The following is a 49,891-nucleotide window of genomic DNA, read 5'->3' on the forward strand; positions in this document are numbered from 1 at the left end:
CCGCCCGTCCCTTTTATCCCAGGTCATGCCTGGTCGGCATGGCAGGGCAACCCGCCGCGGACGGGTGGCGTCCCACTCGCGTGGGGACTCGGGCGTGACCCGTGAACGAGAATCCGTCTGCGTCGGGGAGGAATGTCCGTGCCCGGATGGCCGACCGTCGGCCGGACCGACGACCAGCGACTCGCGGAGGCGCTCCGGCGCGCCGACGCCCAGGCGCCCGCGCGGCTGTTCGACGCCTACGCCGAGCGCCTCAACGACTACGCCTTCTCCCTTCTGGACGACACCGCCGAGGCGGCGGACGCCGTGCACGACGCGCTGGTCGTCGCGCACGGGTGCGCGGACCGGCTGCGGGACGCCGGGCGACTGCGCCCCTGGCTGTACGCGCTGGTCCGCGCCCGGTGCGCCGCGCCCGCCCCGGCCGGGCGGAGCGCGGCGCCCGCTCCGCCCGGCGGCGGTCACCGCGAGGGGTACGGCGGTGCGTACGGGGACGGGCGCGGGGGCCCGTACGGAGACGGAGACGACGGCGAGCACGGCGATCCGCACCGGCGCGAGCTGGCCGTACTGGTGCGCGAGGTGCTGGCGGAGCTGAGCGGACAGGAGCGCCAGGTGCTGGAGCTCTCGCTCCGGCACGGCCTCAGCACCGGCGAGACCGGCGCGGTGCTCGGGCTGACCTCACGGCAGGCCGCCACCCGCCTCGCCCGGGCCCGCGACCACCTGGAGAACGCCGCCGCGGCGGCCGTGCTGGCCAGGATCGGCCGGGCGCACTGCCCGGACCTGTCGGCGATGGTCGACTCCTGGGAGGGGCCGCTGACCCCGCTGCTGCGCAGGCGGCTGGCGGCGCACATCCCCCGCTGCGAGGTCTGCTCCGAGCTGCGGGGCCGGCACGTCGCCGCCGGCCGGCTGCTCGACCTGGTCCCGGTGGCCGTCCTGCCGCTCTCCCTGCGCCGCCGGACCGTCGAGACCTGCGTGGACCCCCGTCACGCCGGGGCCCGCGCCGCCGTCGTTGCCGTGGGCGACCACTTCGACCGGACCGGCTTCCCGGTCGCCGCGCCGCGGCGCGGCGGGTCCCGCACAGGATCTCGGGCCGGCTTTCGTGACGGGCTCCGTGAAGGGAGCCGGGCAGGGGGCCTCGACGGGGCCCGGGCCGGGACCCGCGGGAGGAGGGTCCGACGGCCGGAGCGGAGCACGGGAAGGGGCACGGGAAGGGGCACGGGAAGGGGCACAGGGCGGCCCGGCCTGGTGGTCGCGGCCGCCGTGTGCGTGCTGGCCGCGACCGGCGGCATGATCGCGTTCACCGGGCAGGACCTCGGCCGGGGAGCGGCGGCGGCCCCGGGCCCGGAGCCCGCCCTGGTCGTCTCCGAGCCCCCTCCCGCGCAGACCTCATCGGAGGACCCGTCGCCCGATCCGGAGGAGAACCCCACCGAGGGCCCCGCCGGGGATTCCACAGAGGGCCCCGCCGGGGATTCCGCGGAGGACCCCGCCGAGGACGGGGGCCCGGAGCCGGTGCCGTCCGCGCGCACCGCGGTTCCGGCGCCCGCCAGCGCGACCCGCCCTGCGGCGCCCCGGCAGGGGACCGGGTCCCGCGGGCCCGCCACCCGCACCCCGGCCGCCCGGCCGCCCGCGGCCCGGCTGACCGTCTCGTGCCCGCCGAGCATCGACGGGGAGGGAGGGCTGATCCGGATCACCGCGCAGGGCGCCGCGCTCTCGTGGTCGGCGAGCACCTCCGGCGGGCTGGTCCTGCAGCCCCGGAGCGGACGGCTCAAGGCCGGCGCCGGGGCGATGCTCCGGGTGACCGCCGCCGGCCCCGGCGAGGGCGGCTCCGGGCGGATCTCGTTCCGGTCTCCGGCCGGCGCGACCAGCTGCGCCATCTCGTGGGAGGCCCCCGTCCCCGAGGAGACCGAGCCCGGGCCCGACCCCGCTCCGGCGCCCGAACCGTCCTCTTCTACCCCGGCTGCCAGCCCTGATCCGGAGAGCGCCTGAATTCCTGACCTGGTACTGAACAACTCCGCGACATCCCTTAGCAGTTGGGTAAACCATGGGCTCATGGCAAACGTCGCCATTGACGGGCCTGAGGGATGGTTGGTCACATCGATTAGCGGCCAGCCACGCCTCACCAGTCCAGGAGCCCGGAAATGTCGATCGTTCGCGGGGCGCTCAGCAGGGCGCTCAGCGGGGCGCTCGCGCTCGCATGCCCGGTGGGAGCGGGGCTCGCGCTCGCCCAGGTCGGTGGTTCGCTCCGGTCAGTCCTGGTTCTTCTGTTTCTTCTGCTTACTCCTGCTATCGCTCTCATTGGAGTGTTGCGTGATCGTGACCTTCTCCGAGTGATAACGGCGGGGATCGCGGCAAGTGTCGCTGTTAATGGGCTCCTTGCGATAGCCATGCTCTCTTTTGACGCATGGTCGCCGCGGGCAGGAGTGGCCACTGTCGCGATTGTGGGAGCGTTCATGTGGGTGCTGCGCACGCTGTATCGGGGCGACGAAGGCCTGCGGGCCGAACAGGGGGGCTAGATCAGAGTGAAGATCACTGTCGTGCGTCCTGGGGAGCTGGGCGAATCTGAGATCACTCGCTGGCGCGAGATCCAGAAGAGCTCCCCGTCTCTCGACAACGCGTTCCTCTCGGTGGACTTCACACTGGCGATGGGAAGACTGCGCGACCAGGTCAGAGTCGCGGTGATCGAGGACGGCGGCACGATCGCGGGCTTCTTCCCCTTCGAACGGCACGGCTTCGGCGTCGGCAGGCCGCTGGGCGGCTTCCTCGTCACCTGCCACGGGCTGATCTCGATCCCCGAGCTCAAGATCGAGGCACGCGAGCTGCTCCGGGCCTGCCGGCTCTCGGTCATCGACTTCGACTACCTGGTCGCGGGCCAGCCCACGTTCGCCCCGTACGAGACGGACGTGCGGCCGGCCCCCCTGATGGATCTCAGCTCCGGGTTCGACGCCTACGTCGAGCAGGTCCGCGCCGCCTCGCCGAAGAACTACAAGACCGTCCGCTACAAGGAACGCAAGCTCGGCCGCGAGCACGGCGAGGTCCGGTTCGAGTGGGCCTCGCCGGACCCGGCGGGGCTGCACACGCTCCTGCGCTGGAAGTCCGACCAGTACCAGCGGACCGGCCGGGTGGACCGCTTCGCCCAGCCGTGGATCGTGCGGCTCGTCGAGGAGATGCACGCCTGCCGGTCCGACGACTTCGCCGGCGTGCTGACCATGGTCTACGCCGGGGACACCCCGGTGGCCGGCCACTTCGGCCTGCGCACCGCGCAGAACCTCGTCGGCTGGTTCCCGGCCTACGACCCGGCCTACGCGCCCTACTCGCCGGGCATCATGCACCACCTGTTCCTGGCCGAGCACGCCGCCGCGGCGGGCCTGTCGCAGGTCGACATGGGCAAGGGCGACCGCGAGTACAAGGACTGGCTGAGGACCGGCGTCATGATGGTCGCCGAGGCCCGCGTCGCCCGCCCGTCCCCCACCGCCGCCGTGCAGTGGCTGGGCCGGGTCCCGCTCAGCAGGCTCCGCACCACCGTCGTGGACGACCCTCGTCTCTTCCGTGCCGCCGACCGCCTGCTCAAGACCTACGGACGGGCAAAATCCCGCCTCCGACCGCGTTTCCGCTCGCAGCAGCCGACACATACACGGTAACCATTCCTCACTGCCACCAAATTCCCGATGTGACAGCTCTCTCACTCTCAGTAGCGTCCGCTCTCGTCTCGTGCCGTGAGCGGGCGTGCGGAAGGACCATCCGTCATCATGAACTCTGAAACGATCAGGCCGACCGTCAAGCCGAACGGCATACTGCGCTCCATTCCACCGCTCGAGCGCTTCACACCGCTCACCCCGCACATGGCCATCGCACCCACCGTGAGCGTCGTGGTGCCGGCGATGAACGAGGCGGAGAACCTCCCCCACGTCTTCGCCACGATCCCGCAGTGGATCGACGAGATCATCCTCGTGGACGGCAACTCGGTGGACGACACCGTCGCCGTCGCCAAGCGGCTGCGCCCCAACGTCCGCGTGGTCACCCAGACCGGCAAGGGCAAGGGCGACGCGCTGGCCGCGGGCTTCGCCGCCTGCACCGGCGACATCATCGTGATGATCGACGCGGACGGCTCCACCGACGGCCACGAGATCATCCACTTCGTGAGCGCGCTGGTGGCCGGCGCCGACTTCGTCAAGGGCTCGCGTTACGCCTCCGGCGGCGGCAGCGACGACCTCACCTTCACCCGCACGATGGGCAACAAGATCCTCACCGGCCTGGTGAACCGGATCTACCGCACCCAGTACAGCGACCTGTGCTACGGCTACAACGCCTTCTGGGCCCGCCACCTCGACGTCCTCAACGTGGACTGCGAGGGCTTCGAGGTGGAGACCCTGATGAACATCCGGGCCGCCAAGGCCGGGCTGAAGATCCACGAGGTGCCCAGTCACGAGCGCTGCCGCATCCACGGGGAGAGCAACCTCCACGCGGTCCGCGACGGCCTCCGGGTGCTCCGGACGATCATCAGGGAGTGGCGCGACCGTCCGGCCGCCCGCCTGCCCGAGCCGAGGGCCACCGCCCCCGCAGCGGACCAGGGCGCCGCCTGACCATGAAGAGCAGCGTCGTCATCTGCGTCTACACGGAGGAGCGCTGGGAGGACATCCGGGCGGCCGTCGAGTCGGTCGAACGGCAGCGGCGCAGGCCGCACGAGGTCATCCTGGTCGTCGACCACAACCCGGAGCTGCACCTGCGGCTGAAGCAGGAGTACCCCGACGCCATCGTGGTCGAGAACACGCACGAGAAGGGACTGTCCGGCGGCAAGAACACCGGTGCGGCCACCGCCTCGGGCGACATCGTGGCGTACCTGGACGACGACGCAGTGGCGGAACCCGGCTGGCTGGAGGCTTTGGAGGAGGGCTTCCAGGACCCGACCGTCGTGGGGGTGGGCGGGCTCACCAGGCCGCTGTGGGCGACGGGCCGCCGTCCCCGCTGGTTCCCGCCGGAGTTCGACTGGACCGTGGGGTGCACTTACGTGGGCATGCCCACGGTCCGCTCGCCGATCCGCAACGTCATGGGCGGCAACGCCGCCTTCCGCAGGCATGTCGTGGCCGAGGTGGGGGGGTTCCACACCGGCATCGGCCGCAGCGTGCAGGGCCGCAGGAGCCGCCCGCTCGGCTGCGAGGAGACCGAGTTCTGCATCCGCCTGTCGCAGCGGCTCCCGGGAGCGGTGATGCTGTTCCAGCCCGCCGCGGTGATCGGGCACAAGGTCTCCGAGCAGCGGGCGCGGTTCGCCTACTTCCGGGCCCGCTGCTACGCCGAGGGCCTGTCCAAGGCGCTGGTCGCCTCCAGCGTCGGCGCTCAGGACGGCCTGTCCAGCGAGCGGGCGTACGCCACCAGGACCCTGCCCGCCGGGGTCCTGCGCGGGGTCGGCGCGGCCCTGACCGGTGACCCGTCGGGGCTGGGCCGGGCCGTCGCCATCATGACCGGCCTGGCCTGGACCGGCTGGGGCTACACGGTGGGCACCGCACGTCTGAAGCTGGGGCGATCATGACACGCGTTCCGATCCTGATGTACCACGCGGTGAGCGAGCGGCCGACCGAGGAGACCCGGCCGCTCGCGGTCTCGCCGGCGCGCTTCGCCGAGCAGCTCGAGCTGCTCCGGGAGCACGGCTTCACCCCGATGACGCTGTCCGGCCTGGTCGCCGGAGTGAGGGGGACCGGCCCGCTCCCGGAGCGGCCGGTGGCGATCACCTTCGACGACGGGTACGACGACTTCCACACCGAGGCGCTGCCGCTGCTCGCCCGGTACGGCTTCCCCTCGACGGTCTTCGTCACCACCGGCTGGATCCGGGACGCCGGGAAGGACGCGGCCGGGCGGCGGCTGGGTCCCACGCTCTCCTGGAGCCAGATCACCGAGGCGGTCTCCTGCGGCGCCGAGATCGGCGGGCACAGCCACAGCCACCCGCAGCTCGACCAGCTCCCCGACCGGGAACTCGCCGACGAGCTGCGCAGGAACAAGGCGCTGCTGGAGGACCGCATCGACCGGCCGGTGACCACCATGGCCTATCCCTACGGCTACTCCAGCGCGCGGGTCCGCCGCCGGGTGCGCCAGGCGGGTTACCTGACCGCGTGCGCCGTGGCCAACGACGCCTTCGAGAAGGACGACGAGCCGCTCGCGCTGCCCCGCCTGACGATCACCGAGCACACCTCGCCGGCGAAGTTCGTCAAGGCGGTCAGCGGACAGGGGCTGTCCCTGCTCTACCTGCGCGAGCGGACCCTGACCAAGGGGTACGCGCTCGTGCGGCGCACCCGTTACGGGCTGAACCGGATCGGGGCCCGGGCCGGGGCGGGACAGGTAATGGGCGGTGACTGACGCGCGCCTGCCGGTGGAGCGCCCTTCCGGGGTGGAGCGACGGCGAGGGTCGCTGGCCGCCCTGCGCGGGCGTCTCCCGGCGGACCTGAACGACCCCCTGCTCCGCAACGCCTACTCGCTGATCGTCAACGCCGGCGCGGCGGGCCTGCTCGGGCTGGCGTACTGGACGGTCGCCGCGCGCTTCTACAGCGACGCCGACTACGGCCGCGGCTTCGCGCTGATCGCCGCGATGCGCCTGCTCTCGGCGCTCACCGCCTTCGGGCTCACGGGCGCGCTCACCCGGTTCCTGCCGGAGGGCGGTCCGGCGACGGGCCGGCTGGTCGCGGCCGCCTACCTGGCGGGCGGCGGCGCGGCGGCCGCCCTGACGGGGGGCTTCCTGGCCACGCTCCCGATGTGGGGCGCCAACGTCGGCGGGCTGGCCGGCTTCGGGCCCGCGGCCTGGTTCCTGGTGGCGGTCGTCCTGTGGTGCGTGTTCACGCTCCAGGACGTGGTGCTCACCGCGCTGGGCAAGGCGCCCTGGGTGCCGCTGATCGGGGTGGCCGTCGGCGTGGCCAAGCTCGTCCTGCTGGTCGTGCTGGCCCCGTCCTTCCCCGGCGCCGGGATCTTCCTGGCCTGGACGGTCCCGGTGGCCGTCGCCGTCGTTCCGGTGAGCATCGCGATCTTCACCAGGCTGGCGCCGGGGACCGCCGCCCGCGACGCCCACCGCGCCCCGCCCCCGCTGCGGCGGATCGGCGGTTTCCTGGCCGGGGACTTCCCCGGCACGCTGCTCATCCTCGCCAGCGTCTACCTCGTGCCCGCCCTGGTGTCGGCCGGCGTGGACGCGCGCATGGCGGGCTACTACGGCGCGGCGGTGACCCTCGTCGGCGTCTTCGACATGCTCGCCCTCAACATGGCGATCTCCCTGACCATCGAGGGAGCGTCGGACCCGGCGGCGCTGGCGGGACGGTGCAGGCTGGCCCTGCGGCGCACCCTGATGCTCCTGGTCCCCGCGGTGGCGGTGACGGCCCTGGCCGCCCCGCTCATCCTGCGGCTGGGCTGGGGGGCGTCCTACGCCGAGCACGGGGCCGACGCGCTCCGGCTGCTCGCCCTCGCCTCGGTCCCGCACGCGTTCATCGAGATCTACCTCGGCGTGCTCCGCGCCCGCAGCCGGGCACGGGCCCTGCTGCTGTTCCAGGCGCTGCTGTGCGTCCTGGTCGTCGGGGCGTCGTTCGTCTTCTTCCGGACGCACGGCATCACCGGCGTGGGCCTGGGCACCCTCGCGGCGCAGTTGGTCGTCGCCGCCGCCGTCGCCCCGGGTCTGGTCGGGGTGCTGCGGAAGGGCGGCGCGGCGCGGGCCGCCCTCCCGCCGGAGGCGCCCGCCTCTCCGGACGACGTCCCGACCCTGGTGATGCGGGTCATCAAGGTCGACGGCCGTCCGTCCGTCACCGGCTTCCCGGCCGGGCCGTCCACGGGACCGTCCTCTGGGCCGCCCGCCTGGCACCCGGACGGCGCGGCGGTCACCGAGCCGTTCCCGCGGCCCGTGCCGCGGGGCGAGGCCGTACCCGCTCAGCGGGACCGGCGCGCGCGGCCCGCCGCGCCCGGTCCCCGCGTCGGGCCCGGTCCCCGGGAGCGACGCGTGCGGTCCTCACCCGCGTGGTGGGAGTGGACGCGCACCCTGCTGCCGCCGCTGATCACCGCCGAGGGCCTCGTGATCGTCGCGCTCGCCGTGACGGCGCCCGCCCGGCCGGGGACCCTGCCCGGGCCCGCGCTGGTCGGCGCCGGGGTCGCGCTGGTGATGGTGGCCATGGCCGCGGAGCTGGTCATGCTCCGCCGACGGTGGGTGCTCTGGATCCAGCTGATCGCCGTGGCCCTGTGCCTGCACGGGACGGAGGCGCTGGCCGGAGCGGCCGGAGCCGACGCCGCCGCGGTCACCCGGGTGATGGCGACCGGCGAGGCCGCCGGCGGGCAGTGGCCGCTGGCCCTGCCCGCCTTCCTCGCCCGCGCGATGGGGCTGGCCGACCCCACCCCGCTGCTGGTGTGGACGCCGGTCGCCGCGGCCGTGGCGGGCCTGGTGCCCATGCTGCTCGTCGCGCGGCGCGCCCACCCGGACGAGCGGGTCCACTGGCCGCTCGCGCTCGCGGCGACGACCGGCCTCTGGCTCGTGCCCGCCGAGTCGGTCACCGCCTCGGTGGCCGTCCTGCTCTGCCTGTGCGCACTCGCCCTGGCACCGGCCCGCACCGGCCTCCGCACGGAGCGCCGCACGGGCGGCCGTACGGGGCCCGCACCGGTCCGTGCCCCGCTCTCCGGTCCCGGGGTCCCCGTCCCCGGCGCCCGGACCCCCGACATCCATGAATCCCGAGTTCCAGGAAAGGACCTGCCGTGAACGACTGGCCGGCGGTCACCGTCGTGATCCCGACACGCAACCGCACCGGACTCCTCCAGGAGACGATCGACTCGATCCTCGGTCAGGACTACCCGGGTGACATCACCTGCGTCGCCGTCTTCGACCAGAGCCCTCCGGACGAGTCCTTCGCGACCGCCAGGCCCGGGCGCCGGGTCGTGGTGACGCCCAACACGCGGCAGCCGGGCATCGCCGGCGCGCGCAACACCGGCGTGCTGCTCGGCGACGGCGAGCTGGTCGCCTTCTGCGACGACACCGACCTGTGGCTGCCGCACCGGCTCCGCGCCCAGGTGGCCGCGCTCGGCGACGGGCACTTCGCGACCTGCGGGATCGAGCTCTTCAACGACACGGTGGCCTTCGCCAGGTCGGTGCCGATGTCGAAGGTGACGCTGCGGGACCTGCTGCGCAAGCAGCTGCCGTCGATGCACCCCTCCACCTACCTGATGCGCCGCGACGCGCTGGTGGACGGCTTCGGCCTGGTCAGCGAGGAACTGCCCGGCGGCTACGGCGAGGACTACGAGCTGCTGCTGCGGGCCGCCCGGTTCGGCCCGATCGTCAACGTGCCGGAGACGGGGGTGCGGGTGAGGCTGCACACCTCCTCGCACTTCTCGGTGGTCGAGACCAGCGAGACGATCTCCTCGGCGCTCCGCTGGATGCTGGAGCGCTATCCCGAGTTCGGCCGGGCCCCGGGCGGATACGCCCAGCTCGCCGGCAAGATCGCCTTCGCCGAGGCGGCGCTGGGCCGCTCGGCGCAGGCGCTGCGCTGGATCGGCCGCGCCGTACGGCGGCGCCCCTGGGAGCCCCGCGCCTACCTGGCGCTGGCCGTGACCGCGGGCATGCCCGCCCCGGCGATCGTCGGCGGCCTGCACAAGATGGGGCGCGGCATATGAACATCGACGTCATCCGCCCCTCCGAGCTCGGCAAGGCCGAGATCGACGCCTGGCGCGAGATGCAGCACGCGACCCCGCGCCTGGGCAACCCCTTCCTCAGCCCGGAGTTCACCGTCGCGATGGGCGAGGTCTGCGCCGAGGCCCGGGTCGCGGTGATCTCCGAGTCGGACGGGCCCATCGGGTTCTTCCCGTTCGAGCGGCACGCGGGCGGCGTGGGCGCCGCGATCGGCGCCTGGGTCTCGCTCTGCCAGGGCGTGGTCCACTTCCCCGGCGCGGAGTTCGACGCCGAGGCGCTGCTGCGCGCCTGCGGGCTGCACGTGTGGGAGTTCGGCTGCATGGTCGACGGGCAGACGTGGTTCAAGCCGTTCGAGACGCTGAGCCAGGAGTCGGTGATCCTCGACCTGTCCCGCGGCTACGCGGCCTACCTGGAGGAGCTGAAGGAGCGCTCGCCGAAGTTCCTCAAGACCACCCTGTACAAGGAGCGCAAGCTCGGCCGGGACGCCGGTGAGCTCACCTTCGAGTTCGCGGCCCGCGACGACGAGCAGTTCCGCCTGCTGCGGAGCTGGAAGTCGGCCCAGTACCAGCGGATGGGCCGTCCCGACAGGTTCGGCAGGCCGTGGGTCGTCGAGCTCGTCGAGCGGCTGCACGCGATCGACACCCCGGAGTTCGCCGGTCCGCTGTCCATGCTCTACTGCGACGGCAAGCCGGTCGCCGGGCACTTCGGGCTCCGCTCGGACACGATCCTGATCGGCTGGTTCCCGGCCTACGACCCGGAGTTCGCCAAGTACTCCCCCGGCCTGGTCCAGCACCTGCGGATGGCCGAGGGGGCCGCAGCCGCCGGGCTGCACTCGATGGACCTGGGCATCGGCACCGGTTCGGAGTACAAGGAGGCGCTGCGCAGCCGGGGGGAGCCGGTCGGCGAGGGCTGCGTGCGGCGCCGCTCGGCGGGCGCGGCGGCGCACTGGCTGCGCAACACGCCGGTGCGCCGGGCGCGGCAGTTCATCCTGGACAGCCCCGCCCTGTACGGCGCGGCCGACAAGGCCATGAAGCGGTACGGCAGGCTGCGCGAGCGGTTGAAGGCCCGATGAGCCGCGCCCTGGAGGCCGCCATGAGCGAGCGGATCGGGGTCGCGTGCCTGCACGTGCCCTCGGCCCGGTTCGGCCTCTACCTGGCCCTGCGCCACTGCTTCGCTCCCGGCGACCGGGTGCTGATCGCGCCGACCAACTGCGAGACCGTGCTGTTCGTCGCGCTGGCGGCGGGCCTGCGCCCCGTCATGGCGCCGGTCTCCGTCGACGACGGCAACATCGACGTGGACCTGGTCGACTGGACCGGCCTGTCGGGCGTGCTCACCACCCATCTGTACGGCCAGCCCGACCAGGTGGTCCGGCTCCGCGCCGAGTGCGACCGCCGCGGCCTGGTCCTGATCGACGACGCCGCGCACGCCATGCTGACGACCGTGGACGGCCGCCCGGCCGGCACGTTCGGCACCGCCGGCGTGTTCAGTCTCGCCAAGCACGGCAGGGCGATGTCCGGTGGGTTCCTGACGGTGGAGGACCCCGCCGCGATGCCCGCCCTGACCCGCATGCGCGACGGGCTCCTGCTCGACGGGGGCCCGCGCGCGCAGCTACTCGGCGTGCTCCGGCCGGTGCTGCGCGAGACGATCTACCGGACCGGGCTGGTCCGGCCGATGTGGCGGACGCTGACGGCGCTCGGCGTCATCCGGTGGACGGGCCACCGCTGCGCCCCCCGCGAGGAGGAGCTGCGCGAGGCCCTCGCCTCCCCCGCCGGGCCCGTCGGATCCGGCGAGTCCGGCGAGTCCGGCAGGCTCGCCGGGCTGGGCCACTGGCTCCGCATCGACCTGGACGACTGGCGGATGCGGCAGGGCGCGCTGCTCCGGGGCTACCAGCGCTCCCGCTTCCGGGTGGTCGACCGGGAGCGGGAACGCAGGCTGGCGGGAGTGGAGCTGCTGCGCGGCCTGCCGTGGGCGGCCCGGGGGGTGGCCGCCGCGCCGCCCCGGCCGCTGCTGCGGGTGCCGCTGCTGGTCGCCGACCGCGACGGGGTCCTGGCCCGGCTGGAGCGGTACGGCGTGGTCCCGGGGTTCGTCTACGACCCGCCGCTGGACGACTATCTCGACCTCGTGCCGCCCGGGCCGACCCCGGAGACCGCGCGCTGGTGGACCCGGCACGTGCTCCCGGTCGACCCGCTCCGCGCACGGCGCGTCGCCACGCTGCTGGACCGGATGGGGGTGCGGCCGGCGCCCCCTCCCCCGGTGCCCTACGCGCCTCCGTCCGCCGGGGAGGAGGCGGGCGCCTTGACGTAGGGACCAGCGAGGACAGCGCAGCGTGACCTTACGCTCACCATAACCCTCCCCCTCCATGATCCATGAGAGCTGATGAGTCAAGCAGAGCGCACGGAGAGTGATCGTCCCATGTCGGCTTCAGCCGGTCCGCTGGACCCGTACGTTCGGAGGACCCGATGACCATGCCCGGCAAGGGCAGGCACGCCCGCCACGGCACGGGGGCCGCACCCTCCCGCTGGATCCCCGTCACCCTGGTGGCCGCCCTGGTGACGGCCCTGGCGATCACCGCCGTCGTCTACATGTACGCGGCCCCCGTCGAGCACGGCGCGGCCCCTCCGTCCCCGACGGTGCCGGGGGACCAGGCCACCCCGCGCTCGTGCGTCCCGACCTCCGACCTGGTGCCGCCCTGCGGGGCCTGGTGGGGGATGCACGTGCCGCCGGACGCCGAGCGCGGCCTGGTGGACGACGTGACCGCGATGGAGGAGCAGATCGGCCGCAGGCTCGACATCGTCATCAGCTACCACGACATGTCCGAGGGCGACGCGGGCCGGTTCTTCCGGGACGACGAGAGCAAGATCGCCACCGACCGCATCATGTTCCTCGGCTGGGAGTCGTCCATCTGGGAGGGGAACGTGGACATCCCCTGGCACGCCATCGCCCGCGGCGAGCTCGACCGGGTCATCGACGCCCAGGCCGAGCGGGTCAAGGAGTACGGCAGGCCCGTCCTGATCGGTTTCGACGGCGAGAAGGACCGCGAGGAGAGCGGCCAGACCGCCGAGGAGTACATCGCGGCCTACAAGCGCATCGTCGACCGCTTCCGGCTGGCGGGCGCGGACAACGCGCTCTGGGTCTGGGGCGTCACCGGCTACTACCCGTTCCGCGACCGCTGGAAGCCGTACTACCCCGGTGACGACTACGTCGACTGGATCAGCTTCGATCCGTACAACTTCGCCACCTGCCGCGGGGCGAAGTGGCAGGATTTCGAGGAGACCGTGCGGCCCACCTACGAGTGGTTCCAGGAGAACGGCTTCTCCCACAAGCCGCTGATGCTCGCCGAGTACGGGACGGAGAGCCACGCCAGTGACCCCTCCGCCAAGGGCGAGTGGTTCCGCGACATCCCGGCGGTGATGAGGGAGATGCCGAACCTCAAGGCGATCATCCAGTGGAACAACACGGACGCGGACGAGTGCGACTTCACGCTCACCGGTCCGGGTGTCCTGCAGGCGTTCTCCGACGTCGGGAAGGACCCCTACTTCCGCCAGCCCCTCCCTTGACGGTCCGGCGGGAAGGCAGGCGCGCACGCGGCGCCCGACGGGCGGAGCGTGCGCGGGCGGCACGGGACGGGCCCTTCGCGCCCGTCCCGGTCGCGGGACGGGCCGCCACGGCTGCCCGTGGTGATACGGCGAAAGCGAAGACACGCGGAGTAAAGTCGGCAAGCGACTTAACTCCCCCATCGACTACCCAGGGAAGGGCGCGCGTGGAGGGCAGGCAGGCCGAAGAGGTGATCGACGAGGTGGTCACCCAGCCGATGGGACGTCCGGCCTCTCCCCCGGCCGCCCCCTCCGAGCCCGTCCCGGACGGAGCCGGGGAGAGCGGCCGGGCCGGTCTCCCGCCGGACCCCTCCGGCGGAGGGCCGGACGGGGAGCACACCGACCAGGAGAGCGGGGCCGGAGGGAAGCAGGGCGGGGAGAACGGGGCGGACAGGGCCGGCGCCAGGAAGGCCCGGACCAAGAAGGCGGCCCGGAAGGCCCGCGCCGCGAGGGGCGGGGCCAAGAAGCCCGGCGCCGCCAAGTCCGAGGGCGGGCAGGATCGGGACGGGAAGGCCCGGACCGCCGGATCCGCGGACGCCGGGGCCGCCGGGGCCGGCGCCGCGGAGAGCCGCGACGGGCGCGGCCCCGCGGAGGGCGCCGGGGCCGGAGCCCGGGCGGGCTCCGGGACGGGTCCCGGGATGGGCCCTGGGACGGGTCCCGGGACGAGCAGAACCGTCGAGACGGTCACCGCCGCACCGGGCACGGAGGCCGAGGAGGCCGACAAGGCCGGCGCGGCCGACAAGGCCGGCGCGGCCGTCGAGGACTGCGACGACCACGACGCCCCCACCGTCGCCTGGCGGGTGCCGGTCCCGATGGTCCCGCCCGCCCGCCGGGAGATCGTGCCGGAGCGGCAGGGGCCCGCGCCCGCGGAGACGGCCGGCCCGTCCCTGTCGGTCGTCGTCACCGCCGGCCCCGCGCAGTCGCGCTTCCGCCTGGCCGTGACGGTCAACGCGCTGCGCGCGCAGGATCCGGCCCCCGAGGAGATCGTGCTGGTCGTGGACCGCTCCCCCGAGCTGGCCGCCTGGGCCGAGGCCGAGCTGGGCGGGACCGGCGAGGTCACGGTGGTGCACGAGCCGGAGGCCGTGGGCGCGGCCGCGGCGCGCAACCTGGGCCTGGCCCGGGTGCGGGGCGACGTCGTCGCCTTCCTCGACGGCGACTCCGCTCCCGAGCCGGGCTGGTCGGCCGCGCTGCTGGACGCCTACGCCGACCCCGAGGCGGTCGCGGTCCGCGGCCGGGTGGCGCTGCGCTGGAGCACGGGCAAGCCCGACTGGTTCCCCGCCGAGCTCGGCTGGGTGCTGGGGGTGCCGTTCACCGGCTCCCGCCTCCAGACGGACCCGGTCGACGACCTGTACGGCGGCGCGCTCTCGTTCCACCGCCGGACGCTGCTCGAGGCCGGCGGCTTCCCCGAAGGGCCGGACCACCGGACCGAGGAGGTCGCGGCCGAGCCCGCCGGCGGGGTGAAGACCGAGCTCCGCACCCACCTGCTCGACCTGCGGCCGGGGGCGAAACTGCTCCACGAGCCCGCGGCGGTCGTCCGGCTGGACGTGCCGGAGCGGCGCTCCACCGTCTCGTACTTCCTGTCCCGGTGCGCCGCCGAGGGCCGCTCGCAGGCCGAGGTGGTGCGGCGGACCAGCGGCTGGGAGGGGCTGGCGGCCCACCTGGCCCCGATCAGGTACGGCCTGCCGCGGGCGGTCTTCCGCGCGGTCACCTTCACCGGGCCGGCGGACGTCAAGGCGTACAAGGCCCTGGTGGTGATGCTCCTGGGCCTGGTGGCGGCCCACGCCGGCTACGTGGGCGGGCGGCTGCGCACCACCCGGGACGACGGCGTGCCGCGCCGTACGGGCCAGTGGACGTGGTTCCTGTCGCGCACCGCGCTCCCCGTCGCCGCCGTGCTCTGGGGCCTGTCGCTGCGCGAGGTCCGCCTCGACCACATGACGGACCTGGGCCTGATCACGGTCCTGCCGGCCACGTTCTGGGCGGCGGTCGCCGTCATGGTCGTCGGGTTCGTCGCGCTGCTCGGCGACCGGAAGGCCCTGGAGCTCTGGCACGCGGGGTACACGCTGGTGCTGATCGCGGTGCTGCACGCGACCCCCGCGCTGCTCTACCCCTCCCTGCGGTACTCCTGGGCGTGGAAGCACGTCTCCGTCATCGACTATCTGATCCGGCACGGCGCGACGGACCCGGAGGTCAGCGCGCTGGCCGCCTACCACCAGTGGCCCGGGTTCTTCTCGTACTTCGCGATGATGACGCAGGCGGCCGGGCTGCCGGACGCCCTCGGCATCGCCGTGTGGGGGCCGGCGGTCTTCAACACCGCCATGCTGCTCCCGCTGCTGCTGCTGTTCCGCACGGTCACCCGGAACCGGCAGCTGGTGTGGGGCGCGGTCTGGGTCTACTTCTCCTGCTCCTGGGTGGGACAGGACTACTTCTCGCCCCAGGCGACCGCGCTGGTCCTCTACCTGACGGTTCTGGTGGTCGTGGTGCGGCGCTTCCGGCGCGGGCCGATCCAGGCCGGCGACGACCCCGAAGGGCTGGGCGCGGAGCCGCCGCCGGTCTCCGGCACCCGCCGGCGCCTGGTCTGGGCGCTCGTGCTGACCACCCCGATCGCGGCGATCGCCTCCTCCCACCAGCTGACCCCGCTCATGCTGGTGGCCGCGCTCGCCGCCCTGTTCGTCCTGCGGCGCCACCGGAACCTCGGCATCCTGCTGCTGACCGCCCTCACCGTGCTGGCGTGGAACACCATGGCGGCCTGGCAGCTGCTGGAGGCCCGGTTCAGCGACATCGTGGCGTCGCTCGGTGACGCCGGCGGCAACCTCGACCACGGCTTCCTCTCCCTCGGCACGGCCGCCCCCGGGCAGGTGATCGTCGCCTACGCCGACCGCGCCCTGTCCGCCGGGGTGTGGCTGCTCGCCGCGGGGGGCGCGCTGCTGCGCCGCCACTGGCTGCGCCGGCCGGGCCTGCCCCTGCTGGTGATCGGCCTGAGCCCGCTGCTCTTCCTCGCCGCGGGCAGCTACGGCGGGGAGATCCTCTTCCGCATCTACCTGTTCTCTCTCCCGATCACCGCGTTCCTGGCCGCCGCGCTCTTCCTGCCGGCCCGCCGGGCGTTCGTCCGCACGCTGGTCCTGCCGGTCGTCCTCATGCTCATGGTCACCGGCTTCTTCTTCGGCAACTACGGCAAGGAGCAGGCGAACTACTTCACCCGGGACGAGGTCCGGCTGGTGCGCGAGGTGCACCGGGTGGCGCCGGAGGGCTCCCTGATCGTGGCGCCCACCTTCTTCCTTCCGGCCGCCTACGACTACTACGAGCGTTACCAGCACAGCTGGCTGGACGAGCTGCCGCGCTCGCGCGAGGCCGTGCCGGGGCTGCCGGACTACGTGCCCACCCGGGTGGAGCTGGTGCGCGACCCCGTGCCGTCGCTGATCGGCCTCATGTCGGCGGTGCCGCAGGGCGCCAGGTCCTACCTGGTGCTCAACCGCGCGCAGAAGGCCGCCATCGAGACGGCCGGCATCTTCCCGAACGGGACCGTCGACCGGATCCGCCAGGGGGTCGCGTCGTCGGACCGCTTCCGGCTCCTCATCGAGAACTCCGGGGGCGCCGTCTACGAGCTGATCCCGAAGGAGTCGTCGTGAACACCTCCCGCTGGCCGCTCCTGCTGCTGGCCACCTCCGGGTGGCTGACCCTGCTCGTGGCCACGCAGGCCACCGGCGCGGCGCCGCTGCGCGTCACCGTCACGGTGGTCTATCTGCTCACCTGCCCGGGCGCCGCCGTGCTGGCGTTCTTCCGGCCGCTGCTGTCCCCGCGCGACCACACGGGGGACGCCATGGAGAGCCTGGCGCTCACGCTCGCCCTCAGCGTCGCGCTCGGCATCCTGGTCAGCGAGGTGTTCTTCATGACGGGGACGTTCACGGTGTACCGGGCGCTGACGGTGCTGGCCACCATCACCTCGCTCGCCGCCCTGGGCGTGCCGCTGACCGCGTACCGGGCCCGCCGCCAGGCGGCACGCCCCTAGCGGGACCGCTCCGGCCCGCCCGGTCCCGCCTAGCGGCCGTCCAGCGCCCGGTGGGCCCGGGCGACCAGCAGGGGGACGGCGGCGCCGATGCCCTCGAAGCCCTCGCCCACGGTCTTGCCCTGGACGAAGCGGGCGTGGATGCCCTCGAGGATCACCGCGAGCTTGAAGTTGCCGAAGGCCAGGTAGAAGTCCAGATCGGTCAGGTCGGCGCCGGAGACCTTCGCGTAGTGGGCGGCGAAGGCCCGGGTGTCGAGGAAGCCGGGGGTGAGCGTGATGTCGCCGGCCACCGGGAGCCCTCCGTCGTCGCCGGGGTCCTGCCAGTAGGTCAGGGTGAGCCCGAGGTCGGCGAGGGGGTCGCCCAGGGTGGACATCTCCCAGTCGACCACGGCCCGGATCTCCGGGTCCGCGCCGGGCGCCAGCCGTACCAGGGTGTTGTCGAGGCGGTAGTCGCCGTGCACGAGCGCGGCGGCGGGCCGGTCGGGGAGCCGTTCGCGCAGGCGGGCGGCGAGGGCGTCGTACTCGGGGAGCTCGCGGGTCTTCGAGCGCTCCCACTGCTGCCCCCAGCGCTCCAGCTGGCGCGCCAGGTAGCCCTCGGGCCGGCCGAAGCCGTCCAGGCCGACCGCGGCGTGGTCCACGGCGTGGATGGCGGCCAGCACCTCGGCGAGCCGCTCCGACAGGGCCCTGGCCTGCTCCGGGGAGAGGGCGGCCTGTTCCCGGCTCCGGATCGCCTCGCCCTCGACGTGGCCCATCAGGTAGAAGGGCGCGCCGATCACGTCCTCGTCCGCGCAGAGGGCGACCGGCTCGGGCACCGGCACGGGGGTGCCCGCCAGGGCGGAGATGACCCGCCACTCCCGGCGCATGTCGTGGGCGGTGGGCAGGACGTGGCCGAGGGGCGGGCGGCGCAGGACCAGGCGGCGGCCCGGCGTCTCGATCCGGTAGGTCAGGTTGGACCGGCCGCCGGAGATCAGGGCGATCTCGGTGGGCTCCCCCGCGTCGGGGACGTGGGCGGCCATCCAGGCGACCAGGCGGGGCCGGTCGATACCAGGGATGCTCATAGCGCACTATTAGAACGTTATTCTGCCGTCTCCGCCAGTCCGGTTCCCAGCAGGTGGGCGAGGATCGCCGCCCCCTGCCGGACCTGGGCGAGCGAGGCGGAGCCGTACCCGATCACGAGACCGTGCCGGCCGGGCGGGCCGTGGTGGTGGCGGCCGGTGCTGTCGAGCAGGACGCCGCGGGCCCGGGCCGCCTCCACCAGGGGGCCGGCCTCGTGCCCGGGCAGCTCGATCATGACGTGCAGCCCGGCGGTGTCCCCCGTCACCCGGGAGCCGAGGGCCGCCACCAGCGCGGCCCGCCGCCGGGCGTACTGGCGGCGCATGCGGCGCAGGTGCCGGTCCAGGTCTCCGCGCTCCAGCAGGACGGCCACCGCCTGCTGGGCCGGGCCGCTGGTGCGGTCGGTCAGCTCCCGGCGGGTCCGGGCGACGGCGGCGAGCAGGTCGGGGGCCGCCACCAGCCAGCCGACCCCGATGTCCGGGGACAGGGACTTGGACAGAGTGCCGAGCAGGACCACGCGGGCGGGGTCGAGGCCGTACAGGGCGGGCAGCGGGGCGACGTCGTAGCGGAACTCGGCGTCGTAGTCGTCCTCCACGACCAGCGCGCCGCTGCGCCGGGCCCAGGCGAGCAGCCGTTCGCGGCGCGCGACGGGCAGCCTGCCGCCGAGCGGGTACTGGTGGGCGGGGGTGGTGTAGAGCAGGCGCAGGTCCGCCGGGAGCTCCTCGACGATGACGCCGTCGGCGTCCACCGGGCAGGGGACGATCTCGGCGCCCCGGCCGGCGAGGATGGTCCGGGCCCGGCTCCAGCCGGGGTCCTCCACACCCACCCGGTCGCCGGGGCGCAGCACGGTGGCCGCGACCAGGTCGAGGCCGTTGCCGGTGCCGCGGGTGACCATGATGTTCTCCGGGCCCGCCGGGACGGTCCTGGCCCGGCGCAGGTGCCGGGCCAGCTCCTCGCGCAGGCGCGGCAAGCCGTAGGGGTCGGGTTCGTCGCCCGGCGGCAGGTCGGCGGCGGCGCGCCAGGCCCGCCGCCAGGCCGCCTCGTCGTAGTCCCGAACCCACGGCCGGCCCGGCCGCAGGTCGATCACGGCCCGGCCGTCCGGCCCGGTCCGGCCGCGCCCGTCGCGCCGGCCCGCCGTCCGGGACCCGCCGTCCGGCGGAGCGGTCCCGCACCGGTCCTCCGCACCCGCCGCTGACGCCGCCCCGGATGCGCCCGCCACGCCGGAGCCGCCGGGGCGGTCCCGCGCGGGCCCGTCCGCCCGGCCCGCCGCGCCCCTCCCCCCGGGTACGGCGGGCCCGGCGGGTGCGGCCCGCCAGGAGGGGCCCAGGTCGGCCACGTAGGTGCCGGAGCCGTGCCGGCCCTCGATCCAGCCCTCGGCGTAGAGCTGCTGGTAGGCGTCGGTGACGACGGTGCGGCTGACGGCGAGCTGGCGGGCCAGGGCTCGGGTGGAGGGCAGCCGCTCGCCGGGTGCCAGGGCTCCGCCGCGGATGGCCTCGCGCAGGCGGTCGCCGAGCTGGACGGTGAGGGAGGCCGGGGCGGCACGGTCCACCGCCAGGGGGAGCTCGACGGGGATGGGGGGCACGGTGGTCTCCAGAAAGGAACGGTCGCCGGGAAGGACGGGAGGAAGTGGTCTCCGGGAAGCGGCGGGAAGTGGACGTGTTCTCCGTTCCACTCGCCGCCTAGGTTAGGGCCGTGCCGGAGGCTTCCTCCCCACGGGGGTCCCGGCGTCCTCCGGCGTCCCGCCCTCCTGGAGTCCTCGATGTCCATCCTGTCCCCAGATCCGTCTCTCGAGCCGTCTCTCGAGCCGCCCCTTGAGCCGTCCCCGGGGGCGCCCTCCGGGGAGCCCTCGCCCGCGCCGCTCTCGGCGACCCCGCGCACCGCCCTCGGCCGCTCCAAGGACCGGGCCCGCACCGACCGCGCCGAGCTGTACGCCGTGCTGGACGCCGGGCTGGTCTGCCACCTGGGCGTGGTGGCCGGTGGCGTGCCGATGGTCGTGCCCACCGGGTACGGCCGCATCGGCGACACCCTCTACCTGCACGGCTCCACCGGCGCCACCTCGCTGCGGGCCGACGGCGAGGTCTGCGTCACCGTCACCCACGTGGACGGCGTCGTGCTGGCCCGCTCGGCCTTCCACCACTCGGTCAACTACCGCTCGGCCATGATCTACGGCAGGCCGCGCCTGGTGACCGACCCCGAGGAGCGGCTGGCCGGGCTGCGCGCCCTCACCGAGCAGCTCGCCCCCGGCCAGTGGGACGCCGTGCGCCCGCCGACCCGCAAGGAGCTCGCGGCGACGGCCGTGCTCGCCCTCTCCCTGGCCGAGGCCTCGGTCAAGGTACGGCAGGGGCCGCCGGTCGACGACGAGGAGGACTACGCGCTCCCGGTCTGGGCGGGGGTGCTGCCGCTCCGGGTGGCGTGGGGCGAGCCCGAGCCCGACCCGGCGATGACGGCGGATCTGCCCGTACCCGCGCACATCGCCACCCGGAACCTGGCCTCCAGGTAAGGCTTCTGCGGCAAACCGGACGCCGGGGGCGCACGTCTCATATAAAGGACCCGAACCCGGATCTTCTGGAGAGCGCGATGACCACCGGCGGATGGAGCGTGCCCGGATACACCGAGTCGCGCGAGCTCGGCGCGGGCGGCGGAGGCCGGGTGGTGCTCGCCCGGCACGACGAGTCGGGCGTCCCGGTCGCGATCAAGTATCTGTCGGAGGCGCTCCGGGACGAGCCCGGATTCCTGATGCGGTTCCGCGCGGAGGCCCGGCTCCTGGTGGAGCTCGACGACCCGAACGTGGCCCGGCTCTACGAGTACGTCGAAGAGGACGGGAACGCCGCGATCGTGATGGAGGCGGTGGACGCCGTCTCCCTGCGCGAGCTGCTCCGCGAGCACGGCGCGACCGGGCCGGAGGCCGCGCTCGCCGTGCTCAAGGGCTCGCTGATGGGCCTGGCCGCCGCGCACGGGAGCGGCGTGGTCCACCGGGACTACAAGCCGGAGAACGTGCTCGTCCAGGCCGACGGCGTCAGCAAGCTGGTCGACTTCGGCATCGCCGTACGGGCGGGGGACGCCGACCGGCCCGCGGGCACGCCGCCGTACATGGCGCCCGAGCAGTGGACGGGCGCCCCGGCCTCCCCCGCCACGGACGTCTACGCCGCCACCGTGGTCTTCTTCGAGTGCCTGACGGGGACCCGGCCGTACCGGGCGACCGACCGGGCCGTGCTGCTGCACCAGCACGCGCACGCGCCGATCCCGGTGGAGGCGGTGCCCGAGCCCGTCCGGGAGCTGGTGGCGCGGGGACTGGCCAAGGACCCGGCCGGCCGGCCGGGCACCGCCGCGGGGTTCGTCGCCGAACTGGAGACCGTCGCCGCGGCGGCCTACGGGCAGGACTGGGAGGAGCGGGGGCGGGCCCGGCTGGCCGCACTGGCGGCGCTGCTCCCCCTGCTGTTCCGGCTCCGCGGTCACGATCCGGGGGCGCAGTCCTCCCTGTTCCAGACCACGCTGCTGCGCACCGTGCTGAGGACCCTGCGCGCCAGGTCCGCGGGCGTCACCCTGGGCGCCGGGCTGGTGCTGGCCGCCGGCGGCGTCAGCGTCTACGTGCTGGCCGCCGACCGGACCGCCCAGCCGCGGATCGACGTCGCCGCCGCCGCGCCCTCCACGACCCCGCCCGCGCCTCTGTCGGCGCCCCTGTCCACGGCGCCGTCCGGGTCACCGGCTCCGGCGGGTCCCTCCCCGTCCCCGGCAGGCGGGCCCGCGGCGCCCTCCGCGGCCGGGCCGGTCCCCTCCGTGCCGGGGCCCTCGTCCGGCTCACCGTCCGGGCCCTCCTCCGGCGCCGCAGGACCGGCCGTCACCGGCCCGGCGGGCCCTCCGCCCACCGCCTACCCCTCCGCCTCCGCCTCCGCCCCGTCCACCGCACCCCCCACCGTGTCCCCCACGGCGTCCGCCTCCGTATCCCCCACCGTGTCCGCCTCCGTGTCCGCCTCCGTGTCCGCCTCCGTGTCCGCCTCCGTGTCCGCCTCCGTGTCCCCCACCGCCGTCCCTCCGCCCGGGTCCGGCGCCACGCCCTCGCCGGGCACGACGCCCACCCGCGCCTCCACGCCGGCCCCCACTCCCACCCCGGCGCCCGCCCCTCCGTCCGAGGTCCGGCGGGTGGACGTGGTGCGGGCCTCGGTCAACGCCTCGGGCGCGGCGGTCACCACGGTCACCGTCGGCGCCGCGAACGACCGGCGGGTACGCCTGCACGTCGCCTTCCGGGTGGGCCGGACCGTCCGGCAGACGACCGTGACGCTGGCCGGGGCGAAGCACTACACGCGGACGGTCCGCTTCGACTTCCCCAAGGTGCCCTGCGGATCGGGCTGGAGCGCCACGGCGACCGGACTGCCCTCGGGACGGTCCGACAGCGTGAACGGCCGGATCGCCCCGTGCGCCGACCGGCCCCCGGCGGGCACCGGCCCCAAGGCCACCCCCAGGACCACGCCGGTCCCGGAGTCGGCGACCGGCCGCACGGCGCGGCCGTCCCCCAAGCCGACGCCCAAGGTGACGGTCAAGGCGACCCGCAAGCCGACGCCCAAGGTGACGGTCAAGGCGACGGTCAAGGTGCCCGCACCGGCCAGAACGGTGCCGTCACGGTCGGTGACCCGCGCACCGTCCACGCAGGCGGAGAAGGGTCCGGGCCAGATCGGATAACAGCTGATCATCACCGCCATACGCGTCGAATCCGCTATATATCCGCGAAATACGTCGTTTTCTGGCTAAGCTACGGTCCGTCTGTCACGGGTGGGGGCCCAGGCGATTGAGGAGACCGCGATGTACGGCATGCCGACTGCCTGGCGTGTCCCTGGATACACGGAGATCCGGGAGCTGGGAGCCGGAGCCTCCGGGCGTGTGGTGATGGCCCGGCACGACGCCGACGGCACACTGGTGGCGATCAAGTACCTGTCCGACGAGCTCCGCGGCGACGCCGGCTTCGTGGCGCGGTTCCGGCACGAGGCCCGGCTGCTCCACCGGCTGAACAGCGCGAACGCCGTCCGGCTGTACGACTACCTGGAGACGGGCGAGGGCGCGGCCATCGTCATGGAGCTCGTGGACGGCGTCCCCCTGCGCGCGCTCCTGCGCTCGGAGGGGCCGACCGGGCCGGAGGCCGCGCTCGTCGTGCTCAAGGGCTCGCTGATGGGCCTGGCCGCCGCGCACCGCGCCGGGATCGTGCACCGCGACTTCAAGCCCGAGAACGTGATGGTGGAGGCCGAGGGCTCGAGCAAGCTCGTCGACTTCGGTATCGCGCTCCCCTCCGGGGACGGCGGATCCCCCGCGGGCACGCCGCCGTACATGGCGCCCGAGCAGTGGGCGGGCGCCCCGGCCTCCCCCGCCACGGACGTCTACGCCGCCACCGTGGTCTTCTTCGAGTGCCTGACGGGGACCCGGCCCTTCCGCGCGCAGACCCTCGCCGCGCTGGCCCGGCAGCACCAGGCCACGCCGCCTCCCTCCGAGGAGGTCCCGCCCGCGCTCCGAGGGCTGGTGGAGCGCGGGCTGGCCAAGAACCCGGCCGACCGGCCGTCGACCGCCACCGCGTTCCTCAGCGAACTGGAGGCGGTCGCCGCCGAGGCGTACGGACCCGACTGGCAGGAGCGGGGGCGTCGCCGCCTGGCCGCGCTCGCCGCGCTGCTGGCGGGGCTGTTCCCCCGCCAGCCGGAGACCCCGGAGGTCGACACCTCCCTGGCGGAGACCATCCTCGACGAGGACGCGGGCCGGCCCCGTTTCGGCAGGGTCGAGATGAAGATCGCGGTCGCCGCCGGATGCGTCGCGGTGGTCACCGGCCTGGCCGTCGCGCTGCTCGGCTTCGGCGACGACCCCGAACTGAAGACGCAGAGCTCGGTCGCCGTGCCGAGCACCCCCGCCGAGACGGCCGGGGGCGAGGAGCCCACCGAGGAACCCGTGGAGGAGCCTGCGGAGGAGCCCGCCGACGAGCCGGCCCCGGACGGTTCCGAGCCGTCCGCCACCCCCGCCGCGACCGGGACCGCACCGCCTCCGGCCGTGCCGACCGGCACGGCCGCCCCGGCGGCCGCCCCGACTGCGGCGCCCACGACACGGCCGTCGAGGAGACCTTCGGCGCGCCCGACGGCGAAGCCGTCCGCCACTCCCACGGAGGAGGACAGCGGACTCGGCGGTCCGTACACGGTCACGTCGCGCCCGGTCCCCCCCGGCTCCACCTCGTCCCCGTCCCAGACGGCGGGACCGACCCGGACCATCAGGCCGACCCGGATTCCCCCGTTCCCGACGCCCACCCGGACCGGCTCGGAGCCGAGCCCGAGCGTGACCCGGACGGACCCGAGCCCGAGTTCCACGGGCGGAGGGGACACCACCCCGGACTCCCCTCCGACGCCCAGGTGACACGCCGGGACGACCACGTACACGTGGTGGACCCGCGCAGGTGACACGCCGGGACGGCCGCGCGCATGTCATGGACCCGCGCAGGTGACCGCGCCGGGGTGACCCGCGCGTGCCCGGTGGCCGCGCACGGCCACCGGGCGGAACCGGTGACGGGCAGGGGGGCGTCCATCCACACTGGCGGTGGACGGCGGTAGATCGGGACCACCCCGGACAGGGCGGGGTGGCTGGGGGAACGGACACGATCGTGGACATCGGGCAGGATCGACTCGCGGGGTACCGGCTGACCGGCCGGACCTGGACGGGGGAACTCGGCACCTGGTACGCGGCGGTCTCGGCCACGGGCGCGCCGGCGAGCGCGCTCAGGTTCGAGCCCGGCGCCGTCTCCGGCCCGGCGGCGCGCGACCGGGTGGTCGCGGCTGTGCTCGCCGACCGCAGGCTCGCCCGGAGCGGCCTGGCGGGGCTGGTCCCGGTCGCCGACCTGGTCTCCGCGCACGGCGAGGTCTGGCTGCTCACCGCGGAGCCGGCCGGCCCGACCGTGGGCGACCTGCTGGGCGACGCCCCCGGCGTCCCCCGGCCCGACGCCGGCGACGCGGCCACCGTGCTGGCGGAGACGGCTCAGACGCTGCTGGCCGTGCACGCCGCCGGGCTCGCCCACGGAGCGGTGCATCCCGGCACCGTGGTGATCGCTCCGGGCGGCGTGGTGCTGCTCGCCGAGCGCGGGCTGGCCGACGCGCTGCACGGGCGGCCGCCGGCCCCGGAACGGGACGTGGCGGCCTGGGCCTCGCTCGCCCGCGGCCTGGCGGCGACCTGGGCCGCGGACGCCCCACGGGCGGCCGGCCTGCTGGAACAGGTGGCGGCGGCCGCCACCACCCGCGGCCTGGCCGCGGCCCGTGACACGCTGCTCGCCGGGCGCACCCTGCTCCCGTCGGGGTTCCCCACCCGTGAACGGCTGACGGAGACCGCGCACCGGTGGTCCGTCCACGAGGCGGCCACCCGGGCGGCGTACCCGGTCCCATCCCCGTCCCCGTCGCCGGGCAGGGCCGGCATGGACGAGGGGGAGATCGTCACCCTGCTCCACGTCGGCGCGGGCGGCGGGGAGCGCACCGGCGAGGGTCCCGGAAGCCGCGCCGGCGAGACCGTCGTGCGGTTCGGCCCGGGGGTGCCGGCGGAGACGACGGCGGCCCGGATCTGGCGGGGGGGCCGGGAGCAGGCCACGGTGCACTCCACCGGCGCCGCCGGGCGGCGCGGGCCCCGGCCCCCGGCGGGCCGGCGCTACCGCACGGCGCTCTCCGCGGTCGTCCTGGCCCTGATACTCGCGGGCGCCGCGCTGGCCTGGCTGCTGCGGACCCCGGCCAGCGCCCTGGCCGTGACCGGAGCGGAGGTGGTGGTGCCCAAGAAGACGCTCAAGTGCGGGGAGTCCGCCGCGATCCGGGGGGTGCTCACCACCAACGGGTCGGCGGGAGAGATCCGTTACCGGTGGCTGCGCAGCGACGGCGACGAGCCGGTCGAGCACACCCACCGTGTGCCGGGCGGGGAGACCGAGCACGAGGTGACCCTCCGCTGGGACGTGCGGGGCAAGGGCACGTTCAAGGGCACGGTCACCCTGGAGGTGCTCTCGCCGGTGCCCGACGGCGAGGCGGTCGAGGACAAGAAGAGCTTCACCTACAGATGCCGGTGAGGCGGCCGCCGACGAAGCACCGCAAGGTCCACAATGCGCCGCATACGGGATTCTTACTACTCTGACGGGCATGACCACGCAGACCCCCGCCGGCTGGTACCCCGATCCCTACGGCTCCCCGCAACTGCGGTGGTGGGACGGCAGCCAGTGGACCGACGCCACCCACCAGGCCGACGCGCCGGCCGCCGACCAGGCCGCGTCCCAGGGCCCCCAGACGGGCCCGTCGTTCCCGCCGGGGGACTCGGCCCAGCAGACTCCTCCGCCGTCCCAGAGCGGCATGACGCTCCAGATGGAGCAGCCGCGCTGGGACGGACCGCCCGCTGACGAGACCGTCCGGATGGCGCCCGCGGAGCACGGCGCCCCCTCGGCTCCGGCCGGTCCCTCGCCCGCCGGGCCGTACGACGGTCCCTCGCCCACCGGGCCGTACGGCGGACCCCCGCCCGCCGGCCCCTACGGCGGACCCGCCCCTGCCGGCCCCTACGCGGCCCCCGCCACGCCCTACGGCGCGCCCGCGGCCCCCGCGGGGCCGTACGGCGGGCCCGCGCCCGCCGGCCCCTACGGCGGGCCCGCTCCCGGGGGACCCTACGGCGGACCCGCAGGCCCCTACGGAAGACCCGCCGGCCCCGGCATGCCGTACGGGTCGCAGCCGGTCAAGAAGAGCCCGTGGCCGTGGATCCTCGGCGGCGGCGGGATCGTCGTCCTGATCGCGGGCATCGTGGCCGCCGCCGTGTTCCTGGTCGACCCGGACTCCCCGTCCAACGCGAGCGACTCCGCCCCGGCTCCGGTGCCGAGCGCGACGCGGGAGAGCACCCCCGAGCCGACGGCCGAGCCGACGCCCTCGCCCTCGGCCTCGCAGAGCCCCTCCGGGAGCCTGCCCCAGCCGGAGAACGGGCGCATCGTCGACCAGGTCACCGGCCTGTCCTACGACTTCCCCGGCGACAAGTGGCAGGTGCCCGCCCAGGCCGGCACCCCGCAGGAGCTCGGCCTGGCGTGGACCAGCGCGGCGGAGACGCTCTCCCACGAGAACTTCAACGGGCAGGGCGCTGACTGGCTCGGCACGATCTACACCGCGGAGCTCTCCTCCCGCTACGGGTACGACGGGCCGAAGAGCATGGACGCCGCCACCGCGCGGCTCATGGCGGTCATCGAACCGCTCTTCTACAGCCCGCCGCACGAGCGCAAGGTCCTCGAGCGCGAGGCCATCAAGGTCAGCGGCAAGGACGCCTGGCGGCTCTCGTTCGAGCTGGACTTCAGCGAGGTCTCCGCGCAGAACGGCTGGAAGTGGAAGAAGGAGATCGTCACCTTCGTGCTCGTGGACCGGGGGGAGAAGCCGCCCGCGCTGCTGTACCTGTCCATCCCGGACAACCTGGACACCTCGGTGACCGACCGGGTGCTCAAGTCGCTCGAACTCTCCTGAGCGGGGGGCACTACCCTGAAGGTTATGAGTGACCTGCTGGTCTGGATCGACTGTGAGATGACCGGGCTCGACCTCGGCCGTGACGCCCTCGTCGAGGTGGCCTGCGTGGTCACCGACGGCGAGCTCAACCAGCTGGACGAGGGCGTCGACGTGGTCATCAAGCCCCCGCCCGAGTCGCTGGAGCAGATGTCGGAGGTGGTGCGGGAGATGCACACCGCCTCCGGCCTGCTGGACGTGCTGGGCGGGGGTGTCACGCTGGCCGAGGCCGAGGCGCTCGTCCTCGACTACATCAAGGGCCACGTGAAGGAGCCGAAGAAGGCCCCGCTCTGCGGCAACTCCATCGCCACGGACAGGTCGTTCATCGCGCGCGACATGCCCCTCGTGGACGCGTACCTGCACTACCGGATGATCGACGTCTCCTCGATCAAGGAGCTCGCCCGGCGGTGGTACCCGCGGGCCTACTTCGCCTCCCCGGAGAAGCAGGGCGGCCACCGGGCGCTGGCCGACATCGTCGAGAGCATCCGCGAGCTCCGCTACTACCGCGCGGCGGTCTTCGTGCCCCACCCCGGGCCCGACTCCGCCACCGCCCGCGAGCTCGCCGAGAGCATCTCCGCGCAGGCCTCCCCTCCCGAGTGAACGCGGGGGACGCCGCGGCGCGCGGCGCCGCCGTAAAACGGGGTGCGTGAGCACTCCCGGAGACCGCTACACTTTTCATGTGCCGCCGCCGCGAGACGGCGGACATGGTGGGTGTAGCTCAGTTGGCAGAGCGCCAGGTTGTGGTCCTGGATGTCGTGGGTTCAAGTCCCATCACTCACCCCAGGTGAACGGCCGGTCCTTCGGGACCGGCCGTTCCGCTTTTCCCAGACATCCAACTTTCCCACCAAAGCAGGACATCACGGGTTATGCTCGCTCGTGTTGCTACGCCGTAAGACCGGGGGCCTCGGCGACCTGACCGTGTTGCTTCCTCGGAGGCGGGATGAGAGTCGACGGTGCGGGATCCGACGGCGGACCCCGAGTCGTGACGGGTCTGAGCAGGCGCGAGACCGAGGTCATGGACCTGATCGCGGACGGCCACTCCAACGGGCAGATCGCCCGGCACCTGTTCCTCAGCGAGAAGACCGTCAAGAACCACGTGAACCGGATCTACACCAAGCTCGGCGTGAGCTCGCGGGTGACCGCGATCGGCCTCTGGCGGGAGCGGGCCGCCTCCGGGGACGCCGGATCCCCCGCCGGCAGACGGGACGGGACCGGGGCCGGCGCGGACGGCCCGCGGAGGCGGGACCTCTAGAGGACGGGCCGGAGCCTCACAGGACGGGGTCCAGGGCCCGGACGACGGCCTCCGAGCCCTCCCGGGACGCCTCCAGGGCCCGGGCGATGGCCTCCGTCCCCTCCCGGAGCTCCTCCGGCGTGACCGAGAGCGCCGGGCGGAGCCGTACCGAGCGCTCCCCGCAGGGCAGCACGAGCACGCCCTCGTCCTCGCGCAGCCGGGCCACCAGCCGGTCCCGTTCCGCTCCCGAGGGAAGGTCGAAGGCGCACATCAGACCGCGTCCGCGCGCGTTCTCCACCCGGCCGGGGAACCGGTCCTGGATCCTCAGCAGCATGGCGAGGAGCTCCTCGCCCAGCTCCCGCGCCCGCGGGATCAGGCCGTCGCGCTCGATGATCTCGAGCATCCGGCGGGAGCGGACCATGTCCACCAGACCGCCGCCCCAGGTGGAGTTGATCCGGCCGCTCACCCGGAAGACGTTGTCCGGGACCAGGTCCACCCTGCGGCCCGCCATCACCCCGCCCACCTGCACCTTCTTGGCGAAGGCGACCACGTCGGGGCGGAGGCCCAGCTGCTGGTAGGCCCACGGGGTGCCGGTGGTGCCGCCCCCGGTCTGCACCTCGTCCAGGACGAACAGCGCGTCGTGCTCATGGCAGAGCCGTTCCATCGCCTGGAGGAACTCCGCGCGCATGTGGTTGTCGCCGCCCTCGCCCTGGATGGGCTCGGCGATGAAGCAGGCGATGTCGTGCGGGTGCCGTTCGAACGCGGCCCGCGCCTGGGCCAGGGCCCGCTCCTCCGCGGCCTCGACGTCGCCGAGGTGGACGGCGGGCACCTCGATGCGGGGCCAGTCGAACTTCGGGAACCGGTCGGTCTTGACCGGGTCGGTGTTGGTCAGCGAGAGGGTGTAGCCGCTGCGTCCGTGGAAGGCCCGGGTGAGGTGGAGGACCTTCGTGCCGAGTTCCGGGGAGCGGCCGGCCGCCTCGTTGCGGCGGGACTTCCAGTCGAAGGCGCACTTCAGCGCGTTCTCCACGGCCAGGGCGCCGCCCTCGACGAAGAACAGGTGGGGCAGCTCGGGGTCGCCGAGCACGCGGGCGAAGGTCTCGGCGAAGTCGGCGAGGTGGGCGGTGTAGAGGTCGGGGTTGGCGGGCTTGTTCGCGGCGACCCGGCCGAGCCGGGCGAGGAACTCCTCGTCGTCGCCGAACGGGTTCACCCCGAGCGGGGCGGAGGCGAAGAAACTGTAGAAGTCCAGGTAGGAGCGGCCGGTCCGGGCGTCGACGAGCCGGGATCCCCGGCTCCGTTCGAGGTCCAGCACCAGCCGGTAGCCGTCCACGAGCAGGTGGCGAGCGAGGCGGGCGTGTACGTCCATGTCCCCTCCACAATGAGCTGGACCGGTGATTCCCCTCGTTTTGGCGCTCTTACCTGAAGATATTACGTTTCATTTCTGATTTTTGTGAAGATCCTACGGTCACCGTCCTGCGTTCACGCGTCCGTGGCCGTCGGCGGGCGTCGGTGCGCGTCCGTCGCGGCCGGCGGATCCCGGCGGCTCCCCGGCACCCGCCGGTCCGGGTTATCGTGCCTCGAAGCGCCCACGTCCACGAGGAGTACCCGGTGTCCCTTCGCGAATCCGCCGCCGACATGCGGGACGAACTGGTCCGTCTCCGCCACGCCCTGCACCGGGAGCCCGAGCTGGGCCTCGACCTGCCCAGAACCCAGGAGAAGGTCCTGACCGCCCTGTCCGGCCTCCCGCTGGAGGTACGGCTCGGCACCCGGCTCAGCTCGGTGACCGCGGTGCTGCGCGGCGCGCTGCCCGGCCCGACCGTGTTGCTCCGCGGCGACATGGACGCCCTGCCGGTCTCCGAGCGCGCCGACGCCGAGGTGACCTCCCGGGTGGACGGGAGGATGCACGCCTGCGGCCACGACCTGCACACCACCATGCTCGCCGGGGCGGCCCACCTGCTCACGGCCGAGCGCGACCGGCTCGCCGGGAACGTGGTCTTCATGTTCCAGCCGGGCGAGGAGGGCCACCGGGGCGCGCAGCACATGATCGACGAGGGGGTGCTGGAAGCCTCCGGCGAGCTCCCGGTCGCGGCCTACGCCCTGCACGTGATCAGCTCGGTCCTGCCGAACGGGCTCTTCCTCACCAGGACCGGGCCGATCATGGCCGCCGCCGACCGGCTCGTCGTGACCGTGCGCGGCGCCGGCGGGCACGGCTCGGCCCCGCACCTGGCCAAGGACCCGGTCCCCGCGGCGTGCGAGATGGTCCTCGCGCTGCAGAGCATGGTGACGCGCGGCTTCGACGTGTTCGACCCGGTGGTGGTGACCGTCGGCTCCTTCCACGCCGGCACGGTCGACAACGTGATCCCCGAGGAGGCCCGGTTCGAGGCGACGATCCGGTCGTTCTCCACCGCCTCCCACCAGCGGGTGCTGGAGCGGTCGGTGGCCCTCGTCGAGGGCATCGCCGCGGCGCACGGCCTGGAGGTCGACGCCTTCTTCGAGATGGGCTACCCGGTCACGGTCAACGACGGCGCCGAGGCCGAGTTCGTCGGCGCGACCGTCCGCGAGGTCTACGGCGAGGAGCGGTTCGTCCGGGCGCCCCGGCCCTTCACCGGCGCCGAGGACTTCTCCTACGTCTGCGACCGGGTCCCCTCGGCGTTCGTGGCGCTCGGCGCGTGCCCGCCGGACCTCGACCCGGAGCGGGCCGCCTACAACCACTCGCCGGAGGCGCGTTTCGACGACGCCGTCCTGTCCGACGGGGCCGCGCTCTACGCCGAGCTCGCCGCCCGCCGCCTCGGCCTCGCGGCGAGCTGACCCCTCTGACGACCGGCCCGCCGCGGTCAGCCGGCGGGGGTGATGCGGATGCCGACGCTGCCCGTCCTCCCCCGGCGGAGCCTGCTGCCGAGGATGGTCAGCCGGGCCTGCAGGCCGTACTTCTTCACCAGCAGGCCCCGCACCCGCTCGGTCTCCTCGTCGGACAGGATCTCCGCGCGGCCCGCGACCTCCTCGCCGCGGACCCTCCCCCGCACGTCGCAGGCCCGGACCGTGACCTCGGCGTTGTTGCGGATCCGCTTGACCTTGCCCGCCGAGGCCGCCGACCAGATCACCATGGCCTCGCCGTCGGGGGCCGTCCAGACCGGCGTGGCGACCGCCGCCCCGTTCCTGCGGAAGGTCGTCACGGAGACGTACGGCTCGGCGGCCAGCTCCCGGATGCTCGTCATACGGGAACTCTAGGAGGCGCCGTAGACGACCATGGACACCGCCACGTACTGGACCAGATAGGCGGCCAGGGTGAAGGCGTGGAAGACCTCGTGGAAGCCGAACCAGCGGGGCGAGGGGTCGGGGCGGCGCAGGCCGTACACGACGCCGCCGGCGGTGTAGAGGACCCCGCCGACGAAGACCAGGACCACCGCCGCCACGCCCGCCCCCTCCATCAGCTGGGGCAGCACGAACACGGCCGTCCAGCCGAGGGCGATGTAGAGGGCGGTGGACAGCCAGCGGGGCGCGCTGAGCCAGAGCACCCGGAAGAGCACCCCCGCGATCGCGCCGGTCCAGATCACGGACAGGACCACCACTCTCGCCGCGCCGTCCAGCGCGAGCAGCGCGAACGGCGTGTAGGTGCCCGCGATGATCAGGTAGATGTTGGCGTGGTCGAGGCGGCGCAGCACGCCCTCCAGACGCGGTGAGAGCGTGCCGCGGTGGTAGGTCGCCGAGATGCCGAAGAGCAGGCCGGAGGTGATCGCGTAGATCACCGCGGCGAGCCGCGCCTGCAGGGTGGGCCCCAGCGCGACGAGGACGAAACCGGCGACGAGCGTGACAGGCAGGGCTCCGGCGTGCAGCCAGCCGCGCAGGCGCGGCTTGATCGACTCCTGGAGCGAGGGCCTCTCGGAAGTCTCAGAAGCTGTCATGGTCATGAACCTACGGTACCGTAACTTACGCTTGCGTAGGTTGTGATCTCCCCTACAGTGATCCTCTCCCGCGGGCTCCCGGGGAGAAAGGGACCTTCGTCCCGATCTCGCTTCCCCCGGCGGGGCCCGCCACACCTCCGGACCCGCGGCGGGGCCGCCGGTACGGCGGGGGCGGGCCCCGGCCGCGCGCCCGGGGACCCGCCGGATGCGCATACGGTTTCCTCAGCAGTGTCCACTCGGCGGCGGTGTCCGCCCCGCGCGCGTCAGGGAAGAGGGTCGAAGGGATGTCCAGGCGGGAACCACGGGGGCCGGCGCCCGGCCGCTATCCGGTGACCTTCGGCGAGGTCGAGCTCCTGGCCGACCTCGACCGGCCCTCGGGCTGGGTGGTCTCCTCCGGCGGCGTGCCCCAGTCCTACGTCGACCTGGACGACCCCACCTATCTCGACTTCGAGTACGTCCAGCTGATGGCCCTGGTGGTCGACCTGCTGCCGCCCGGCCCGCTGGACGCCGTGCACATCGGCGGCTGCGCCTGCACCCTCCCCCGCTACGTCGCGGCGGTCCGGCCGGGGTCCCGGCAGATCGTCGCCGAACCCGACGCCGGTCTGGTCCAGCTCGTCCGCGACCACCTCCGCCTGAAGTCCGTCCCCCGTCTCAAGGTCAGGATCCTCGACGGCCGCACGGCCACCGCCCAGCTCGGCGACGGCTCGGCCGACCTGCTCGTGCTGGACGCCTTCAGCGGCGCCATGATGCCGCTCGACCTGGCCACCTCGCAGTACATGGACGAGGTCGCCCGGGTGCTGCGCCCGGACGGCACCCTGCTGGTCAACATCGCCGACGGCAAGGGGCTGGCCTTCGCCCGGCGGGTGCTCGCGACGATCCGCGGCGCCTTCCCCCACGTCGCGATGCTCGCCGAGCCCGGCGTGCTCCGCGGCCGGCGGTTCGGCAACCTCATCGCCGCCGCCTCCCGCACCGGGCTCCCGGTCGACGGGCTGACCCGCCGGGCCGCGGGCGGCCTCACGCAGGCGCGCTGCGTCCACGGGGAGGACCTCACCAGGTTCGTCGCCGGAGCGCCCCCGCTCAACGACGGCGATCCCGTCGTCCTCCCCGTCCCCCCGCCCGCCGTGTTCGGCTGAGGCCCCGCCTCTCCCACGACAGGACGTGCTCAGAGCAGCCCGTGGTAGAGCCGGAGAGCGTCATCCAACGCGTTCATCTCGTCGTCGTCCAGAACACCCACCCAGTGCGTCAGCTTCGTGACATCCACAGCCAGCATCTGTTCGAGCAGGATCCGACACTTACGGCCTTCGATCTCCGCCTCGGGGCGCGTGAGGCTCGCCCGGGCGGAGGTGGACGTGGGGGCGACCGTCACGACCGAGCCGATGAAGCCGGTGGCCGTCACCACGACGGCGTACCGCCGTCCCTGCTGTACATGGTCTCGGGACTGTCCAGGCAGCGTCACATGGAAGATCGACCCTTTACGAAGCAAGGTAGCGCGCCCATTCGCGGATCCGCTCGGCCTCCTCGCGCTCGGCCGGATCATTGGCGATCTCGGCGGACTCCTTCCGCATCCTTTCCTGCATCGTGGTGAACCACGCCAGGTGGATCGCCTTCCGGACGACCTCCGAGACGGACTCGCCCATTTCCTCCGCGACCTGCTCAAGCTCTCTGCGCGTCTTCTCATCGAGACGCACTGTCACCGTCGTCGTCATAAGACGAACGTAACACGATTCGTCTTACACGCCGGAGCCACAGCTCACCCGATATGGCGCCGGCCCGTGCCCTCCCCCGAGGAGGGCGCGGGCCCGCGCCGCCGTCAGCGCTCGGCGAGCGTGACGCAGGCGACCCGCGGTCCGGCGGCGCCTGCGTCGGTCCCCTCCGCCCTGGTCGGCTCGGCGTGGATCACCAGGGAGCGCGGCGGCCGGCCGGGGATGAACGCCCAGTCCTGCTTCGCCGCCGCCGTGGCCGCGCCCCGCCGGTCGGTGGTGAAGTCCAGCCAGACCTCGCTGGTGGCGCTGGCGTGGGAGTGGCCGTGCTGCCGGTAGTGCGGCCCGGCCTCCTCCGGGTCGGCCCCGCACGGGTTGACGTGCAGGTGCACGCCGTACGTCCGGCGGGGCAGGAATCCGCTGACCTCCACCTTCGCGGTGGACAGCACCGCTCCGGACTCGGCCGTCACCCGGGCCGAGGCGCCGGGCGGGACGAGCGCGCGGTCGTAGACGATCGCGGCGGCCCTGGGGGCCGGTGCGCCGAACGTGCCGCCTCCGGAGAGCTTGACCTCGGCCGGGGCGACGTCGTGCACGGCCGGACGCGCCATCTCCGCCTGCCCGCCGCAGGCCGCCGTGATCAAGGTGACAGGGGCGAGAAACCAGGACAGGCGCGATAGGCGCATCGCATTACTCCTCGACCGGCCGATGACTGGAACGACGCTCAACTCTAGTCAGTGACCGTCAAGGCACGCAGAGTATTCGAGTCATGGAGCTCCCACTCGTTCCCCCTCATCGCACCATCGGCCGGGCGGGGACGGGCGGCCCCGCGCGGGGATCAGGCTCCGTGCGCGGCGGCGATCTCGTCGATGCGGGCGGCCAGGGCGAAGTCGTTCGTGGTCAGGCCGCCCGCGTCGTGGGTGGTCAGGGCCAGGTGCAGGGTGCGCCAGCGGATGTCGATGTCGGGGTGGTGGTTCATCTTCTCGGCCTCGACCGCGATCTCGTCGACGATGCGGATCGCGGTCGGGAAGTCCGGGGCCGCGACCTTCCGGCGGATCTCGTCGCCCTCGCGCCGCCACTCGGGCACCTCGGCCAGCCGCTGCTGCACTGCGGAGTCGTCAAGCAGGTCCATCACCCCAGGAGATCACGGCGGCGGTGGCGACGCCAAACAGCGCCACACCCATGCCGCGCCCGCATGTGCCCGCCCACACCCATGCCCCGCCCGCGCGTGCCCGCCCACACCCCGGGCGGCCCGGCCGCCGGGTCCGTGAACCCCCGGCCCCGGCCCCCGGACCCACGGAGTTCAGAAATTCCCGGCTTCCACCTATTGGTCATCATTTGCCGCCTATATCGGCAACCCCTTACGTTGAATCCCATGCTTCTGGCTGATCAGCGCCGTCTGCTGTGCGAGTACGGCCGGCGGGCCGCCGAGACCGGGCTGGTCGTCGGCACCGCCGGGAATCTGAGCGTGCGCGAGGGCGACCTGGTCGCGGTGACGCCGAGCGGCGTCCCCCTGGACCGGCTGGAGCCCGAGGCCTGCCCGATCGTCGACGTGGCGGGCCACCTGGTCGAGGGCGGCCTGCAGCCCTCCTCCGAGACCCCGATGCACCTGGCGGTCTACGCGAGCGGCGACGCCCGGGCCGTCGTGCACACCCACTCCACGTTCGGCACCGTGGTCGCCAGCACCATGACCGAGCTGCCGCCGATCCACTACACCGTGCTCCTGCTCGGCGGACCTGTCCGGGTCGCCGAGTACGCCACCTACGGCACCCCCGAGCTGGCCGCCGGCGTGCGCGCCGCGCTCGAGGGCAGGACCGCCGCGCTCCTGGCCAACCACGGCGGGGTCACCGTCGGCGCCGACCTCGCGGGCGCCTTCGAGGCGACGCGGCTGCTGGAGTGGCTCTGCGAGGTCTACGTCCGGGCCCGGGCGCTCGGGGAGCCGCGGGTGCTCACCTCCGAGCAGCTCGCGGCGGTGGCCCACCGCGCCTTCCATCCCCCCGTCTTCCCGGTCCGCGAGGACCTGCCCGCCGCCCCCACCCGCGAGGACTGACGATGCCCCTCCAGCTGACCGGCACCCCCAGCGACCCCGACCTGCTGCTCCGCCTGCCGTGGGACGTCCCCCTGGAGGACTGGCCGGAGCACCGCCTGGTCTCGCTGCCCCGCGGCATCTCCCGGCACGTGGTGCGCTTCACCCGGCTCTCCGGCCGGGTCTACGCGATCAAGGAGATCAGCGAGAAGTTCGCCCAGCGGGAGTACCGCCTGCTGTGGGACCTGAACCGCCTGGACACCCCCGCGGTGGAGCCGGTGGCTGTGGTCACCGGCAGGACCGGGAAGGACGGCGAGCCGCTGGACTCCGCGCTGATCACGCAGCACCTGCAGTTCTCCCTGCCCTACCGGGCCGTCATGTCGGGCACCGTACGGCCGGACACGCTCAACCGGCTGCTCGACGCGCTGGCGGTCCTGCTCGTCCGGCTCCATCTGAACGGCTTCTACTGGGGCGACTGCTCCCTGTCGAACGTGCTGTTCCGCCGGGACGCCGGCTCCTTCGCCGCCTACCTGGTCGACGCCGAGACCGGCGAGCTCCACCCGATGATCAGCGAGGGGCAGCGCCGGCACGACATCGACGTCGCGCACACCAACATCTACGGCGAGATGCTCGACCTGGAGGCGGGCGGCCTGCTCCACCCCTCCATCGACCCCGAGGAGACCGCCGACTCCGTCTGCGCGCGCTACCACCGGCTCTGGGACGAGCTGACCTCCGACGAGATCATCGAGGAGGTCGACTGGCACAAGATCGACCAGCGGATCCGGCGGCTCAACCGCCTCGGCTTCGACGTGGCCGAGATGATGGTCCGCCGCAAGGCCGGCACCGGCCGCCTCATCGTCCGGCCCAAGGTCGTGGACGCCGGTCACCACCAGCGCAGACTGCTCCGCCTCACCGGTCTGGACGTGGAGGAGAACCAGGCCAGGCGGCTGCTGAACGACCTCGACGCCTTCCGGGTCGAGTTCGGCCTGCGCCACGAGGACGAGGCGATCGTGGCCCACCGCTGGCTGATGGAGGTCTTCCACCCGGCGATCGAGGCGGTCCCGGAGGAGCTGCGGCGCAAGCTGGAGCCCGCCCAGATCTTCCACGAGGTGCTCGACCACCGCTGGTACCTCTCCGAGGAGACGGGCTCCGACATCGGACTGCAGGCCGCCGTGCGGTCATATGTGAGGAACATTCTTGTTTTCAAGCCGGACGAGAAGGCGCTCATCTCCGAGGATCTGTAATCCCCGCCCCGGGGATGCACATCCTTCTACTCGGTGTTCAAATCCTTAGCCTCACCACATCTCCGTTTTTGTCAGGACACTTAACGACAGCCCCGATATCCCTACTCTTACCGAGCGACCTTTTCCGCAGTCGTCGGCGAGGGAGATCGAGTGCTCGGAATCGAAGAATGCCTGACCGAGGTGATGGCCATCCCCGGTGCGCTGGATGCGATCCTGATCGACCAGACCAGCGGCACGGCCGTGGCCACCGGGGGCGGTGGCGGCCGGTTCGACACGGAGAAGTCCGCCGCCGGCCTGAGCGCGACCCTGCAGGCGGCGCTGGACGGGATCTCTCTCACCTCCCCCACCGGAGCGGTCCGGATCAACGAAATGATCATCACGGCGGACGACGGGCACTATTTACTGAAGCCCCTGGAGACCGTTTTCGACGGTCCATTAGTGATATATGTCCGACTGGATCCGGAACGTTCTAATCTGGCGCTCGCCCGCCACCGGCTCCAGAACCTTTCCGGCCAGCTCATGACGACGTGATGAGCCATGCCGAGTGCCGAGAGCGTCCTGCGCGAACTCGCCGACGAGGGGGCCACCGGTGCCCTCCGCCTGGGCAAGGCCGGAGTGTTCTACCTCACCGGCGGCCGGGTGACCTACGCCGAGAGCCACTGCTGTCCGCGGGTGGAGGACCTGCTGGTCGCCGGCGGCCGGGTCGGCGCGCAGACCGTACGGCAGGCCAGACAGGCCTCGTCCGAGGAGCGGTGGGGCGGCGACCTCCTGGTCGACCGGGGCGTGCTCACCCGCGGCGAGCTGGAGTTCTGCGTGCTGGGAGCGGTGCTCGACGCGGCGTTCTTCCTGTTCGGCGCCTCCGGTTTCCGGCCGCGGTTCCGCCCGGACGACCGGCACTGGCTCGGACCCCAGTGGTATTTCGACGTGACCGGGCTGCTGCGGGAGCACGGACGAAGGAGAGCACAGTTGGAGCAGGCCTGGCCCTCCGCCGAGTTGGACACGCTTCCGGTCGTCCCGCTGGCGCGCATCCCCGCCCAGCAGGTCATGCTGACCTCGCTCCAGTGGGAGATCCTGGTCGGCGCGGACTGCTCGGCGACCCCGGCCGACCTGGCCCGCAAGCTGGGCCGGCCCGCCTACTCGGTGCTGCTCGCCGTACGGCAGCTCGGCGCGGCGGGGCTGCTGCGCCGGCCGGAGCCCTCCCCCGGCGCACCGGCCGAGGCGCCGCCGGAGCCACCCGAGCCACCCGAGCCGCCGGAGGCCCCGCCGGAGACGCTCCCCCGGCGGACCGGCGGCGCGGGGCGCGCCAGGGAGCTCGCGGAGACGGGCCCCGCCCCGGACCGTCCCCCGGTGTGGATGCCCGCCGCCACCGCCGACCCCACCGACGTGAACCTGCTCATCCGGCTCCGGAACGCACTGGAGGCCCTCGCATGAGGCCGGCCCCATGCCGCTGAGGCTGCGGACACTGACGCTGAAGTGGATCGGAAGGAGGATGCCCGTGGAACTGCGGGACGAGGTGTACCGGGAGATGGCCCTGCTGCGCGACCGCATGCCCGACGTGGACGGCAGCGTCGCGTGCAGCGTGGACGGCATCCTGATCGCCAGCGACCTGAACGGGAACGCCGAGCAGACCGGCGCCCTCTCCTCCGCGGTGCTGGCCCTCAGCAGCCGGATGACGGGCATCGCCGGCAAGGGCGTCCTCGAGGAGACGCTGATCTCCGGCTCCAACGGCTACGCGGCCTTCTACGCCGCGGGCCCCAAGATCGTCCTCACGGTCCTGGCCCGCCCGGGCACCAACCTCGGGCTGCTGCGACTGGAGGGCCGCAAGACGGCGGCGAGTGTGGCCGCCATCACCGAACGCATGTCGGCAAACCACTGATCGGAGAGACCAATGGCCAGCATGGACGTGTCCCTCAAGGAGATGATGGCGATCGACGGCGCCACCGGCGCGGTCGTCGTGGACTACAACAGCGGGATGGCCCTCGGCGCCCTCGGCGGCTCCAAGGATTTCGACCTGCAGATCGCCGCGGCGGGCAACACCGAGGTCGTCAAGGCCAAGCTGCGGACGATGGAGTCCCTGGGCCTCAAGGCCGCCATCGAGGACATCCTCATCACCCTGACCGACCAGTACCACATCATCCGGCCGATCACCGGCCGGGGCGGCAAGGGCCTGTTCCTCTACCTCGCGCTCGACCGCGGCCGGGCCAACCTGGCGCTGGCCCGGCACAGCCTGCGCGGCATCGAGGAGAAGCTCGAAGTATGAGCATCCGGCTGCGGCGTGCGCCCCGGGAGGCGCGGGCCGCAGCCGGAGCCGCCGCCGGAGCCGCGGACGTCAGCGCTCCGCGGCGGCGGTGTGGTCGCTGATCATGGAGACGAGCTCGGGCCAGAGGGGGCGCGGCAGGTCGTGCCCCATGCCCGGGTAGGTGATCAGCTTGGCCCCGGGGATCGCGTCCGCGGTGGCGATCCCTCCGGAGACCGGGACGAGCTGGTCCTCCTCGCCGTGGAGGACCAGCGCCGGCACCGAGAGCTCCTTGAGGCCCGGCGCGCGGTCGGGCGAGGCCATGATCGCGGCGAGCTGCCGGGCCACCCCCGCGGGGTCGTGGGCGCGGTCGTAGCTCAGGCCCGCGAGCCGGGCGGTCCGTTCGGCGTCGAAGGGGTAGCCCGGCGAGCCGATGACCTTCCAGGTCTTCAGCGCCTGCTCGACCGCGGTCTCCCGGTCGGAGGCGGGCGGCGCCATGAGCGCCGCCATGGCCGCCTCGGTGGGCGGGGCGGCCTGCGGGCTGGGCGTGGACATGATCGAGGTGAGGCTGCGCACCCGGTGCGGGTGGCGGACGGCCAGCGCCTGGGTGATCATGCCGCCCATGGAGGCGCCGGCCACGTGCGCCGACTCGAGGCCGAGCGCGTCGAGCAGCCCGGCCGCGTCGTCGGCCATGTCCTCCACCAGGTACGGCGCCCGCCCGTCGAAGGAGGGCGTCCCGGCCTCGTGGAGGTGGGTGGACTCGCCCACGTCCCGGTTGTCGAACCGGATGACGTGGTGGCCGCGGTCCGCGAGCAGCTCACAGAACTCCTCGTCCCAGTGGATCATCTGGGCGGCCAGCCCCATGATCAGCAGGAGCGGGCGGCCCTCCGGGGAGCCGAAGGTGTCGTAGGCGAGCTCGATGCCGTTCGCCGGGGCGCGCAGGGTCATGACACTCCAGAGCGTGCTTGTCGGTCGGAACAGAATCTCATTCTGTAAGCACGACGACAAGAGCCTTGTTCCGTTCCCCCGGCCCGCCCCGTCGCGGGCCGCCGCCGATCGCCCTCAGTCCCACCAGAACGACCAGGCGTTCCTGCCTCTGATCTGCTCGGCGTACTCCAGCAGCGTCCCGGCCCCCTGCACGATGCTGTCGGGGCAGAACGTCCAGTGCTCGGCCGCCACGTGCAGGGCGTGCTCGGGGGTGACCGGAGGGGCCGCGACGCTCAGGTCCAGGGTGTTGAAGCCCATGCCGACCACCCGGGCGCCGAACCGCTCCTCCCAGCTGCGCACCACGGCCGCCAGCGGGACCATCCACTCGTTGTGGTTCAGCGCGCCCTGCCAGCCCATGGCCACCAGCGCGTCGGCCCCCCGCTCCACCGCCACCAGCCCGAGCGGGGTACGGCGCTCGGCCACCAGCCCGGCGTACCAGTCGGCGACCACGTCCGGGCCGGCCATCGGCGTCCCCGGCCCGGCCGGGCCCGGGCACGTGGCGCCGAAGGGCTCCAGGATCTCCAGCTGGTCGGGGCTGGCCTTCTCCAGCCAGTCCGACCAGACCTCGGCCATGAAGGCGGCGGTGTTGTAGTTGTCGATCTCCTCCGGCGCGTCCGGGGCGATCTGGCCCGCGGTCCACGGCTGGACGGTGTCCTCCAGCAGCACCGGCCAGAGGCCGGAGTGCGGATGCTCGGCCCGCATCCTGGCCCACAGCCCGGCGGAGACCACCTCGTCGCTGAGCCAGAACGCCGGCCGGTGGTACGAGGCCGTCAGCAGCGGCGTGTATCCGGGATCGGGCCAGACCAGGTCCCCGGGCGGCAGGTCCACCGCGAGCGTCCGCCCGGCGCCGCCGTCGGCGAAGAGCTGGCCCAGCAACGGCGGAAGCCGGTCACGCTCGCAATCACCCATCTCTACCGTCCCGATCCCGACCACGCCCCAATTTTGCCCGCCGGTCGCCACACGCACGGCGGAAGCCGCCAACGCCCTGCGAGGGACATCTCGCCATGATTCCATCCGCGGGCGACAGCGGCTCCGCGGAGGCGCTCCACCCCTGCGGCGCGTTGCTAAGGTTGGCAACTGCACGGAGTGACAGCACGGGGAGGGTGCCGCCCCGGCAGGGCGATGCGCTCCGACGCCCGCCGGGGCCGAAGGCCCGGCCGCCCCCGCACGGACGTCCACGTAGGGAGGGGTGCCGAGGTGAGCGCACCGCTGTACCAGTTGAAGGCGGAGTTCTTCAAAACGCTCGGCCACCCCTCGCGCATCCGCGTGCTGGAGTTGCTCAGCGAGCGGGAGCACTCGGTCGCGGAGATGCTCCCCGAGGTGGGCATCGAGCCGGCGCACCTGTCGCAGCAGCTGGCGGTGCTCCGACGGGCGAACCTCGTGACCTCCCGCAAGGAGGGGTCCACCGTCTACTACTCGCTGACCCACCCCGGCATCGCCGACCTGCTCACCGTGGCCCGGTCGATCCTCACCGGTGTGCTCTCGGGGCAGGCGGAGCTCCTCGAGGATCTTCGCGCGTCCGTCCGGAAGGGGGGGTGAGCAGACCCCGGGCGTGGGCGATGGCCGCCGGGGTGCCGGGGAAGATCAGCCCGTCGCGGCGCAGGTGGCCGGCGATCCCGAGCGCGGCCAGGACCTGGTCGTGGCCCGGCCGGATGCCGGAGAGCAGCACGGTGATGCCGCGGTGCTCCAACTGGGTGATCGCGTCCCCGAGCACCTGCGCGCCGGTGGCGTCGATGGTGGAGACGCGGGACATCCGCAGGATCACCACCCGCACGTCGGCGACCTCCGACAGCTCCAGCAGGAAGCGGTGGGCGGCGGCGAAGAACAGCGGGCCGTCGAACCGGTAGGCGACGATGTGCTCGGCCAGCAGCCGCAGCTCCTCCTCGCTGTGGTCGCCGCTCTCCAGCGGCACCTGCTCCACCTGGACGGTCCTGGCGATCGCGCGCAGCGCCAGGACGATCGCCACGCCGATGCCGACGGCGACCGCCGTCACCAGGTCGAGCGCGACCGTGACGGCGAACGTGAGCACCATGACCAGCGCGTCGCTCCGGGTCGCGCGGGCGATCGCCCGCAGGGAGCCGAACTCGACCATCCGCACGGTGGTGGCCAGCAACACGCCGGCCAGCGCCGCCAGCGGGATGCGGCCGACCAGCCCGGAGGCGGCGAACACGATCACCGCCAGCACGACCGCGTGGGTGAGCGAGGCGAGGCGGGAACGGGCGCCGGCCCGGACGTTGACCGCGGTGCGGGCGATCGCCGCGGTGGCCGGGACGCCGCCGAACAGCGGCGCGGCCAGGTTGGCGACGCCCTGGCCGAACAGCTCCCGGTCGGGGTCGTGCTTCTCGCTGACGCTCATCGCGTCGGCGACGGAGGCGCACAGCAGGCTCTCCAGGGCGGCGAGCGCGGCCACCGCCAGCGCGGACGGGAGCAGCGCGCCGAGCGCCCCGAGGTCCAGGAACCCCAGGGAGGGGGCGGGCAGCCCGGCCGGGAGCCCGCCGATCCGCGCGGTGTCGAGCGCGGCCGCCTCGGCGACCACGGTGGCCGCCACCACGCCGATCAGCGAGAACGGCACGCCGGGCCGGCGGCGCCCGCCGAACAGCATGAGCGCGGCCACGGCGAGCGCCATGGCCGGCGGCACCGGGTCCGGGGCCGAGGCGTAGGCGGCGACGGCGTCCGCGGCGACCCGCCAGGTCTCCTCGGCGCCGCTCGCGGCCACCCCGAGCGCCGAGGGGAACTGCTGCAGCGCGATCACCACCGCGATCCCGGCGGTGAACCCCTCGATGACCGAGGTCGGGATGAACTGGATGTAGCGGCCGACCCGGGCGAGGGCGAGCCCGACGAGGATCACACCGGACAGCAGCCCGACCGTCAGCACGCCGCCGGCGCCGAACTCGTGCACGATCGGGACCAGCACCACGGTCATCGCGCCGGTGGGGCCGGACACCTGCAGGTTGCTGCCGCCGAAGACGGCCGCGAGGGCCCCCGCGACGATCGCGGTCGCCAGCCCGGCCGCGGCGCCCAGGCCGGAGCTGACCCCGAAGGCCAGCGCGAGGGGGAGCGCCACGATCGCCACGGTCAGACCGGCCAGCAGGTCACGGCGGGGGCTCCGGCGGGCCGCCGTCCAGTCCGCGCGCCGGGGCAGCAGGCCGGTGAACCGGGTGAGCAGCCGGATTCCGGGGGAGGCGGTGCGGGGATCCTCGGGAGAGGCCGCGGAGGCCGTGCCGGGGGCCGGGGAGACGGTGCTCATCCGCGGGCCTGTGCGCGCAGCTCGGCCAGGAGCTCGCCCTGGCCGGCCAGCAGGTCGGCCAGGATCCGCCGGGCCGCGACGAGCAGCTCGGCCACGTCCGGAGTGGACAGGGCGTAGACGACGGTGGTCCCCTCCCGGGTGGCGCTCACGATGCCGGCCCGGCGCAGCACCGCCAGTTGCTGGGAGAGGTTGGACGCCTCGATGTCGACCTCGGCGAGGAGGTCCCGGACCGGCAGCGGGCCGTCCTGCAGCAGCTCCAGCACCCGGATGCGGACCGGGTGGCCGAGCGTGCGGAAGAACTCCGCCTTGGCCTGGTTGAGTGGGACCGCCATGGTCATTCCGTCCCGTCGGCGCCCGCGCCGCGCCGGACCTCGACGCCGTGCTGCTCCGCGATGCGCAGCAGGTTGTCCAGCCGGCCGGACAGGACCTCGGCGGTGTGGTCGTCACCGGCCTCGCGCGCGACCCGCAACTCGGCGTCGGTCTCCTCGACGCGTGCCAGTAACTCCGCCGTGAACTCGCTCATGCACCCTGCTTCCCTGTGCGGCCTCGCCGTGGGCTCCCCTACGGCTCCCCTACGGCTTCCGTTCGGCTTCCGTGTCGCTTCCCAGGGGCCCCGCCGCCGGGCCGGACCGGTCCGGCGCCCTCCGGGTGACAGAGACAGGCTACTTATAAAGTTGCCAATTGCGTAATTCTTCAAGTCGTAAGGGGCTTGGGTAAGATGGCCGCGGTGGCCCGCTCCCGGAGGTCGCCCCCTTCGGCCAGGTCACGTTCCGGACCAGTGCGCGCCGGATGGGACGCACCGGACAGAGCCACCGGCGGGCGCGGATCGGCCCTGGACGCCGGACCGTGCCGGCCTGCGATGCGACAATGACGAGAGGCCGGGCACGGCTACGTGAGGAGTGCAGCCAATGGGACGGGGTCGCGCCAAGGCGAAGCAGACCAAGGTCGCTCGCCAGCTGAAGTACAGCAGTCACCAGCTCGACATCGACCGGTTACGAGCGGAGCTCGGCGCCGATGACGAGCCCGCACGGGACGCCGAGGCCGACGCCCCCGCGGGGGAGCCGGCCGAGAGATGACGAAGGGCGCAGGCGCGGGCGGACGGCGGGCCCGGAAGAGACCCGCCGCCCACCCGCGCTCCGCGGCCTCCTACAGCTCCGCCCCGACCCGCGCGGCCATCTCGGCCAGCCGGTTGGCGTAGCCCCACTCGTTGTCGTACCACCCGAAGACCTTCACCAGTGTGCCGTCCGCCTGGGTCAGCGGCGCGTCGAAGACGCAGGAGGACGGGTCCCCGACGATGTCGCTGGAGACCAGCGGCGCGGTGCTGTAGCGCAGCACTCCCGCGAGCCCTCCGGCGGCGGCCCCGGCGAAGGCCTCGTTGACCTCCTCGGCCCTGACGTGGTCGCGCAGCACGAGCGACAGGTCGGTCAGCGAGCCGTCCACCACCGGGACGCGCACCGCCACCCCGTCCAGCCGTCCGGCCATCTCCGGCAGCACCAGCCCGACCGCGCGGGCGGCGCCGGTGGTGGTGGGGATGATGTTCACCGCGGCCGAGCGGGCCCGGCGCAGGTCCTTGTGCGGCGCGTCGAGCAGCCGCTGGTCGCCGGTGTAGGCGTGGATGGTGGTCATGACGCCCCTGACCACCCCGAAGTTCTCGTGCATCACCTTGATCATCGGCGCGGCGCAGTTCGTCGTGCAGGACGCGAGCGAGATCACCTCGTGCCTGACCGGGTCGTAGACCCCGTCGTTGACACCGGGCACGATCGTGGCGTCCACGTCCCTGCCGGGCGCGGAGATCAGCACCTTGCGCACGCCGCGCTTGAGGTGCACGGCCGCCTCGTCCCGCTTGCGGAACTTCCCGGTGGCCTCGATGACGACGTCGACGCCGTGGGCGGCCCAGTCGATGTCGGCGGGATCGCGGTGCGCGGTGACCGCGATCGTGCGCCCGTCCACCTCGATCGCGGAGTCGGAGGCGGCGACCGGCAGTCCGTACGGGCCGAGCGTCGAGTCGTGCTTGAGCAGGTGCGCCAGCGAGTGCGCGTCCGTGAGGTCGTTGACGGCGACGATTTCCAGGCCCTTCGGCAGGCCGCAGCGGAGCACCGCGCGCCCGATCCGTCCGAACCCGTTGACGCCAATCCTGACGGTCATCTTTCCTCCCGTACATGGGGTACGTCCCCATCCTGCGCGGGCCGGGCGGGCCTCCCGTAGGGGAATGGGTCCCCCTCCCCCGGGCACTACGACCTGCGCTTTCCCACCGCGCACCGTCCCGCGGTCCCTTCCCCGCCGGGCCGTACGGCACCGGCCGGCGGGACGATGGTCCCTGGCCGCGGCGGGGCCCGGGCCGAAAGGCTGGTCTCACCAACCGGGATAAGGAGTGACCGAAAATGACGAGAACGGCGCACGGCGCACTCACCGCCGAGGACGTGCAGGTGCTGACCCACGGCCGTGTTCCCCGCTCGGCCGTCGAACGGGCGCAGGAGAAGGTCGCCGCCCTCACCCGGCACTGCGGCGAACCCGTTCTCTTCACCCGGGTCCGGCTCGGCGTGGTCTCCGATCCCGCCCTGGAGCACCCCGCCACCGCCCAGGCCGTCCTCGACGTCAACGGGCGCCTAGTCCGCGCCCACGCGGAGGGCAGGACCGTCCACCATGCGATCGCCCTGCTCACCGACCGCCTCCGGGTCCGCCTCGACCGGGTCGCCCGGGACTGGGAGCACACCCGCGACCGCCGCTACCGGCAGCTCGGCAGGCTCGCCCCGGCGGCCGGTGGCGGGGAGCCGGCCGCCGGCTGAGGGACGACCGCAGAAAATGACCATGGTCCCGCCCGGAAGGTGCCTTTGCGCCGCAGACCCGGGCGGGGCCCGTACCGGAGAGTGGAAGTGAGCCCGCAGCCCCGGAACCGACGAGGTGACCCCATGACCGCCGCCACCGTGCACGCCCCTCCCGCCGACGTCCGCACCGCGGTCGACGCCCTGGTCTCGAACGCCCTCGAGGCACTGGCCGCCTACGACTCCTTCACCCAGGAGCAGGTCGACCACATCGTCAAGAAGGCCTCCGTCGCCGCGCTGGACCGGCACGGCGCCCTCGCCGCGCTGGCGGTCGAGGAGACCGGCCGCGGCGTGTTCGAGGACAAGGCGGTGAAGAACATCTTCGCCTGCGAGCACATCACGCACAGCATGGCCGGCCTCAGGACCGTGGGCGTCGTCTCCCGCGACGAGATCAGCGGCATCGTCGAGATCGCCGACCCGGTCGGCGTCGTCTGCGGGATCACCCCCGTCACCAACCCGACCTCGACGACGATCTTCAAGGCGCTGCTGGCGCTCAAGACGCGCAACCCGATCATCTTCGCCTTCCACCCGGCGGCGCAGCGCTGCAGCGCCGAGGCCGCCCGGATCGTCCGCGACGCCGCCGTCGCCGCCGGCGCCCCGGAGCACTGCGTCCAGTGGATCGCCGAACCGTCGCTCGCGGCGACCGGCGCGCTCATGCACCACGACGGCGTCTCGACCATCCTCGCCACCGGCGGGAACGGCATGGTCAGGGCCGCCTACTCGGCCGGCAAGCCCGCCCTCGGCGTCGGCGCCGGCAACGTCCCCGCCTACATCGAGCGGAGCGCGAAGCTGCGCCGCGCCGTACACGACATCGTGCTGTCCAAGACGTTCGACCACGGCATGATCTGCGCCTCCGAGCAGGCGGTCATCGTCGACCACGAGGTCTACGACGCCGCGCTCGCCGAGTTCCGCAGGCTGCACGCGCACGTCGCCACCGCCGAGGAGAAGGCGAAGCTGGAGGAGTTCGTCTTCGGCACGGCCGCCGGCGGCGAGGGCTGCTCGGGCGCCAAGCTCAACCCGGACGTGGTCGGCCGCTCCCCTCGGTGGATCGCCGAGCGGGCCGGGTTCACCGTGCCGGAGGACACCTCCGTGATCCTCGTCCCGGTGGACGGGGTCGGACCTGCCGAGCCGCTGACCCGGGAGAAGCTCTGCCCCGTGCTGGCCCTGCTGCGCGCCGGCTCCCGCGAGGAGGGGCTGACCCTCGCCGAGCGCATGGTGGAGTTCCACGGGCTGGGCCACAGCGCGGTCGTCCACACCGAGGACGCCCGCCTCGCCGAGACGTACGGCCGGCGGGTCAAGGCGGTCCGGGTGATCTGGAACGCCCCGGCCTCCCAGGGCGGCATCGGCGACATGTACAACGCCTTCCTGCCCTCGCTCACCCTGGGCTGCGGCAGCTACGGCCGCAACTCGGTCTCCGACAACGTCTCCGCCGTCAACCTGATCAACATCAAGCGCATCGGCCGGCGCACCAACAACCTGCAGTGGTTCAAGGTTCCCGCGAAGATCTACTTCGAGCCGAACGCGATCCGCTACCTCGCCGACATGCCGGACGTGCGCCGGGTCACGGTCGTCACCGACCCGGTCATGACCCGGCTGGGCCACGTGGACCGGGTGATCGACGTGCTGCAGCGCCGCGGCGAGCGGGTCGCTCTGCAGATCGTCGACGACGTGGAGCCGGAGCCGAGCGTCACGACGGTGGACCGGGGCGCCGAGCTGATGCGCGCCTTCCAGCCCGACACGATCGTCGCTCTGGGCGGCGGCTCGGTGATGGACGCGGCGAAGGTGATGTGGCTGCGCTACGAGCACCCGGAGGTGGTGTTCGCGGACATGAAGGAGAAGTTCTTCGACATCCGCAAGCGCGCCTTCCGGTTCCCCGCCCTCGGCGAGCGGGCCCGTCTGGTGTGCGTGCCCACCACCTCGGGCACCGGCGCGGAGGTGACCCCGTTCGCGGTCATCACCGACGACGCCACCGGCAAGAAGTACCCGCTGGCCGACTACGCGCTCACCCCGAGCGTGGCGATCGTGGACCCGGTGCTCGCGGCGGACCTGCCGCGCACGGTGACCGCCGACAGCGGCTTCGACGCGCTGACCCACGCCATCGAGTCCTACGTCTCGGTCTACGCGAACGACTTCACCGACGGCCTCGCCCTCCAGGCGATCAAACTGATCTTCGGCCACCTGGAGCGGGCGGTGACGGGGGGCGCCGCCGACCCCGAGGCCCGGGAGAAGATGCACAACGCCGGGACGATCGCCGGCATGGCCTTCGGCAACGCCTTCCTCGGCATCGTGCACGCCATGTCGCACACCCTCGGCGCCACCTTCCACGTGGCGCACGGGCGGACCAACGCGCTCCTGCTCCCCCACGTGATCCGCTACAACGGCACCGTCCCGTCGAAGCTGTCCGGCTGGCCGAAGTACGAGGACTACCGGGCCCCGGAGCGGTTCTGCGAGATCGCGCAGGCCCTCGGCCTGCCCGCCGGGACACCGGAGGAGGGGGTGGAGTCCCTCGCGGCGGCGGTGGAGCGGCTCCGGGACGCGGTCGGCATCGAGCCGTCGTTCCAGCGGATCGGCGTCGACGAGGAGGCGTTCCTGGCCGCGCTGCCGCAGCAGGCGGTCAACGCCTACGAGGACCAGTGCGCCCCCGCCAACCCGCGCATGCCGATGCTGGACGACATGCAGGAGCTGATGCGGGCCGCCTACTACGGCCGCCGGGCGTCCG

At 73.5% G+C, this 49,891-nt stretch carries 46 protein-coding genes and 1 tRNA gene; 32 read left to right on the forward strand and 15 right to left on the reverse strand.

What is annotated here, in order from left to right; translation table 11 throughout:
• Positions 1 to 138 precede the first annotated feature (138 nt).
• The 12 genes from ACFOWE_RS19510 (at position 139) to ACFOWE_RS19565 (ending at position 17,224) form a co-directional block, all read left to right on the forward strand.
• Entirely contained in the window at positions 139 to 1,980 is a 1,842-nt protein-coding gene (locus tag ACFOWE_RS19510) for an RNA polymerase sigma factor (RefSeq protein ID WP_377289799.1), read from the forward strand.
• 548 nt (positions 1,981 to 2,528) lie between these two features.
• A complete protein-coding gene (locus ACFOWE_RS19515) occupies positions 2,529 to 3,632 on the forward strand; it encodes a GNAT family N-acetyltransferase (protein ID WP_377289801.1) in 1,104 nt (367 codons plus the stop codon).
• A gap of 108 nt (positions 3,633 to 3,740) precedes the next feature.
• Positions 3,741 to 4,574, forward strand: coding sequence for a glycosyltransferase family 2 protein (locus ACFOWE_RS19520; protein WP_377289803.1), 834 nt, complete (start codon positions 3,741 to 3,743; stop codon positions 4,572 to 4,574).
• Between the two features lie 2 nt (positions 4,575 to 4,576).
• On the forward strand, positions 4,577 to 5,518 hold the full coding sequence (locus ACFOWE_RS19525) for a glycosyltransferase family 2 protein (protein WP_377289805.1): 942 nt from the start codon (positions 4,577 to 4,579) through the stop codon (positions 5,516 to 5,518).
• Complete coding sequence (locus ACFOWE_RS19530; protein WP_377289807.1) at positions 5,515 to 6,339, forward strand: polysaccharide deacetylase family protein; 825 nt, start codon at positions 5,515 to 5,517, stop codon at positions 6,337 to 6,339. Before ACFOWE_RS19525 ends, ACFOWE_RS19530 begins: the two co-directional genes overlap by 4 nt.
• Positions 6,332 to 8,701 carry a lipopolysaccharide biosynthesis protein gene (locus ACFOWE_RS19535; protein ID WP_377289809.1) on the forward strand — a complete coding sequence of 790 codons (2,370 nt, stop codon included), beginning with the start codon at positions 6,332 to 6,334 and terminating at the stop codon, positions 8,699 to 8,701. Before ACFOWE_RS19530 ends, ACFOWE_RS19535 begins: the two co-directional genes overlap by 8 nt.
• Positions 8,698 to 9,609 carry a glycosyltransferase family 2 protein gene (locus tag ACFOWE_RS19540; RefSeq protein WP_377289811.1) on the forward strand — a complete coding sequence of 304 codons (912 nt, stop codon included), beginning with the start codon at positions 8,698 to 8,700 and terminating at the stop codon, positions 9,607 to 9,609. Before ACFOWE_RS19535 ends, ACFOWE_RS19540 begins: the two co-directional genes overlap by 4 nt.
• On the forward strand, positions 9,606 to 10,697 hold the full coding sequence (locus tag ACFOWE_RS19545; RefSeq protein ID WP_377289813.1) for a GNAT family N-acetyltransferase: 1,092 nt from the start codon (positions 9,606 to 9,608) through the stop codon (positions 10,695 to 10,697). Before ACFOWE_RS19540 ends, ACFOWE_RS19545 begins: the two co-directional genes overlap by 4 nt.
• Positions 10,694 to 11,929: a DegT/DnrJ/EryC1/StrS family aminotransferase gene (locus tag ACFOWE_RS19550; RefSeq protein ID WP_377289815.1), complete on the forward strand. Its 1,236-nt coding sequence runs from the start codon at positions 10,694 to 10,696 to the stop codon at positions 11,927 to 11,929. Before ACFOWE_RS19545 ends, ACFOWE_RS19550 begins: the two co-directional genes overlap by 4 nt.
• Before the next feature lie 155 nt (positions 11,930 to 12,084).
• A complete protein-coding gene (locus tag ACFOWE_RS19555; RefSeq protein WP_377289817.1) occupies positions 12,085 to 13,182 on the forward strand; it encodes a glycoside hydrolase family 26 protein in 1,098 nt (365 codons plus the stop codon).
• Between the two features lie 203 nt (positions 13,183 to 13,385).
• Complete coding sequence (locus ACFOWE_RS19560) at positions 13,386 to 16,844, forward strand: glycosyltransferase (protein ID WP_377289819.1); 3,459 nt, start codon at positions 13,386 to 13,388, stop codon at positions 16,842 to 16,844.
• The gene (locus ACFOWE_RS19565) at positions 16,841 to 17,224 is read left to right on the forward strand and encodes a hypothetical protein (protein WP_377289821.1); all 384 of its coding nucleotides are present in this window, start codon (positions 16,841 to 16,843) and stop codon (positions 17,222 to 17,224) included. Before ACFOWE_RS19560 ends, ACFOWE_RS19565 begins: the two co-directional genes overlap by 4 nt.
• 29 nt (positions 17,225 to 17,253) lie before the next feature.
• On the opposite strand, the gene ACFOWE_RS19570 is transcribed toward ACFOWE_RS19565, so the two are convergent.
• Together ACFOWE_RS19570 and ACFOWE_RS19575 are read right to left on the reverse strand one after the other, a co-directional pair.
• Positions 17,254 to 18,279, reverse strand: a complete 1,026-nt coding sequence (locus tag ACFOWE_RS19570) for a phosphotransferase family protein (protein WP_377289823.1) — start codon at positions 18,277 to 18,279, stop codon at positions 17,254 to 17,256.
• 17 nt (positions 18,280 to 18,296) lie between these two features.
• A complete protein-coding gene (locus tag ACFOWE_RS19575; RefSeq protein WP_377289825.1) occupies positions 18,297 to 19,856 on the reverse strand; it encodes an aminotransferase-like domain-containing protein in 1,560 nt (519 codons plus the stop codon).
• Positions 19,857 to 20,033: 177 nt separating this feature from the next.
• Here ACFOWE_RS19575 and ACFOWE_RS19580 point away from each other — a divergent pair, with 177 nt between their 5' ends.
• From ACFOWE_RS19580 to ACFOWE_RS19615, 8 genes are all read left to right on the forward strand, one after another.
• Positions 20,034 to 20,774, forward strand: a complete 741-nt coding sequence (locus tag ACFOWE_RS19580) for a pyridoxamine 5'-phosphate oxidase family protein (RefSeq protein WP_377289827.1) — start codon at positions 20,034 to 20,036, stop codon at positions 20,772 to 20,774.
• 77 nt (positions 20,775 to 20,851) lie between these two features.
• Positions 20,852 to 22,951 carry a protein kinase domain-containing protein gene (locus tag ACFOWE_RS19585; RefSeq protein WP_377289829.1) on the forward strand — a complete coding sequence of 700 codons (2,100 nt, stop codon included), beginning with the start codon at positions 20,852 to 20,854 and terminating at the stop codon, positions 22,949 to 22,951.
• 120 nt (positions 22,952 to 23,071) lie between these two features.
• The gene (locus ACFOWE_RS19590) at positions 23,072 to 24,652 is read left to right on the forward strand and encodes a serine/threonine-protein kinase (RefSeq protein WP_377289831.1); all 1,581 of its coding nucleotides are present in this window, start codon (positions 23,072 to 23,074) and stop codon (positions 24,650 to 24,652) included.
• 220 nt (positions 24,653 to 24,872) lie between these two features.
• Positions 24,873 to 26,330 carry a hypothetical protein gene (locus ACFOWE_RS19595; RefSeq protein WP_377289833.1) on the forward strand — a complete coding sequence of 486 codons (1,458 nt, stop codon included), beginning with the start codon at positions 24,873 to 24,875 and terminating at the stop codon, positions 26,328 to 26,330.
• A gap of 70 nt (positions 26,331 to 26,400) precedes the next feature.
• Positions 26,401 to 27,747: a DUF2510 domain-containing protein gene (locus ACFOWE_RS19600; RefSeq protein ID WP_377289835.1), complete on the forward strand. Its 1,347-nt coding sequence runs from the start codon at positions 26,401 to 26,403 to the stop codon at positions 27,745 to 27,747.
• Positions 27,748 to 27,771: 24 nt separating this feature from the next.
• Positions 27,772 to 28,383 (forward strand): oligoribonuclease, encoded by a 612-nt coding sequence (orn, locus tag ACFOWE_RS19605; RefSeq protein WP_377289837.1) that lies wholly within the window; start codon positions 27,772 to 27,774, stop codon positions 28,381 to 28,383.
• Between the two features lie 107 nt (positions 28,384 to 28,490).
• Positions 28,491 to 28,566: transfer RNA gene (locus tag ACFOWE_RS19610), tRNA-His, on the forward strand.
• Between the two features lie 199 nt (positions 28,567 to 28,765).
• On the forward strand, positions 28,766 to 29,035 hold the full coding sequence (locus tag ACFOWE_RS19615; protein WP_377289839.1) for a helix-turn-helix domain-containing protein: 270 nt from the start codon (positions 28,766 to 28,768) through the stop codon (positions 29,033 to 29,035).
• Between the two features lie 16 nt (positions 29,036 to 29,051).
• Here ACFOWE_RS19615 and lat read toward each other — a convergent pair whose 3' ends face one another.
• Positions 29,052 to 30,377, reverse strand: coding sequence for an L-lysine 6-transaminase (gene lat / locus ACFOWE_RS19620; protein ID WP_377289841.1), 1,326 nt, complete (start codon positions 30,375 to 30,377; stop codon positions 29,052 to 29,054).
• A gap of 242 nt (positions 30,378 to 30,619) precedes the next feature.
• Between lat and ACFOWE_RS19625 the strand changes: the two genes are divergently transcribed.
• On the forward strand, positions 30,620 to 31,819 hold the full coding sequence (locus ACFOWE_RS19625; RefSeq protein ID WP_377289843.1) for a M20 metallopeptidase family protein: 1,200 nt from the start codon (positions 30,620 to 30,622) through the stop codon (positions 31,817 to 31,819).
• A gap of 26 nt (positions 31,820 to 31,845) precedes the next feature.
• Here ACFOWE_RS19625 and ACFOWE_RS19630 read toward each other — a convergent pair whose 3' ends face one another.
• Both ACFOWE_RS19630 and trhA read right to left on the reverse strand, forming a co-directional pair.
• Positions 31,846 to 32,226, reverse strand: coding sequence for a PPOX class F420-dependent oxidoreductase (locus ACFOWE_RS19630; protein ID WP_377289845.1), 381 nt, complete (start codon positions 32,224 to 32,226; stop codon positions 31,846 to 31,848).
• 9 nt (positions 32,227 to 32,235) lie between these two features.
• Positions 32,236 to 32,913, reverse strand: a complete 678-nt coding sequence (gene trhA / locus ACFOWE_RS19635) for a PAQR family membrane homeostasis protein TrhA (protein ID WP_377289846.1) — start codon at positions 32,911 to 32,913, stop codon at positions 32,236 to 32,238.
• 284 nt (positions 32,914 to 33,197) lie between these two features.
• On the opposite strand from trhA, the gene ACFOWE_RS19640 reads away from it, so the two are divergent.
• Positions 33,198 to 34,046, forward strand: coding sequence for a spermidine synthase (locus ACFOWE_RS19640; RefSeq protein ID WP_377289848.1), 849 nt, complete (start codon positions 33,198 to 33,200; stop codon positions 34,044 to 34,046).
• Positions 34,047 to 34,075: 29 nt separating this feature from the next.
• Here the strand turns inward: ACFOWE_RS19640 and ACFOWE_RS19645 are convergent, their stop codons facing one another.
• The 4 genes from ACFOWE_RS19645 to ACFOWE_RS19660 form a co-directional block, all read right to left on the reverse strand.
• Complete coding sequence (locus ACFOWE_RS19645) at positions 34,076 to 34,450, reverse strand: type II toxin-antitoxin system PemK/MazF family toxin (protein WP_377289850.1); 375 nt, start codon at positions 34,448 to 34,450, stop codon at positions 34,076 to 34,078.
• Positions 34,386 to 34,619, reverse strand: a complete 234-nt coding sequence (locus tag ACFOWE_RS19650; protein WP_377289852.1) for a ribbon-helix-helix protein, CopG family — start codon at positions 34,617 to 34,619, stop codon at positions 34,386 to 34,388. Before ACFOWE_RS19650 ends, ACFOWE_RS19645 begins: the two co-directional genes overlap by 65 nt.
• 104 nt (positions 34,620 to 34,723) lie before the next feature.
• Entirely contained in the window at positions 34,724 to 35,296 is a 573-nt protein-coding gene (locus ACFOWE_RS19655; protein ID WP_377289854.1) for a superoxide dismutase family protein, read from the reverse strand.
• A 152-nt stretch (positions 35,297 to 35,448) separates the two neighbouring features.
• Positions 35,449 to 35,742 (reverse strand): 4a-hydroxytetrahydrobiopterin dehydratase, encoded by a 294-nt coding sequence (locus ACFOWE_RS19660; protein ID WP_377289856.1) that lies wholly within the window; start codon positions 35,740 to 35,742, stop codon positions 35,449 to 35,451.
• A 243-nt stretch (positions 35,743 to 35,985) separates the two neighbouring features.
• Here ACFOWE_RS19660 and ACFOWE_RS19665 point away from each other — a divergent pair, with 243 nt between their 5' ends.
• The 6 genes from ACFOWE_RS19665 to ACFOWE_RS19690 all read left to right on the forward strand — a co-directional run bounded on the left by ACFOWE_RS19665 (position 35,986) and on the right by ACFOWE_RS19690 (position 40,140).
• Positions 35,986 to 36,660, forward strand: a complete 675-nt coding sequence (locus ACFOWE_RS19665; RefSeq protein WP_377289858.1) for a class II aldolase/adducin family protein — start codon at positions 35,986 to 35,988, stop codon at positions 36,658 to 36,660.
• 2 nt (positions 36,661 to 36,662) lie between these two features.
• Positions 36,663 to 37,880, forward strand: a complete 1,218-nt coding sequence (locus ACFOWE_RS19670) for a DUF4032 domain-containing protein (protein ID WP_377289860.1) — start codon at positions 36,663 to 36,665, stop codon at positions 37,878 to 37,880.
• Between the two features lie 150 nt (positions 37,881 to 38,030).
• Positions 38,031 to 38,411, forward strand: a complete 381-nt coding sequence (locus tag ACFOWE_RS19675; protein ID WP_377289862.1) for a roadblock/LC7 domain-containing protein — start codon at positions 38,031 to 38,033, stop codon at positions 38,409 to 38,411.
• A 6-nt stretch (positions 38,412 to 38,417) separates the two neighbouring features.
• Positions 38,418 to 39,311, forward strand: a complete 894-nt coding sequence (locus ACFOWE_RS19680) for a hypothetical protein (protein ID WP_377289864.1) — start codon at positions 38,418 to 38,420, stop codon at positions 39,309 to 39,311.
• A gap of 64 nt (positions 39,312 to 39,375) precedes the next feature.
• A complete protein-coding gene (locus ACFOWE_RS19685; RefSeq protein ID WP_377289866.1) occupies positions 39,376 to 39,756 on the forward strand; it encodes a roadblock/LC7 domain-containing protein in 381 nt (126 codons plus the stop codon).
• Positions 39,757 to 39,768: 12 nt separating this feature from the next.
• Positions 39,769 to 40,140 carry a hypothetical protein gene (locus tag ACFOWE_RS19690; RefSeq protein WP_377289868.1) on the forward strand — a complete coding sequence of 124 codons (372 nt, stop codon included), beginning with the start codon at positions 39,769 to 39,771 and terminating at the stop codon, positions 40,138 to 40,140.
• A gap of 69 nt (positions 40,141 to 40,209) precedes the next feature.
• Here ACFOWE_RS19690 and ACFOWE_RS19695 read toward each other — a convergent pair whose 3' ends face one another.
• Both ACFOWE_RS19695 and ACFOWE_RS19700 read right to left on the reverse strand, forming a co-directional pair.
• Entirely contained in the window at positions 40,210 to 41,064 is an 855-nt protein-coding gene (locus tag ACFOWE_RS19695) for an alpha/beta fold hydrolase (protein ID WP_377289870.1), read from the reverse strand.
• A 114-nt stretch (positions 41,065 to 41,178) separates the two neighbouring features.
• On the reverse strand, positions 41,179 to 42,012 hold the full coding sequence (locus ACFOWE_RS19700) for a DUF4253 domain-containing protein (protein ID WP_377289872.1): 834 nt from the start codon (positions 42,010 to 42,012) through the stop codon (positions 41,179 to 41,181).
• Positions 42,013 to 42,300: 288 nt separating this feature from the next.
• Between ACFOWE_RS19700 and ACFOWE_RS19705 the strand changes: the two genes are divergently transcribed.
• Positions 42,301 to 42,642: an ArsR/SmtB family transcription factor gene (locus tag ACFOWE_RS19705; protein ID WP_377289874.1), complete on the forward strand. Its 342-nt coding sequence runs from the start codon at positions 42,301 to 42,303 to the stop codon at positions 42,640 to 42,642.
• Here the strand turns inward: ACFOWE_RS19705 and ACFOWE_RS19710 are convergent.
• Genes ACFOWE_RS19710 through ACFOWE_RS19720 form a run of 3 tightly spaced genes read right to left on the reverse strand, consistent with a single transcriptional unit; the run spans position 42,572 to position 44,873 of the window.
• On the reverse strand, positions 42,572 to 44,350 hold the full coding sequence (locus ACFOWE_RS19710; protein WP_377289876.1) for a SulP family inorganic anion transporter: 1,779 nt from the start codon (positions 44,348 to 44,350) through the stop codon (positions 42,572 to 42,574). The genes ACFOWE_RS19705 and ACFOWE_RS19710 overlap by 71 nt on opposite strands.
• The gene (locus ACFOWE_RS19715) at positions 44,347 to 44,682 is read right to left on the reverse strand and encodes an ArsR/SmtB family transcription factor (RefSeq protein ID WP_377289878.1); all 336 of its coding nucleotides are present in this window, start codon (positions 44,680 to 44,682) and stop codon (positions 44,347 to 44,349) included. The genes ACFOWE_RS19710 and ACFOWE_RS19715 overlap by 4 nt, the downstream gene beginning before the upstream one ends.
• A gap of 2 nt (positions 44,683 to 44,684) precedes the next feature.
• Positions 44,685 to 44,873, reverse strand: a complete 189-nt coding sequence (locus ACFOWE_RS19720) for a hypothetical protein (RefSeq protein WP_377289880.1) — start codon at positions 44,871 to 44,873, stop codon at positions 44,685 to 44,687.
• Between the two features lie 385 nt (positions 44,874 to 45,258).
• On the opposite strand from ACFOWE_RS19720, the gene ACFOWE_RS19725 reads away from it, so the two are divergent.
• The gene (locus tag ACFOWE_RS19725; RefSeq protein WP_377289882.1) at positions 45,259 to 45,426 is read left to right on the forward strand and encodes a DUF3073 family protein; all 168 of its coding nucleotides are present in this window, start codon (positions 45,259 to 45,261) and stop codon (positions 45,424 to 45,426) included.
• 70 nt (positions 45,427 to 45,496) lie between these two features.
• On the opposite strand, the gene gap is transcribed toward ACFOWE_RS19725, so the two are convergent.
• The gene (gene gap, locus ACFOWE_RS19730; RefSeq protein WP_377289884.1) at positions 45,497 to 46,495 is read right to left on the reverse strand and encodes a type I glyceraldehyde-3-phosphate dehydrogenase; all 999 of its coding nucleotides are present in this window, start codon (positions 46,493 to 46,495) and stop codon (positions 45,497 to 45,499) included.
• A 236-nt stretch (positions 46,496 to 46,731) separates the two neighbouring features.
• On the opposite strand from gap, the gene ACFOWE_RS19735 reads away from it, so the two are divergent.
• Entirely contained in the window at positions 46,732 to 47,136 is a 405-nt protein-coding gene (locus ACFOWE_RS19735) for an HPF/RaiA family ribosome-associated protein (protein WP_377289886.1), read from the forward strand.
• Positions 47,137 to 47,259: 123 nt separating this feature from the next.
• The coding region (gene adhE / locus ACFOWE_RS19740; RefSeq protein ID WP_377289888.1) for a bifunctional acetaldehyde-CoA/alcohol dehydrogenase at positions 47,260 to 49,891 on the forward strand (2,632 nt) is incomplete at its 3' end.

Source organism: Planomonospora corallina (assembly GCF_042650625.1).
In the GTDB taxonomy this organism is placed as follows: domain Bacteria; phylum Actinomycetota; class Actinomycetes; order Streptosporangiales; family Streptosporangiaceae; genus Planomonospora_B; species Planomonospora_B corallina.

Excerpts from the sequence above, each read along its gene's own strand:
- ACFOWE_RS19520 (WP_377289803.1), top strand. The coding sequence starts at position 3,741 with ATGAACTCTGAAACGATCAGGCCGACCGTCAAGCCGAACGGCATACTG.
- ACFOWE_RS19525 (WP_377289805.1), top strand. The coding sequence starts at position 4,577 with ATGAAGAGCAGCGTCGTCATCTGCGTCTACACGGAGGAGCGCTGGGAG.
- ACFOWE_RS19530 (WP_377289807.1), top strand. The coding sequence starts at position 5,515 with ATGACACGCGTTCCGATCCTGATGTACCACGCGGTGAGCGAGCGGCCG.
- ACFOWE_RS19545 (WP_377289813.1), top strand. The coding sequence starts at position 9,606 with ATGAACATCGACGTCATCCGCCCCTCCGAGCTCGGCAAGGCCGAGATC.
- ACFOWE_RS19550 (WP_377289815.1), top strand. The coding sequence starts at position 10,694 with ATGAGCCGCGCCCTGGAGGCCGCCATGAGCGAGCGGATCGGGGTCGCG.
- ACFOWE_RS19555 (WP_377289817.1), top strand. The coding sequence starts at position 12,085 with ATGACCATGCCCGGCAAGGGCAGGCACGCCCGCCACGGCACGGGGGCC.
- ACFOWE_RS19570 (WP_377289823.1), bottom strand. The coding sequence starts at position 18,279 with ATGAGCATCCCTGGTATCGACCGGCCCCGCCTGGTCGCCTGGATGGCC.
- ACFOWE_RS19580 (WP_377289827.1), top strand. The coding sequence starts at position 20,034 with ATGTCCATCCTGTCCCCAGATCCGTCTCTCGAGCCGTCTCTCGAGCCG.
- ACFOWE_RS19585 (WP_377289829.1), top strand. The coding sequence starts at position 20,852 with ATGACCACCGGCGGATGGAGCGTGCCCGGATACACCGAGTCGCGCGAG.
- ACFOWE_RS19590 (WP_377289831.1), top strand. The coding sequence starts at position 23,072 with ATGTACGGCATGCCGACTGCCTGGCGTGTCCCTGGATACACGGAGATC.
- ACFOWE_RS19600 (WP_377289835.1), top strand. The coding sequence starts at position 26,401 with ATGACCACGCAGACCCCCGCCGGCTGGTACCCCGATCCCTACGGCTCC.
- orn (WP_377289837.1), top strand. The coding sequence starts at position 27,772 with ATGAGTGACCTGCTGGTCTGGATCGACTGTGAGATGACCGGGCTCGAC.
- lat (WP_377289841.1), bottom strand. The coding sequence starts at position 30,377 with ATGGACGTACACGCCCGCCTCGCTCGCCACCTGCTCGTGGACGGCTAC.
- ACFOWE_RS19630 (WP_377289845.1), bottom strand. The coding sequence starts at position 32,226 with ATGACGAGCATCCGGGAGCTGGCCGCCGAGCCGTACGTCTCCGTGACG.
- trhA (WP_377289846.1), bottom strand. The coding sequence starts at position 32,913 with ATGACAGCTTCTGAGACTTCCGAGAGGCCCTCGCTCCAGGAGTCGATC.
- ACFOWE_RS19640 (WP_377289848.1), top strand. The coding sequence starts at position 33,198 with ATGTCCAGGCGGGAACCACGGGGGCCGGCGCCCGGCCGCTATCCGGTG.
- ACFOWE_RS19645 (WP_377289850.1), bottom strand. The coding sequence starts at position 34,450 with ATGATCCGGCCGAGCGCGAGGAGGCCGAGCGGATCCGCGAATGGGCGC.
- ACFOWE_RS19650 (WP_377289852.1), bottom strand. The coding sequence starts at position 34,619 with ATGACGACGACGGTGACAGTGCGTCTCGATGAGAAGACGCGCAGAGAG.
- ACFOWE_RS19655 (WP_377289854.1), bottom strand. The coding sequence starts at position 35,296 with ATGCGCCTATCGCGCCTGTCCTGGTTTCTCGCCCCTGTCACCTTGATC.
- ACFOWE_RS19660 (WP_377289856.1), bottom strand. The coding sequence starts at position 35,742 with ATGGACCTGCTTGACGACTCCGCAGTGCAGCAGCGGCTGGCCGAGGTG.
- ACFOWE_RS19665 (WP_377289858.1), top strand. The coding sequence starts at position 35,986 with ATGCTTCTGGCTGATCAGCGCCGTCTGCTGTGCGAGTACGGCCGGCGG.
- ACFOWE_RS19670 (WP_377289860.1), top strand. The coding sequence starts at position 36,663 with ATGCCCCTCCAGCTGACCGGCACCCCCAGCGACCCCGACCTGCTGCTC.
- ACFOWE_RS19680 (WP_377289864.1), top strand. The coding sequence starts at position 38,418 with ATGCCGAGTGCCGAGAGCGTCCTGCGCGAACTCGCCGACGAGGGGGCC.
- ACFOWE_RS19690 (WP_377289868.1), top strand. The coding sequence starts at position 39,769 with ATGGCCAGCATGGACGTGTCCCTCAAGGAGATGATGGCGATCGACGGC.
- ACFOWE_RS19695 (WP_377289870.1), bottom strand. The coding sequence starts at position 41,064 with ATGACCCTGCGCGCCCCGGCGAACGGCATCGAGCTCGCCTACGACACC.
- ACFOWE_RS19700 (WP_377289872.1), bottom strand. The coding sequence starts at position 42,012 with ATGGGTGATTGCGAGCGTGACCGGCTTCCGCCGTTGCTGGGCCAGCTC.
- ACFOWE_RS19710 (WP_377289876.1), bottom strand. The coding sequence starts at position 44,350 with ATGAGCACCGTCTCCCCGGCCCCCGGCACGGCCTCCGCGGCCTCTCCC.
- ACFOWE_RS19715 (WP_377289878.1), bottom strand. The coding sequence starts at position 44,682 with ATGGCGGTCCCACTCAACCAGGCCAAGGCGGAGTTCTTCCGCACGCTC.
- ACFOWE_RS19720 (WP_377289880.1), bottom strand. The coding sequence starts at position 44,873 with ATGAGCGAGTTCACGGCGGAGTTACTGGCACGCGTCGAGGAGACCGAC.
- ACFOWE_RS19725 (WP_377289882.1), top strand. The coding sequence starts at position 45,259 with ATGGGACGGGGTCGCGCCAAGGCGAAGCAGACCAAGGTCGCTCGCCAG.
- gap (WP_377289884.1), bottom strand. The coding sequence starts at position 46,495 with ATGACCGTCAGGATTGGCGTCAACGGGTTCGGACGGATCGGGCGCGCG.
- ACFOWE_RS19735 (WP_377289886.1), top strand. The coding sequence starts at position 46,732 with ATGACGAGAACGGCGCACGGCGCACTCACCGCCGAGGACGTGCAGGTG.